Consider the following 57,671-nt stretch of genomic DNA (forward strand, 5'->3'; position numbering starts at 1 on the left):
TCCAAAACGACGTAAATACTCAGCATATTCTGGGTTTGCGATAATTGGTGCATGCCCTGCAGCTTCATGAATAATATCAGGGGCAGGCGTGTATTCAATATGATCTATAGTACGCATGTCAGACGCAATCACTAACACGTTGTATGCTTGGAACTCCATAAAAGCATTTGGTGGTATAAAACCATCAACAGATACTGCTGCCCAACCTATTTCTTTTAAAATACGGTTCATCCCTTGCATATGAGGAATTTTCTCTACTGAAATACCTGTTTTTTTCAATCCATCTAAGTACGAAGCATGCGCTACTTTCCCTAAATAATCTACGTTCATACGCATTACATAACGCCATACTGCTTGGTTCTGAGCAGTATATTCATCGTACGGTTGTTTTACCACAAATTTATGTAAGTGTTTGGGTAACTTCTTAGTAACTTCGTTTAATTCAAAGTGAGGCTCCATAATGTTGTTTGTTTTGCTGTGTAAATTTAAGTTTTTTATAGTTCACAAAAAATTGATATCCGTTAAATTATATATTTTGTACTTTTACTTTCGGGACTAATAAAACAACTTATTGATGAAAATTAAAGGAGGCTTAAAAACTCGTTTACTTATAGGCATAGCTATAGTTGCTTTTGCTTATTTACGTAAATGCAGTCAACAAGAGGTAAACCCTTACACAGGAAAAACACAAGCAGTTAGCTTATCTCCAGAACAAGAAATCGCTATCGGACTACAACAAGCTCCTGTAATGGCTCAACAGCATGGAGGTTTATATCCTAACGAAAATGCTCAAGCACTTGTAGACAAAGTTGGTGCAAAACTTGTAAACAACACGGTAGCTAAAAAATCTGGTTATCAGTTCGATTTTCATTTATTAAGAGACGAAAAAACTATTAATGCTTTTGCTTTACCAGGCGGACAGGTTTTTATTACTCATGCCCTGTTCTCTCAATTAAAAAACGAAGATCAATTAGCAGGAGTTTTAGGACATGAAATTGGTCATGTTTTAGGGAAACATTCTAATGAACGAATTACTGATGCAAATTTTTGGAAACTTTTAACCATGGGAGCTTCTGTTGGTGCTGATTTAGGGCAATTAGCTAATAGTATTGGACAACAAACTTTGTTAAAAAATGGTAGAGGCGACGAATTAGAAAGTGATGAATTAGGTGTTAAGCTAATGATTGATGCTGGCTATGACCCTGAAAACTTAATTGGCGTAATGGAAATTTTAAAAGCTGCAGCAGGACCAAATAGAATTCCTGAATTTCAAAGTACACATCCAGACCCTGAAAACAGAATTGAGAAAATTAAAGAGGCTATTCGTAAATATGGAAAGTAATATTATCCTTTTGCTTTTTGTAACATCTAACTAATTAAATATACAAATAGATGTATCCTAAAATTAATTTGCTATGAGTTTTGGTTTTGGTCCAGCATCAGAAATGAACAAAACTGTTCAACACCTTAAAAGAAACAAACCTAATACATTAAAAAAATTAGGTCAACTTACCAATGAAAATAATTACACTATAACGGATAAAAAAGCCTCTCAAAAACAACTTAATGAAATAAGAAAAAAAGTAAAGAAAGAAAACCAGAAAGCTTTACTTAAAAAAATATTGTTTTTCACTCTTTTTCTTATTCTTTTAATTTACTTTATATACTTTTAAAAAATTTGCTATGAGTTTTGGTGGAGCGGTATCTGCAATGATAACCAGTTTAAAAAACAATAAAAGAAAAAGAGTTAGTGCTTTTGATAAACTAGAACGGTTTCAAAAAGAAAACAGTGATAAATTATATTTTGATAGGTGTGCTAACAAAAAGGAACTTGATAAAATACGCCTACAAACCTTAAAGAAAAATAAAACTCAATACATTAAAAATAGCATTGGCATCCTCATAATCTTCTCTATACTAATATACATTGCTTTTGTTTTTGTGAATTCCTAAAATATTCCCCAAAAATCTTTCTTACTTTTGCAGTGCAACACACAACAAATGAACAAGAAAGTAATTTTAATGATTTTGGATGGATGGGGAATTACCCAAGATCCAAAAGTATCGGCCATATACAACGCTAAAACCCCATTTATAAATTCGTTATACGATAAATTCCCACATGCACAATTAAGAACTGATGGCGAACATGTTGGTTTACCTGTAGGACAAATGGGAAATTCAGAAGTTGGACATATGAATTTAGGTGCTGGTAGAATTGTATATCAAAACTTAGCTAAAATCAACAAGGCTGTAAAAGATGGAACTTTAGCACAAGAAAAGGAACTTCTAAACGCTTTTGAATATGCAAAGGCAAACAATAAAAATGTTCATTTTTTAGGATTGGTTTCCAATGGAGGAATTCACTCTCATATTGACCATCTAAAAGGATTGCTGTCTGCAGCTAACAATGTTGGTTTAGATAACGTATACCTACATGCTTTTACTGACGGACGTGATTGCGATCCAAAATCAGGGAAATACTTCATCAACGACATTCAAGAACATATGCAAAAAACCACAGGTGAATTGGCAACAATTACCGGTCGTTACTATGCTATGGATCGTGATAATCGTTGGGAACGTATACAACTTGCTTACAACGCCTTAGTTAAAGGAGAAGGCTCTTTTTCTTCGGATGCTTCAGCTAGTATTCAACAAAGTTATGATACAGACGTTACCGATGAGTTCATTAAACCAATTGTGATGGTTGATGAAGACGAACAACCAAAAACTACAATTAAAGAAGACGATGTTGTTATTTTCTTCAATTTTAGAACCGATAGAGGGCGTCAGTTAACAGAAGTTTTAAGTCAAAAAGATTTTCCTGAGTTCAACATGAAAAAGTTATCATTGTATTTTGTTACTATGACAAACTATGATGACACGTTTAACAATATTCATGTTATTTACGACGGAAAGAACATTGAAAACACCTTGGGTGAAGTATTAGAATCGGCAGGGAAAAGTCAAATAAGAATTGCTGAAACAGAAAAATATCCACACGTAACTTTCTTTTTCTCAGGCGGAAGAGAAGAAGAGTTTAAAGGTGAAAAACGTTTACTATGTCCGTCACCAAAAGTAGCTACTTATGATTTAAAACCTGAGATGAGCGCTTATGAGATACGAGATGCTATTGTTCCCGAACTACAAAGCGGTGATGTTGATTTTGTGTGTTTAAACTTTGCAAATGGTGATATGGTAGGACATACAGGAGTTTTTGAAGCTGCTGTTAAAGCCTGTGAAGCGGTTGATGATTGTGTAAAAGATGTAATTACCACAGCACTAGATAACGACTACACTACTATTTTAATTGCAGATCACGGAAACTGTGAAACAATGATTAACCCAGACGGAACACCACATACAGCCCATACTACAAACCCAGTGCCTATGATTTTAATTGATAAAGAATTAAAATCAATAAAAAGTGGTATTTTGGGCGATGTTGCTCCAACTATTTTAAAACTAATGGGCGTTGAGCAACCTGAAGAAATGACACAACATTCGCTTATTTAAAAATAAACCTTATGAAAAAAATCGTATACTTTTTTGTAACCCTACTTATTGTTTCTTGTGCGTCAACACCCAAGAACCTGGCAACAAAAAACGAAAATGGAAATTTAGTTGGTATTGCCACCAAAAAAGACTTTCAACAAGAACCATATGGAAGTGATTGGTTCAACGATTTTTATTCATATTACGAAACAGATAAGGGTACCGTAGAAAAACTAAAACCATACTTAAAAGATATAAAAATAAAAGGTTTTATGGGAACTTGGTGTGGAGACAGTAAAAGAGAAATCCCTAATTTTTATAAAATTTTAGACGAAGCAGAGTTCGACTATAAGAACCTTGAATTGGTTACTGTAAACCGTCAGAAAAAAGCCAACGGACTAGAAGAAGGCTTTAATGTAATTAGAGTTCCAACCTTTATATTTTATAAAGATGGAAAAGAAATTGGTCGTTTTGTAGAACATGCTATTGAAGATAGCTCAGTTGAAGAAGATTTCTTAAAAATACTATCTGGTCAAGAATACAAACATCCATATCAAAAATAACTGTAAATTTGCGCCTCAATATTTTTACCATGATTAAACCAAAAACTAGAGAAGAAATTGAATTAATGCGCGAAAGTGCTTTAGTAGTATCAAAAACTTTAGGTATGCTTGCTAAAGAAGTAAAACCTGGAGTTACTACATTGTATCTTGATAAACTTGCCGAAGACTTTATTCGTGAGCAAGGTGCCATTCCTGGTTTTTTAGGCTTGTATGATTTCCCAAACACTCTTTGCATGAGTCCAAACTCACAAGTAGTTCACGGAATCCCAAATAACACACCTTTACAAGAAGGTGATATCATTTCTATTGATTGTGGCGCTATAAAAAATGATTTCTATGGAGATCATGCCTACACATTTGCTGTGGGTGAAATTGCTCCCGAAACTCAAAAACTACTTGACGTTACTAAAGAGAGTTTATATGTAGGTATTCGTGAATTTAAAGTAGGAAATCGTGTTGGAGATGTAGGTTTTGCTATTCAAAACTTCACAGAAAAGCATGGCTATGGTGTTGTTCGTGAATTAGTAGGTCACGGATTAGGACGCAAAATGCATGAAGATCCTGAAATGCCTAATTACGGACGCAGAGGTCGTGGTAAAAAATTCATAGAAGGTATGGTAGTAGCCATTGAACCTATGACCAATATGGGAACTCATAAAATCCGTCAACATAGTGATGGATGGACAATTACTACTTTAGACGGAAAACCATCTGCACACTTCGAACACGATATAGCTATTATTGACGGCAAACCTGAGTTATTATCTACCTTTAAGTATATATACGATGCATTAGGTGTTGAAAGCAACGAGGAAGATGAATTCAGACAACAACCATTAGTCATATAATTTGTGTCTTTATTTAAAGTAATACTAAATACAATTCCAAGACCAATATTAATTAAAGCTAGTTATTGGGCTCGCCCAGTTATTGCTTGGTGGCTAAAAGGTGATAATTTCACAGATCCTATTGATGGAAAATCATTTAAGAAATTTTTACCTTACGGTTACGGAAAACAACGTGAAAACGCACTATCTCCTTCTACCCTATCTCTAGAAAGACATCGTTTAATGTGGCTTTTCTTACAACAAGAGAGTAACTTTTTCTCCTCAGATAAAAAGTTAAAAGTATTACATATTGCTCCTGAGCAATGCTTTTTGGATGTTTTTAGAAAACAAACGAACTTAGAATATACTACTTCTGATTTAGAATCGCCTATAGCAGATGTAAAAGCAGATATTTGTGACCTTCCTTTTAAAGAAAATTCTTTTGATGTAGTATTTTGTAATCATGTATTAGAACACATTTCTGACGATACGAAAGCAATGCAAGAATTGTATCGTGTAATGAAAGTTGGTGGGTTTGGTATTTTTCAAATTCCTCAAGATTTATCTAGAGAAATTACTTTTGAAGACGATTCGATTACTGATCCAAAAGAGCGTGCAAAAATATTCGGCCAGTATGACCATGTTCGCGTATACGGTCGTGATTATTTTGACAAACTACGTTCTATAGGTTTTAAAGTTGATGAAATAGACTACACAAAAAAAATCGCTCCAGAAAAACTAGAACGATTTGCTTTAATGAAAGGCGAAATTTTGCCTGTATGTTATAAAAACTAGTTAATATACTCTGCTAACTCATTTGCTTCATTGTGATATAACAACACCACTTTCAACTCTGGATGTTTCTCTAAAAACGCTTTAGTTTTCTCTAAGCCCATTGCTAAAAAAGCAGTTGCATACGCATCTACATCAGCACAATCTCCTTTTAATCTAACCGACACACTTAGCAAGTTACTTTCCTCTGCCAATCCTGTCTTTGCATTTACCGTATGTACTATCTTTTTCCCTTCAGCATTTACCTTGTACTTTCTATAATTTCCAGAAGTTGCCATTGACTCATTATCCAATTCAATTACTTTTTGAATAGAGCGTGTTCCGTCAACATTTGGTTTCTCAATAGCTACCTTCCATAATTTTCCATCTTTTGTCCCTCTAGCTCTAATCTCACCTCCTATTTCTACTAAATAATCATGAATGTTTTTTGATTCTAAAAATCTTCCTACCACATCTACACCATATCCCTTAGCAAAAGCATTTACATTAAACTCTATATCTGAGCTTTCTCTATGAACTTTTCTATCCTTTAAAGAAACTTTATCAAACCCCACATGTTCCATTAAGACTGAAATTTCCTCGGTAGTTAGATTCTTTTTTTCCTTACCTGACCCAAATCCATAAGCATCAATCAACCTTCCAATTGTCGGATCAAAATAGCCATCAGTTTCTTTATAAATTCTTTTTGCTTTATCAAATACTTCAACAAACATATCGTCAACCACTACCGTAGTATCTCCCTGATTTATTTTTGAAATATCTGAAGTAGGCATGTATGTTGACAATGATTTATTTACCAAAACAAACAAACTATCAATAGATTTTTGATAATTAACAGTATTCAAATAAGTTATATGATAGGTAGTTCCAAAAACCGCTCCCTGTAGCTTAGTTATATTTTCTTTTTTTTCTTCTTTACAAGCTATTACTAACAATAATGAAACTACTAAAAGCGTTATCCTTTTAATCATCTTTAAAAATTTAGTCACAAAAATAATGCTTTCACACTTCATAAAAGATTGTTAATTCTCTTTTTTGTGTCTTCATTTTTATAAATTTGCTTAACTATTAATAAATACATCTAAAAAAATCAGAATAAAATGAGAAAAGTATTTTTATTCCTTACTGCTTCAATTTTACTAGCATCTTGTGCTTCTACAAAAGAGTTAGAAGCTATTAAAGCTAAACACGAACAGACAAAAGAAGAGTTACTAGCTGTAAAAGCCAACCTAACAAAATGCCTAGTTGAAAAAGAGAACTGTGAAGACAAAGCATTTTCTTTAGAGTCTAGAGTAACAGAATTAAAGAAAGATAAAGAAAATACGTTACAACAAGTTGAAAACTTAACTGTGTTAACTAAAGGTGCTAACGACAATATTAAAGAAACATTAGCTCAATTAAGCAAAAAGGACAAATACATCAATAAAATTAGAGAAGCTGCTTCTAAAAAAGACTCTTTAAACTTAGTGGTTGCTTTTCATTTAAAAAGAGAACTACAAGACGGTATTGATGATGAAGACATTGAAGTTAATGTTGAAAAAACAGTTGTATTTATTTCAATATCAGACAAATTATTATTTAAAAGCGGAAGCTACACTATTAACGACAAAGCTTCTAAAGTGTTAGAAAAAGTTGCAACTGTAGTTAACGGACAACCTCAAATGGATGTAATGGTAGAAGGACACACAGACAACACTCCTGTTGCTGCTGGATCAGCATTAAAAGATAACTGGGGGTTAAGTGTATTACGTTCTACTGCTATTGTTCGTGAATTACAAGGAAAGTACAATGTAGCACCAAGTAGATTAATTGCTGCTGGTAGAAGTAGCTATGTTCCTTTAGTAGAAAACAACAGTCCTGCTAACAAAGCTAAAAACAGACGTACGAAAATTATTATTTTACCAAGATTAAATCAATTCTTTGATTTATTAGATCAAAAGGTGGAATAATTTTTTTAACATATAATTTAAAAAGCGTGCTTTTTGCACGCTTTTTTTATACGCTTTACTTAGCTAAAACAAACAACATAAAAATTAAACTAACACGCTATTTGTCAATCAAATAATTAATCGTACATTTGCAGACCTTTTTTAAGGATTAAAATAAATTATTAATAAACAAAAACTAATCGTGTAATTATGAACACATTAAGTTACAAAACAGTATCGGCTAATAAAGCTACCGTAAACAAAGAGTGGGTTTTAGTTGATGCGGACGGGCAAACATTGGGTCGTCTAGCTTCTAAAGTTGCAAAACTTGTTAGAGGTAAGTACAAGCCAAATTACACTCCTCACGTAGACTGTGGAGACAACGTTGTTATTATCAACGCTGAAAAAATTAACCTAACTGGTAAAAAGTGGACAGATAAGTCTTACATCCGTCACACAGGTTACCCAGGAGGACAAAGATCATTAACTGCTACAGAAATGTTCGAAAAAGATCCTACAAGATTAATCGAAAAAGCAGTAAAAGGAATGTTACCTAAAAATAAATTAGGTAGTGCGTTATTCAGAAACTTATATGTTTACGCAGGTACAGAGCATGGTCAAGAAGCTCAAAAACCTAAAACTATTAACCTTAACGATCTTAAATAATTATGGAAACTGTACACAAAATAGGTAGAAGAAAAACAGCTGTTGCTCGTGTTTATGTTTCTCAAGGAAGTGGGAACATCACTATCAACAAAAGAGAGTTTAAAAACTATTTCACTACACCAACTTTACAATACAAAGTTCAACAACCTTTAATGTTAACTGAAAACTTAGAGGCTTACGACATTAAAGTTAACGTATACGGTGGTGGTGTTACTGGTCAAGCTGAAGCTATTCGTTTAGCGATTACTAGAGCATTAGTATCAATTAACGAAGAAAACAAAGCTGTATTAAAACCAGAAGGATTATTAACTCGTGATCCAAGAATGGTTGAACGTAAGAAATTCGGTCAGAAGAAAGCTCGTAAGAAATTCCAGTTCTCTAAACGTTAATATTTTACTGAACTTGTTTCAGTATTTAAATGTTTCGAGACTGTTATTTATAAATCAATTTTTAACAGTTTAGTATCTAAATATTTCAGACTTAATAACTACTGAAATATTGTGAAAACAGAACGTAAACACATTTATTAAAATGGCAAACATTCAAGAATTATTAGAAAGTGGTGTTCACTTTGGACACTTAACTAGAAAATGGAACCCTAACATGGCTCCATACATTTATACAGAGCGTAATGGTGTTCACATCATCGATTTGTACAAAACTTCAGCTAAAATTGACGAAGCTTCTGCTGCGTTACAAAAAATAGCTAACTCAGGACGTAAAATCTTATTCGTTGCTACTAAAAAGCAAGCTAAAGATATCGTTGCTGAAAAAGCTAAAGCTGTAAACATGCCTTACATTACTGAGCGTTGGCCAGGTGGTATGTTAACAAACTTCGTTACTATCCGTAAAGCCGTTAAGAAAATGACTTCTATTGATAGAATGAAGACTGATGGTTCTTTTGATGCATTATCTAAAAGAGAAAAATTACAAATTACTCGTCAACGTGAAAAATTAGAAAAGAACTTAGGTTCAATTTCTGATATGACTCGTTTACCAGGAGCTTTATTTGTAATTGATGTAAAGAAAGAACACATTGCTGTTGCTGAAGCACAAAAATTAAACATTCCAATCTTTGCTATGGTTGATACAAACTCTGATCCTAGACCGATTGATTTTGTAATTCCTGCAAATGATGATGCTTCTAAATCTATCGATAAAGTATTATCGCATGTAACTGATGCAATTGCTGAAGGCTTAACTGAAAGAAAAGCTGACAAGGAAAAAGCTAAAGCTGAAAAAACAGCTGACGCTCCAGCAAAAGAAGAAGCAAAATAATTTTTAATTTAAAGGTTTCATTACATTGGAACCTTTAAATTTTTACAACTTTGTACAACAATATATTTACAACTAAAAAATAACGATAGAAATGTCAGTAAAAATTAGCGCTGCAGACGTAAAAAAATTAAGAGAAACTACCGGAGCTGGTATGATGGATTGTAAAAAAGCATTAGTAGAAGCTGAAGGTGATTTTGATAAAGCTATTGAAATTTTACGTAAAAAAGGACAAAAGATTGCTGCTAAAAGAGCAGATCGTGAGTCTACTGAAGGTGTGGCAATCACTAAAATTAGCGATGACAACACATATGGTGTTGCTATCGTATTAGCATGTGAAACAGATTTCGTAGCTAAAAACGATTCATTCAAAGCTTTAGCGCAAGAATTTGTTGACATCGCTTTTAACCACAAAACAAAAGAAGAGTTCTTAGCTGCTGATTTTGGTGGTGTAACTGTTGCTGAAAAATTAATCGAGCAAACAGGAGTTATCGGTGAAAAAATAGATATCACTGCTTTCGAAAGAATTGAAGCACCATACGTAGGAGCTTATACTCACGTTGGTAAAATTGCTGCAATGGTAGGTTTAACTGCTGTTGTAGATAACGCTGCTGAGTTAACTAAAGACTTAGCTATGCAAGCTGCTTCAATGGGAGCTACTACTTTATCTTATAAAGATTTTGACCCTGCATTTGTAGCTTCTGAAACTGAAGCTAGAATTGCTGCTATCAAAAAAGATAACGAAGAATTAGTACGTTTAGGTAAAACTTTAAAGAACGTTCCTCAATTCGTTTCTCGTTTACAATTAACTGATAAAGCTATAGCTAAAGCTGAAGAAGAAGCTAAAGAACAGTTAAAAGCTGAAGGTAAACCAGAACAAATCTGGGACAAAATCTTACCAGGTAAAATGGAAAGATTTATCTCTGACAATACAACTTTAGATCAAGAACAATGTTTATTAGATCAAAAGTTTATTAAAGACGAAAAGAAAACTGTTGCAGAATATGTTTCTACTTACGGTGACGTTGAAGTTAAAAACTTCGTAAGAGTTACTTTAGGATAATTCTCGACAATCATATTATAAAACCATCCATTTTTGGATGGTTTTTTTTTATGTGTTAAAATTAGAATAAAAAAAATATGTAGCTTTGCACAACTTTCAACAAAACAAATGCAATACAAAAGAATTCTTTTAAAATTAAGTGGAGAGGCACTGATGGGTGAACGTCAATATGGTATTGACCCAAACAGACTTAAGGAATATGCCCAAGAAATAAAACAAGTTGTAGATAAAGGTGTAGAAGTAGCCATTGTTATTGGTGGTGGAAATATTTTTAGAGGAGTTGCAGGTGCAAGTCAAGGTATGGATCGCGTACAAGGTGACCATATGGGGATGTTAGCAACTTGTATTAACGGACTAGCTTTGCAAAGTGCCTTAGAAGATGAAGGAATACATACACGTTTACAGACAGCTATTGAAATTAAAGAAATTGCGGAGCCTTACATTAAACGTCGTGCTAATCGTCACTTAGAAAAAGGACGTGTAGTAATTTTTGGTGGAGGAACAGGAAATCCGTATTTTACAACCGATACAGCAGCTGTTTTAAGAGCTATTGAAATTAATGCAGATGCTATTTTAAAGGGTACACGTGTTGATGGTATTTACACAGCCGATCCAGAAAAAGATAAAGATGCTGTTAAATATGAAAACATTACCTTTAAAGACGTTATTGAAAAAGGCTTAAAAGTAATGGACATGACAGCTTTTACTTTAAGTGAAGAAAATAAACTACCAATTATTGTTTTTGATATGAACAAACAAGGAAACCTATTAAAGTTAGTTTCTGGAGAAAACATTGGAACAATAGTTGATAACGAATAAACCGAAAAGTTACCCTCAACTTATTTGAGGTATTATAAATACGAACAAAATGAACGAAGAGATTGATTTTATTTTAGATTCGACAAAAGAGGCGATGGACAAAGCCATTAGCCACTTAGAAAAAGAATTAGTAGGAATTAGAGCTGGTAGAGCAACTCCTGCTATGTTAAGTACAATTATGGTAGATTATTACGGTTCTCAAACGCCATTATCACAAGTAGCAAACGTAAATACTCCTGATGCTAGAACTATATCTGTTCAGCCATGGGAAAAAAATATGTTACAAGAAATCGAAAAAGCTATTATGCTTGCTAACATCGGTTTCAATCCAATGAATAATGGAGAAAACATTATAATTAATGTTCCACCATTAACCGAAGAACGTCGTAAAGGTTTAGCTAAACAAGCAAAAGCAGAGGCTGAACACGCAAAAGTAGGAATTCGTAATGCTCGTAAAGATGCTAACAACGAAATTAAAAAAGTTGATATTTCTGACGATATGAAGAAAAATGCAGAAGCTGAAGTTCAGAAGTTAACTGATGATTACGTAAAAATAATCGACGAAAAGTTTACTGTTAAAGAGAAAGAAATTATGACTGTATAATTTCTTTTAAGAAATAGTTAAAAAAGAGCGTCATATGACGCTCTTTTTTTCGTTTAATTAATTCATTTAGCATAACTTTGCTGAAATTTTTTTTGGATGACTTTTTGGACTAAAATCGCAGGGTTCTTATTGCGAAATCGTTACTTAGTTTTAATTACTATTGCTATAATTACAGGGCTTTTAGTCACTCAGATGAAATATATGCGCTTCTCCTATACAGAAGCCAACTTACTTCCTACCGATCATGAGGTAAATATTCAATACAACAAATTCTTAGAGATTTTTGGAGAAGAAGGTAATCTCATCATCTTAGGCGTAAAAGATTCTACAATATTTACACCTGCTAAATTTAATGCATGGAATAAACTTGTTAAAGATTTAGACAGCTTACCACAAGTAGATTTTACTGTTTCTGTTGCTGATGTTCAGCAATTAAAGGCCGATAGAAAAAAACGAAAGTTTGTCGTTGAGCCACTGTTTGAAAAAGCTCCATCTACTGACGAAGAAATTAAAAACATAAAAAAGCAACTTTTTGAGAAACTTCCTTTTTATAACAACTTACTATACAATGACAAGGGTACTTTACAAACAGCTATTTATTTAAATAAGGATATTGTAAACACTCCTATTCGTAAAGATTTTGTTTTTGATGTTTTAATACCAACTATAAAATCTTTTGAAAAAGACAATAAAATAGATGTTCGTGTTTCTGGTATGCCTTACATAAGGACCTTAAACTCTCAGAATATCACTGATGAAATGGGAATTTTTGTTATTGGTGCATTATTAATAACAGCTATTATCTTTTTCTTCTTTTTCCGTTCGTTTAGAGCTACATTTATTACGCTACTCGTAGTAAGTATTGGAGTAACTTGGGCTTTTGGTTTCATGGGATTATTCCGTTATGAAATTACCGTGTTATCAGCTTTAATTCCGCCTTTAATTATTGTAATTGGTGTACCAAATGCAGTTTTCTTAATAAACAAATATCAACAAGAAGTAAAAAAACACGGAAATCAAGCAAAATCATTACAGCGTGTAATTTCTAAAGTTGGAAATGCTACATTAATGACCAACATTACTACTGCTTCAGGTTTTGCAACTTTTATATTTGTTAAAAGTAGGCTAATGCGTGAGTTTGGTGTTTTAGCATCTGTAAACATCATTAGTATTTTTATTCTAGCATTATTAATCATTCCGATTATATACAGTTTTATGCCACTACCTGAAAAGAAACATTTAAACCATCTAGAGAAAAAATGGATGGGCAATGTTGTTTCTTGGATGGAACGTATGGTAAAAAAACAACGAATTGCTATTTACATTACTACAGTTTCCATAATCATTTTTAGCATGATTGGTCTATACATGATTCGTGTATCAGGAAGCTTGATTGAAGACATGCCTAAGGGAAAGCAGTTTTATAAAGATATTAAGTTCTTTGAATATGAATTTGGAGGAATTATGCCTTTAGAAATTTTAATTGATACTAAGAGAGAAAAAGGTGTTATGAAGCTTTCTACCTTAAAAAAGATGGAAAAGCTTAATGAAACTATTGAAACTTTTCCTGAATTATCAAAACCTATATCTGTTACAAATCTTGTAAAATACTCTAAGCAAGCCTATTACAACGGAAACCCTAAATATTATCAATTACCAACAAGTCAAGAGAAGAGTTATATTTTCTCATATACTAAAAACTCTGACAGTAATTCTGGTATGCTGAAGAACTTTGTAGATAGTACAGGACGTTACGCTCGCATAACTACGTTTATGAAAGATATTGGTACTGATAAAATGGACATTATCCAAGAGCGATTACAGGCTGTAATTAACAAACAATTTCCAGGTGAAAAATTTGACGTTTCATTAACAGGTAAAGCATTAGTATTTTTAAAAGGAACTAACTATTTAATTAAAAACTTGGTTATTTCACTATCGCTGGCCATCATATTAATTTCAATATTTATGGCGTGGATGTTCCGTTCGCCACAAATGATATTAATCTCACTAATACCTAATATGCTTCCACTACTAATTACAGGTGGGTTAATGGGATTCTTTGACATACCTATAAAACCTTCAACTATTTTGGTATTTAGTATAGCCTTTGGTATTTCTGTAGATGATACTATTCACTTCTTAGCAAAATATCGACAAGAATTGCTAGCAAATAACTGGAAAGTAAAATCCGCTGTTTACTCAGCTTTAAGAGAAACAGGAGTAAGTATGTTCTATACTTCTATTGTACTATTTTTCGGATTTTTAGTCTTTACGGTTTCAAGCTTTGGTGGTACTATCGCATTAGGAGGTTTAGTTTCTATTACATTATTGTTAGCCATGGTTTCAAACTTATTATTATTACCTTCTCTCCTACTTTCATTCGAGAAAAAAATAGCAAACAAAAAAGTTTTAAAAGAAACTAAGTTTAAAATATTACCTCCTAAAGAAGAAAAATAAGGCTAATATTAAGAATATTATGTTTAGTTTATAAATACTTGTTTTTCTATTAAACTTAGTAAGTAAAAGTTAACTCTTTATTCTTCGGTCTCTTTATTGCTAATTAACAGCAAAAAAGTATCTTTGCTTGATTTTATTGAAGATATAAAGACATGAAAAGAAGTAGCGTTAAAGATTTATTACAATCTGACAAATTTTTACAAGAAGTACACGTAAAAGGATGGGTAAGAACTTTTAGAAGCAATCGTTTTATTGCTCTAAATGATGGTTCTACTATTAATAATATTCAGTGTGTTGTAGATTTTGAAAATACCGACGAAACTTTATTAAAAAGAATAAATACTGGTGCTGCAGTTAGTATCCAAGGTACTTTGGTAGAAAGCCAAGGTAAAGGACAAACAGTAGAGATTCAAGTAAACAATTTGGAAATTTTAGGAGATTCAAATCCTGATGAATATCCAATTCAGCCTAAAAAACATAGTTTAGAGTTTTTACGTGAAAATGCACATTTACGTGTAAGAACTAACACTTTTAGTGCTGTAATGCGTTTACGTTCTGCATTATCATTTGCAGTACATCAGTACTTCCAACAAAACGGATTTTACTATGTAAATACTCCAATTATTACTGGTTCTGATGCTGAAGGTGCTGGTGAAATGTTTAAAGTAACTCAATTTGAAGCTAACAAAGCTCCTGTAAACGAAGAAGGTGAAATAGACTACTCTAAAGATTTCTTTGGAAAAGAAACTAACTTAACAGTTTCTGGTCAGTTAGAAGGTGAAACCTATGCCATGGCATTAGGTAAAATATATACTTTCGGTCCTACTTTTAGAGCAGAAAATTCAAATACAACACGTCACTTAGCAGAGTTTTGGATGATTGAGCCAGAAGTAGCTTTTAATGATTTAGATGCTAACATGGATTTATCTGAAGACTTTATCAAATACGTATTGCAATATGTATTAGATAATTGTAAAGATGATTTAGCTTTCTTAGATAATCGATTAGCGCAAGAGGAAAAAACTAAACCTCAAGCACAACGTAGTGAAATGGGCTTAATTGAAAAATTACGATTTGTTGTAGACAACAACTTTAAGCGTGTAAGCTATACAGAGGCTATTGACATTTTAAGAAACTCTAAGCCTAACAAAAAGAAAAAATTTCAATTCCCTGTTAACGAATGGGGGGTTGATTTACAATCTGAACACGAACGTTATTTAGTAGAAAAGCACTTTAAATGTCCAGTTATTTTATTTGATTATCCAGCAAATATAAAAGCGTTTTACATGCGTTTGAATGAAGATGGTAAAACAGTTCGTGCCATGGATGTTTTATTCCCTGGAATTGGTGAAATGGTAGGTGGATCAGAAAGAGAAGAGCGTTTAGATGTTTTAAAAGAAAAAATGGCTGAACTAAATATTCCTGAAGAAGAGTTATGGTGGTATTTAGATACTCGTAAGTTTGGTACCGCAGTACATTCTGGCTTTGGTTTAGGTTTTGAACGTTTGGTTTTATTTGCAACAGGAATGAGCAATATTCGTGATGTAATTCCTTTTCCAAGAACACCACAAAACGCTGAGTTTTAAAAAAATCATATAACTTATAAATATCAATCGTCATTCCTTTACGAATGGCGATTTTTTTTGTCCTATTTCATATCTTTGTATATATGCTAAAACAAAGTTTACATCAAAAATTACTTCAAAAATTATCTCCACAACAAATACAGTTGATGAAGTTAATTCAGTTGCCTACACAAGCTTTTGAAGAACGTTTGAAACAAGAAATTGAAGAAAACCCTGCATTGGATACAGGTAAAGATGAACCTGAAAATTTTGAAGACTCTTTAGCCAATGATGTTGATTATGACGATTCGGGTAATGAAAAAATTGATGCAGAAGATATAAATATTGATGAATATTTAAGTGACGATGAATACCCTAGTTATAAGACACAAACGAATAACTACTCTTCAGATGATGAGGATAAACAAGTTCCTTATGCAGCTGGTACTAGCTTTCATCAATCATTAAAAAATCAATTAAACACTTTTAGAATTGACGAAGAAGAACGTGCTATTGCTGAGTTTTTAGTGGGTAGCATCGATGATAGCGGATATATTCGTAGAGATATTATAGATCTTGTTGATGACCTAGCCTTTACCCAAAATGTTTTTACTACTGAAGAAAAGGTACAAGATGTTTTGGTAAATGTTGTTCAAAAGTTAGATCCTACTGGTGTTGGTGCTCTGAACTTAAAAGAATGTTTAATTATTCAATTAAAAGCTAAATCTGAGAATGAAAGTAGAGCATTAGCTATAAGAGTTTTAGAAGAAGCTTTTGATCATTTTGTTAAAAAACACTACAAGAAACTTTTAGAAAAATTCAGTATTTCTGAAGAACAATTAAAGGATGTTATTAGCGAAATAAGCAAACTAAACCCAAAACCAGGAAGTTCATACGCTGGAAATAATAAAATTGCAGAGCAAATAGTTCCTGATTTTTCAATAAAAATTATTGATGGCAACTTAGATTTAACTTTAAATTCTCGTAATGCTCCAGAATTACATGTTTCTAGAGAATATAACAACATGTTAAAGGGGTATCAGGACTCTAAAGAGAAAACTAAATCTCAAAAAGATGCTGTACTCTTTATAAAGCAAAAGTTAGATGCTGCAAAGTGGTTTATTGATGCTATAAAACAACGTCAGCAAACACTTTTAGTAACAATGAATGCTATTATGCATCGTCAAGAAGAATATTTTTTAACAGGTGATGAGCGTAAGCTTAAGCCAATGATCTTAAAAGATATTGCCGATGAGATTAGCATGGATGTTTCAACTGTTTCTCGTGTTGCAAGTAGCAAATATGTTTCTACACCTTATGGTACGAAGTTGATTAAGGAATTCTTTTCTGAATCTATGAAAAATGACCAAGGTGAAGATGTTTCAACCAAGGAAATTAAGAAAATTCTAGAAACAGTGATTAAAGAGGAAGACAAACGAAAACCTCTTACTGATGAAAAATTGTCAAAAATTTTAAAAGAGAAAGGGTATCCTATTGCAAGAAGGACTGTTGCCAAGTATCGTGAACAATTAGACATTCCTGTCGCTAGATTACGTAAAGAAATTTAATGCGTTGGCATAAATTCATATCAACAATTCTTCACCCTATTGTAATGCCTACTATAGGGATTCTTTTGTATTTCTTTCTTTCTCCAATAGGATTGAATAAGCAGCAACAATACACAATATTGGTTATAGTTTTTGTAGCTACTTATCTTATACCAATGCTTTTATTAGTTTTTTTAAAGTCTATTGGTTATATAAAATCATTTCGTGTACACAGTATCAACGAACGAAAATTTCCTATTTTCTTTATGATGACTTTATTTTTGATTTTAGGAAAAATGTTTGCAAGTATGAGTATTGTAAAGGAAATTAGCTACTTATTTTACGGGACTGTATTTGGTTTAGGATTTATTTACTTACTATTTCCTTTTAAGATTAAAGGAAGCCTTCATTTGTTATCAATGGGAGTAGCTGTTGGATATTTCTTATTATTTCAACAAATACAAGCTGTTTATGTGATTCCTGTAATTATATCGTTTATTTTCTTAGCAGGGCTTCTTGCAAGCTCTAGATTACACCTAAAAGCTCACACTGTTAAAGAAGTATATCTTGGTTTTTTTATTGGCTTAATAGCCCCTTTTATAGCTTATTATGCTTTATAGAAGATAAAAACTTAAACCAAGTTTAACTATTTTACTATTAATTGGCTTTCCGTTCAAGCTAACATCTTTAAACATTGGTGACAAACCGTAATATACATGAAAGTTAAATGTACCATAACCCGCGGATAAAGTTAATCCAGTTTGCCATTTGTTATATTTCTCAGCATTTGAAAAACTAACTTTTCCAGTTGGTAAATCGTATCGAAAACTATTACTTATGTTATAGGAAATCTTAATACCAGCATAAAAACGCCAAAATGAATAAGTATGTGCATCTGAAGACCTCCATCTAAACTGGATAGGCATTTCTAAATTATGAAGTTTTATTTTGTTGGATGTAATATCAGGATCAGTTTCAAACTCTTTAACACTACCATCTAACACTTTTAATCCATGATTAAATGAATCATAACTATAGCCTAAACCGAAAGCTATAGCTGTTTTTCCTTTACTATTGAAAGGTATATCTTTCATATATCCAGCTGCTAAACCATATGAAAAACCTGTTCTACCTATTTCTTCAGGCTGATCTTGTAATAAATTATAAGTAACATCAATATATAATTGATCTTCCCAATACTTATCACCTAACTGTAAAGAATCTTTCTGACTAAAAATATTTAAAGGCAGAAAAAACACAAAAAAACTTAAAATATACTTCATAGATAATTATCTAACGATAAATATACCTTTTTTGTATAAAAAAAGAGCAATCTAATGATTGCTCTTTTTGTTTTATTTAAAAGTAATTACTTCTTAATAACATCTCCTTTATGAGTAGATAAACTTAATTTAAGAGCGTTAACATCTCTTAACTTCTCACGAATATCGGCTAATGTACCTACACTCGATTCTCTATCTGCTTTTATAGAAGTTGTCATAAAAGGTACTTCTGCTTCAGAAACGTTATCTCTTTCAAGATAAATAAACGAAGGTACTTCATCTGGAGTAGCTATTTTGTCGTTTAACTGTATTCTGTTATATCCTGTACCATACTTTGGGTCTTTAGCTTTACCAACATAAATTGTACTCACTAAACTTTTACGCTCAAGTTTTTTTACTTCACTTGCACTTGGTAAACGAGGTGAATCAATTTGTAAATCTGTTTCTCTCATGGTAGTAGTTACCATGAAGAAGAATAATAACATGAAAACAATATCTGGTAAAGATGCCGTAGATACAGCAGGCAATCCTTTTTTCTTCTTTTTAAATTTAGACATACTCTATTGTTTTACTATTATTGAACATTTGTTGGGTCTGTATCAGAAATAATTTGAGGGTAACTCGCCTTAATATCTTCAACTTTCTTTCTTAATGACTCATCTTTTCTTGCGCTATCTTTAAAAGCTTGTTCTAATTCTGTAAAGCTCATACCATATTTTTCTTGGCATAATCTATTACGTAACTCTGTATAAGCTCTTAATAACTCATTTTGTACAGCAACATAAGTACCATACTCAGTACCTCTATCACTTTCAACAGAGATTACAGCTTTAGTTGGATGATCTGATGATTCAGGATCCTTATCACCTTTACAGTAATTACAAGTAGTTCCTGCTTCCATTCCTGGCATTGGGTTACCAATACCTCCACCATTATCAATAAATTTAATAGCAGCATCTTTTAAGTCTTTCAACTCCATTGCCTGATCTTCAACTAAAAGTTGATTATTTCGGTTAATGCTTACTTGAAAAATATTTTTCTCTTTAATAATTGGTGGCTTAACATCAGTTTTTTCAGCTAACTTTTTAGGGATACCTGAATCAACATCCATAGTTGTTGTTACAAGGAAAAAGATAAGTAGCAAGAAGGCAATATCTGCCATCGAACCTGCATTAATTTCTGGGTTTTCTCTTCTTGCCATATTAACTTACGATTTAACGATTCCTTTTAATAAATCCCAAACAAAGAATGCACCAGCAATTCCTCCTAGGATAATGCTGTATGTAATTCCTGTTCCTACCCATTTAGATGTACTTCCTTGAGCTGCTAATTCTCCTCCATCTGCTCCAATTACTTGTGCATCTGAAGACAAGAAATAAGATACAGCAAAAAGAACTGCTAATGCTAAAACACCTAATAATACCTTTTTTAATGCTGCAGGATTTTTAAACATACCCCACATTGAGGCTGCAACTGCTGTTACTACCACTCCAATCAATAACCAGTAAGAATAAGTTACTAAAGGAGAAACAGCACTTGATACTGCTTCTACATCTTCTTTATCTATTCTTGCTACATTTAAGAACAATGCAGCACCGATTAGTGAAATTGCAGCTACTAGTAATGTTAATATTTTACTATTCATATTGATTGATTATTTTTTATACTTAGCTAATAAATCGATTAAAGAGATAGATGCGTCTTCCATGTTGTTAACGATACTATCAATCTTCGAAATAATGTAGTTATAGAAAATTTGTAAAATAATCGCTACGATAAGACCAAATACTGTTGTTAATAATGCAATTTTAATACCACCTGCTACTACTGCTGGAGAGATATCGTTTGCTACAGCAATTCTATCGAATGCATCAATCATACCAATTACAGTACCCATGAATCCTAACATTGGTGCTAATGCGATAAATAAAGATAACCAAGAAACGTTTTTCTCTAATAATCCCATTTGTACTCCACCGTATCCTACTACAGCTTTTTCAGCAGCATCTAATCCTTCATCAGCTCTTTCTAAACCTTGGTAAAAGATAGAGGCAACAGGACCTTTTGTATTTCTACAAACTTCTTTAGCAGCTTCTACACCACCTGAACTTAATGCTTCGTCAACGCTAGCTACTAATTTTTTAGTATTAGTTGTAGCCATGTTTAAATAAATAATTCTTTCAATTGCAATAGCTAAACCTAATATTAAGGCTACCAATACAATTCCCATAAACTTAGGGTCTCCTTCAATAAAACGTTGCTTTAACTCTTGGTGAAAAGTTTTCTCAGCTTCTTGAGCATAAGTTGATTGAATAGCTCCTAAAAACATAAATCCTGTAATAGTTAGGATATTTACTACTTTTTTCATTTTGTTATAATTAATTTTAAATAGTTAACGGGTTAAAAATACAAATTTTACCATGAAAAACTTAATTTTTTATAAATAAGTGATTCTTTACTTGTACTTATTACGCTTTTAATTTTACAGAGTGGCAAGTAACAAAAAAATGTTGGTACATTAAAAAAAATCTATAGGATTTCTATTAACCACACCTTTTTTAACTCTTTTCTATAGTATTTCAAGCAGTTACAAACACAAAATTAACGATTTATTTACAAACTATGCCATTTCTCCTCTTAGGGGTGTTTGAAAATAATGCGTAAAATCTTCTTTTGAAAGCTTTTCTCCTAACAAATACATCATTTTTGCAATGGCTGTTTCTGTTGTAATATCCTTACCATCAACAATACCAATGCGTTTTAATTCTGAACTTGTTTCATAATGTCCTAAAATTACACTTCCTCCTTTACATTGAGTTACATTAACAATGTAAATTCCTTTGCTTACCGATTCCTCTAATAAATCAACAAACCATTTTTCAGTTGGTGCATTTCCTGATCCGTAAGTTTCTAAAATAATACCTTTTAAATCTGGGATATTCATAAAACTTCTCACTACAGACTCTGTAATTCCTGGAAACAACTTTAAAATAGCTACGTGATTATCAAGGTTCTTTCTTACTACTAAATCATTTTGATTCTCTTTAGACTTAAGTAATAATGGATAATTAAAGTTTAAATGCACTCCACTTTCTGCTAAGGGTGGATAATTCATAGAAGCAAACGCTTCAAATTGTTCGGCATTTATTTTTGTAGTTCTATTAGCTCTGTATAGTTTATACTCAAAATACAACCCTACTTCCTGAATAACAGGTTTACCATTTTCATAGGCTGATGCAACTTGTATAGATGTTATTAAATTTTCTTTAGCATCTGTACGTAAATCTCCAATAGGTAATTGTGATCCCGTAAAAATCACAGGCTTTTGTAAATTCTCAAACATAAAGCTTATTGCTGACGATGTATACGACATGGTGTCTGAGCCTGTTAACACTACAAATCCGTCAAACTTGTCATAATTATCAGAGATTATTTCTGCTATTTGTATATAATAGAACACATTCATGTTAGAAGAATCAATAGGTTCGTCAAACGATATCGTATTGATTTCACAATTAAGCTGCTGTAATTCTGGGATTTTACTTGATATTTGACTAAAATCAAACGCTTTTAATGCGCCCGTATTATAATCTTTAACCATACCAATAGTTCCGCCTGTGTAAACTATTAAAATTTTAGGTTGATTTGCCATTTTGACATTTTTTTATACCGTTAATAATTTGGAATAATTTATGTTGTAAATTTAACCAACAAAAATGATACAAAATTTTAAAACTATATAGATTATGATAGGATTTTATATTCTAATTGGTATTATATCTCTTTTCAGTTGGTTAGTTAGTAATACGTTAAAAAGCAAGTTTAAAAAATACTCTCAAGTTCATTTACGAAATGGAATGAGTGGTGCTGAAATTGCTCAAAAAATGCTAGTTGACCATGGAATCTCTGATGTACAAGTAATTTCTACACCAGGTAGATTAACAGACCATTATAATCCACAAAACAAAACTGTAAACTTAAGTGAGGCTGTATACAACCAACGAAATGCCGCCGCCGCCGCAGTTGCTGCACACGAGGTTGGACATGCGGTACAACATGCTAGAGCCTATCAATACTTACAAATGCGTTCTAAACTGGTACCAATGGTAAGCATTACCTCACGCTTTTCTCAATGGATGGTAATTGGTGGTATCGCTTTTGGTGCTGCTTCTGGTAGTACGGGTATTGGTTTTTATATAGCACTAGCTGGTTTAGCTTTTATGGCTTTAGGTACTATTTTCAGCTTTATAACCTTACCTGTTGAATATGATGCAAGTAATAGAGCCTTAGATTGGTTAGAGAATAAAAGCATGGTTACTCGTGAAGAATTAGCTGGATCTAAAGATGCTTTAAAATGGGCTGCAAGAACTTATTTAGTTGCTGCTTTAGGTTCTTTGGCCATGCTTTTATATTGGGCTTTACAAGTTTTAGGTAATAGAGATTAATTTTCAGTGTATTATATACACAACAGTTTAAAAATGTAACAACGAATAAAAACCCATTTTGATTTTATCAAAATGGGTTTTTATTATTCTCTTTTCTACGGTCTTTACTCTAAAGACTAGTCATTAAGTTTCAGTACTGCCATAAACGCCTGCTGTGGAATTTCTACATTACCAACTTGACGCATACGTTTTTTCCCTTTCTTTTGTTTTTCTAATAATTTACGCTTACGAGAAATGTCTCCTCCATAACATTTTGCAGTTACATCTTTACGTAAAGCTTTAACCGTTTCACGGGCGATGATTTTTGCACCAATAGCAGCTTGAATAGGAATATCAAATTGTTGACGAGGAATCAATTCTTTTAGCTTCTCACAGATACGTTTTCCAATTGAATACGCATTACTATCATGTAATAAAGCTGAAAGTGCATCAACTATTTGTCCGTTAAGTAACATATCTACACGAACTAATTTCGATTTTTGCATTCCTATTGGATGGTAGTCAAACGACGCATAACCTTTAGACACGGTTTTTAATCTATCATAGAAGTCAAAAACGATTTCTGCTAATGGCATATCAAATATTAATTCAACTCGCTCTGGAGTTAAATAGGTTTGATTTACAATCTGTCCTCTTTTTTCAATACAAAGTGACATTACTTGTCCTACAAAATCAGCCTTGGTAATAATTGAAGCTTTAATAAATGGCTCTTCTACTCTATCTAATTTTGATGGATCTGGTAAATCTGATGGGTTATTTACTATAATAACTTCATCAGGGTTTTTCTTCGTGAATGCATGGTAACTTACGTTAGGAACCGTAGTAATTACCGTCATATTAAATTCACGCTCTAAACGCTCTTGAATAATTTCCATGTGTAACATCCCTAAGAATCCACATCGGAAACCAAAACCAAGTGCTGCTGAACTTTCTGGTTGAAATACCAACGAAGCATCGTTTAACTGGAGTTTTTCCATCGAAGCACGAAGCTCTTCATAATCTTCAGTATCTACTGGGTAAATTCCTGCGAATACCATTGGTTTCACATCCTCAAACCCTTCAATTCTATCTGTAGTTGGATTTGCAAAATCTGTAATAGTATCACCTACCTTTACTTCTTTTGCTGCTTTAATCCCTGTAATTAAATACCCTACATCACCTGTTTTTATTTCGTTTTTTACAACTTGACTTAATTTCAAAGTTCCTACCTCATCTGCTCCATATTGTCTACCAGTAGCCATAAACTTTATTTGTTGATTCTTTTTGATAGAACCATCAATTACTCTAAAGTAAGTTTCAATCCCTCTATATGAATTGTATACTGAATCAAAAATCAATGCTTTTAAAGGTGCATCAGGATTTCCACTAGGCGCAGGAATTTTTTCAATAATGGCTTTTAAAATATTATCTACTCCAAAACCTGTTTTTCCACTTGCATGAATTACATCTTCAGGTTCACATCCTAATAAATCTACAATATCATCCGTTACTTCTTCAGGATTAGCTGAAGGTAAATCTACTTTATTTAATACTGGAATAATTTCCAAGTCATTTTCTAAGGCTAAATATAAGTTAGAAATCGTTTGTGCTTGGATACTTTGTGCAGCATCCACAATTAACAACGCTCCTTCACAGGCTGCAATAGAACGAGAAACTTCATAAGAAAAATCTACGTGACCTGGAGTATCAATTAGGTTTAGTATATAATCTTCACCTTCATAAACATAGTCCATTTGAATGGCGTGTGACTTAATGGTAATTCCACGCTCACGTTCTAAATCCATGTTATCAAGTAACTGATTTTGTTTTTCACGCTCAGTAACTGACCCCGTATAGTCTAACAATCTATCTGCAAGGGTACTTTTACCATGGTCAATATGTGCAATAATGCAAAAATTTCTAATGTTCTTCATCAATATAAAGTTTCTCAAGCCATTTCTAGATATGCAACATAAACTTTTGTTTACTCAATACCTATCATGGATTCATTCGTCGTAATTCTAACTACTTGTAATTTGCAAAGATACTTTATTTGCAGGCTACTACAAACAAAATAAATAGCGAAAATTAAACATCATTTTTAACTTATTTAACTAAGTATACCACCACATATACCTAATCCGATTATCAGATATAAAACCGCTAGTATGTAAAATATTTTTGAGGCTGTTTTACTTTTTTTTCTAATAGCTGCTCCAATAACAGCTAGTAACACGGGTGGACCAAACATAATTAAACCTATAATTACGAATAAACCTGAAAGATCGCCTACTTCTAAAAACACCATATCCTTTTTCTTATATTTCTTGTCTTAACTTTTCTAAATATTCTTTTTTGTAATCCCTGTAAAAGAGATTCATTGTCTCAAAAGGAATAATTTTATTGTCTTTATCGACTATATGTACACATGATTTTTTTACCGCTCGTACATCAAAATTATAAGCATCAATAAATTGCATGATTATAACTCTAAATAAATTATCATATCCTAACTCTGGCGCATCAATATTTGGCAAACAACACATAATAGATTTTAAATTTTCTTCAGCCACTTCAACAGAATTCCCTGTACTAAATAAGTCTATCATTTTTCCATGCAAGGCTTCATCTTGCTCGTAAATAATCGTGTTTTTACTATTATCTAATAAGTCATTTGGATTAATATAGCGTGTTAACGGAAACACTTCTCCTCCCAACTTAAGAGCATACCCCATTACCAAAGCATCAGGGTTACAAGGTACTGGAATTAAATCGTTAGTATTAAAAACATCAGTTTGTTCCATGATTTTTCTTCTGACTTCTGTAAGCGTCATTCTATCTGTTTCTGGATTAAAACTTTCTAATCTTCCCGCTATTTGTGTTGGTTGAAAAGTAACACCACGAACACATTTTTGTTGTAAAGCATAATCAATTACTTTACCTATTTCATGGTCATTTAGTCCTTTTTGAAGAGTAACTACCAAGGTTGTTGATAGATTTAACTTATTCAAGTTTTCGAGCGCTTGTTTACGAATTTCATTCAAATCTGCTCCTCTCAACTCTCTCAATACACTATCTTCAAAAGAATCGAACTGTAAATATACTTCAAAATCTGGCGTATACGTTTTCAAACGTTCTGCAAAAGCAAGATCTTTAGCTATTTTTATTCCGTTTGTATTTAACATTAAATGCCTAATTGGAAGCGATTTTGCGTAATCTAAAATTTCCCAAAACTGTGGATGTATAGTTGGTTCTCCTCCGCTAATTTGTACCACATCTGGTTCTTTCTCATTTTTCACCACAGCATCTAACATCGCTTTTACTTCTTCTAAAGTTCGGTGGCGTCCATAAGTAGGTGATGAGCCAGCGTAACAGGTAGGGCAAGTTAAGTTACACCTGTCCGTAACCTCAACAACAGTCAAGCACGAATGTTGTTCATGATCTGGACACAAACCACAATCGTAAGGACACCCATAATCTGTTTTTGTATTAAACGTATAGGGCATCTCACTAGGTTTATTGTAATTTCTGATATTTTTATAATATTCAATATCATCTGCTATTAACACTTTTGAATTCCCATGTTCTCTACAGCGTTTAAGCATATACACCTTGTCATCTTCAAAAACAATTTTGGCATCTACTCTTTTTAAACATTCAGGACACAAGCTCAATGTAAAATCATAGTAGTTATATTTTCTTTCTGGCATTTTTTATTTTTTGAATTATAAATTTCTTGTAATATACATAACAAACTATACATAGTATTTGAATAGTACTTAACCCTAACACAAAAAAGGTATTCGGTTTTAAAAACTCTATACAAAAGCGAAAACCAAAGTATGCCAACATAAAAAACTTAAAAAATTCTCCTGATTGTAAAGTATGGCGTTCTTGTATAATTTTTAAACAAAAAAACACCCCTATTAAAAACACCAACTCATATAATGCAACTGGATGTCTTAACACTCCATCACCTAAATCCATACCTAAAAAAGAAGTAGTTTCAATTCCATAGGTAAACTCATTTGTTCCTGAAAGAAAACACCCTATTCTCCCTATAAAAATTCCAGCAATTATAGGAAACACAAACAAATCACCAGATGATTTTGTTTCTCCTATTATTTTTTTTGCTAATTCTACCCCTATTAAACCGCCAAATAAGCCTCCCATAATAGTTTTTACATTTAATAATTGAATGACGTTTTTTGCTGAAAAAGTTACTAAAGGATTTTCTAACACTCCAACTAATCGAGAACCAATAAAAGCTCCTACAGCAGCTCCTAAAATAATTGACAATCTGTTATTGGAAGAAATATAATCTTTCCTTTTCTTACGTAAGAAAACATAATAACGAAAAGCTAAAAAGAATGCTAAATATTCTAAAATAAGATGAATATTAACCGTGTAACCGAACAAAATGGGCTCAAAAGGCAGTTTCAATAAAAAAGTTTGTGAGTTAAAAGGCGAAATATACGTAATTACTCAAAAAAAAGTAACTTTGCAGCATGGTAAAAATAGGTAACATAGAACTTCCTGATTTTCCGCTATTGTTAGCGCCAATGGAAGATGTGAGTGATCCACCGTTTAGAGCTTTATGTAAAGAAAACGGTGCTGATGTAGTGTATACTGAATTTATTTCTTCGGAAGGATTAATTCGCGATGCAGCTAAAAGCGTAATGAAATTAGATATCTACGAAAAAGAACGCCCTGTTGGGATTCAAATTTTTGGTGCTAATCTAGACTCGATGTTGCGTTCTGTAGAAATTGTTGAAAAAACGAATCCGGATATTATTGATATTAATTTTGGCTGTCCTGTTAAGAAAGTAGTTTCTAAAGGTGCTGGGGCTGGAATTTTAAAAGATATTGATTTGATGGTTTCTCTTACTGAGGCCATGGTTAAACACACAAACTTACCTATTACCGTAAAAACTCGTTTAGGTTGGGATCATGATTCTATTAGAATAATTGAAGTTGCTGAACGTTTGCAAGATGTGGGATGTAAAGCTATCTCTATCCATGGACGTACACGTGCTCAAATGTATAAAGGTAATGCTGACTGGGCTCCCATTGCTGAAGTGAAAAATAATCCTAGAATGCATATTCCTGTATTTGGAAATGGTGATGTTGATTCTCCTGAAAAAGCTATGGAAATGCGTGACAAATATGGACTAGATGGCTGTATGATTGGCCGTGCTTCTATTGGATACCCTTGGTTTTTTAATGAAGTGAAACATTATTTTAAAACTGGTAAACATTTATCTAAACCAACCATTTCTGAACGTGTTGATATGGCACGACGTCATTTAGAAATGGCTATAGATTGGAAAGGTGAACATTTAGGTGTTGTAGAAACAAGAAGACACTACACAAACTATTTTAAGGGAATTCCACATTTTAAAGAACACAGAATGAAAATGGTTACTTCTGATGATCCTAAAGATGTTTTTGCTGCGTTTGACGAGGTACAAACTAAGTTTGGAAATGCAACAATTCCTGAAATAGGGTAGGTTAACGTTTTATCTCTCAATAAAGCTTTTTGAAATTCTAGAACTTGCAATTTTTGCTGCTAAATATCCTAAAGCTGAAATTGTAATAACTACTACTAGTAAGTTTAACCACTTAAATTCTACTGGGTAGGCTAAGTTTTGTGTAATCATTAACAACTCAAAGCGTTGTTGCATTAATACAAGAATTACACCTAGAACTATTCCTATCCCCATTCCCACGAGTGTTAATAAGAAGCCTTGTAATACAAATATCTTTTTTATGTCTTCTATACTACTTCCTAAGTTAAAGAGAGTTTTTAGATTTTGACGTTTATCAATAATCATCATGATAATTGACCCTATCACATTAAACAAAGCAATAGCTACAATTAACGTAAAAATTAAATATGAGATAAAGTTTTCAGTATTTATTACCTTATAATACAACGTATTTAACTGTGTACGTGTTTGTACCTTTAACTTATCCCCTAAAATGCTTTGTAAATTCTCTTGGAATGTATCGAGATTTACACCTTCTTTTAAGCGTAACTCAACTCCTGTTATTTGGCTATTATCGTAACCTAATAATTCTTGTGCAAGTGATACCTCAGTAAATACATATTTATTCTGAAATTCTTCTGATCCTGTATACACACCCACTATTTGTGTTGAAACCGATCGAAAAGCGTTATTTGCATTGATAAATCCTTTTCCTGGTTTTGGCACTAAAATTTGAAGTGCTTCACCAAAATTAAAAATCCCCAACGATAGTTTATAAGATATTCCGTATCCTACTACTGCTGTATTTTTATATTCTTCATCAATCCAAGTACCTACTGTTAGCAAAGAATCTGTCGTAATAATTTTTGAGTAATTTGAATCAACTCCTTTAATTTGGGCAATATGCTCTTTATCTTTATACTTTAAAAAAACACGTTCTTCTACTACTTTTGAAGCAGCCTCTATCTCTTCATTTTGTTGTAAAACATTATCTAATTTTTGTGAATATTGAAAAGATTTTCCTTTTGAAGCCGTAATTTTTATATCTGGATCTGATGCATTAAGTAATGAATCACTAAAAGTCTTTAACCCAGAAAAACCAGACAATACAACAAACAAAGCCAAGGTACCTACCACAACACCAAAAACAGCTATTGCTGTAATAATATTAATTGCATTGGTACTCGTTTTAGAAAACAAGTATCGTTTAGCTATGTATAAAGAAAAGTTCAAGCATTAATAAATTTAGCTAGCCAATGTAACAAAAATTATTAACGTTTTTGACGACGAGGCAAAACATCTGGATTTTTTATTGGGTCGACATCTTTTCCTTTTAAAGACTTATCAATCTCTTCAATATAATCCAAACTATCATCTCCAAAGAACAACAATTCTGGCATTCTTCGTAATTGATTTTTTGTTCGCTGTGCTAATTCATGACGAATTAAAGGTGTATTAGATTTTACTCCTTCAATAATTTCGTCTCTTTTTTCTGAAGGGAAAACACTTAAGTATACTTTTGCCACTCCCAAGTCGGCAGTAACCGAAACTTTAGAAACCGATATAATCACTCCCTTCATTCCATCTTGAGCAGCACGTTGTAAAACGTCTACTAAATCCTGCTGCAACACTCCTGCTATTTTTCGCTGTCTATTTGTTTCTTCCATGTTGCAAATTTAAGCATAAAATTACGGAGTGTAAATTTTATTTTTTATCGCATACATAACTAAGCCTACTCTATTTCTTACATTTAACTTTGTAAATAGACTGTCTCGATAACCATCTATCGTTTTTGGGCTTAAAAACATTTTTTCGGCTATTTCTTTATACGTTAATTCCGAGCATGCAAGTTTCATAAAAGTTATTTCATTGTCTTTAAATGCCAAGTTGTTTCTTGAATTTTTTCCTGAAACGGAATCTAACAATAATGTAGTAACATTTTTTGTGTGATAAAATCCGTTGTCCATCATTTCTAACAACGCTTTCTCTAGGATTTCTTTTTTGGTATCTTTTAGCAAGTACCCTACAGCACCAGCTTTTAACATTTTTAAAATAGTACCATCAGCATCTTCTACTGACAACGCCATAACATGAACTTGTGGGTAGTTATTCACTATCCACTCTGTAGTCTCAATACCGTTCATCACTGGCATATTTACATCTACTAAAACTAAATCTGGTATGTTTTTAGGCGATGCTAAAAACTTTTCTTCGACTTCTTTACCATTTTTGCAAGTGTAAAGCACTTTAAATTTATCAAAAGTGTTTACCATACCTTCGATAGCTTGTGATAATAACGTATGATCATCTACAACAACAACTGAGTATTTCATAATTTTGTGGGTTATATTGGTTATTAGTTGTTGGGGAAATACACTAAGGTTCTTTAAATATAGTAATTTATTATTAAACTTGTGCCTTTTTGAGACTCTGACATAAACTTAGTCTCTGCATTAATTAGTTTAGCTCTTGCTTTTATATTTTGTAGTCCTAAACCTTTTAATCTGGCTCTTTCCATGTCAAAACCTACCCCATTATCTTGAGCTTTTACCTCTATTGAATCTTCTTTATAACTTAAAAATACTTCCAGTTTAGATGCTTTAGAATGCTTAATAGTGTTGGAAAAAAACTCTTGTAGAATTCTAAAAATAATTATTCCATGTTTTTGATTTATCTCTTGTTCTTCTCCTGCAATTGTTAATTTAGCATCAATATAGTTTAGTCTATTAAATCGCTCAATTTCTAAGTTTAATGCTTCTTTTAATTTTATATTATTAATAAAATCTGGATTAATAATTTTTGATAACGCTCTTACTTCCGTTAAGCTTTTTGCTATAATTTCAGAAATTTCTTCCATACTTTCAGGAGAAGCATGTTGTAACTGTATTTTAGCTAAAGTTAGGAGTTGTCCTATATTATCGTGCAACTCCCAACTGATATTTCTTAAAGTCTCTTCTCTTATTTCTATTTGAGTCTCAGCAATTTCACGTTCGTAACGTTTTTTATTTGTAGCCCTCTCTTGTAACAACTTATTCTTACGACGTTGAAATACCGTAAACAATGTCACTAAAAAAACAATAATAATAACAATTACTATAGTGGTGACTATTAATATTCTTCCTTCTTGTTGCTCCATAGTAGCCCAAAAGATATAATGATATTCATTAAAATAATTAACGAATGTAAAATAGGAAACAAATCTTTATTTTTCATATAATTCCAAAAACTAAAAAAAGGAATGGCTGGTAAATGAAAAACAAGCAGCCCTACTGACACCCAAAAAGGTAATAACTTTTTATAATTTAAAATTTCATTTGACAATAACAACTCTCTTAAATATAGAAAAACCAAAACCCCTACATTAAAAGACCCTATTATTCCTGTATAGTGCAAATATTTTCTATCGAAAAAAGTCAAAACACTAAGAACAGTAAAAATAAAAAGGAGTATGTATGAAATCTTTAAATATTTTCTTTCTTTCAGTAAAACCCTATACAAAACAAAAATCCCAAAGTACTCAAAAATAGTATAAAAATGATAAACTCTAAAGTTCGGCTTTTCTATGCTACTCAAATACCATCCTAAAAACTCAATAAAAAAAGTCACCACTAAAAAAAGTGTTAGTATTTTAAAAAAAAGAGTTTTCTTCTTTCTCAACAGAAAACAACTTAACAAAGCTGTTAAAAACTGTGAGTATAAAAACAAAGGTACTTCGAACAATAGAGTCATCTTTAAAATTAATTTGCATAAGGAGGCTCTAAGCTTCCCCAATTACCAGCTCCACTCAATAATTCATCATCTTGAGGTGAAACAAACATAAAACCTGCTTTATTTTCTCTCACTGTTTTTATTCTATAGTTATAATCATCTCTCTTCCCTTTTTCAAACTCTTCTCTAGTATTATATATCCATTTATATCCATGCTTTGCCAGCATTTCTTTAAACGTTACTAATTTTCCTTGTTTTGCAGATTGCACAGGGTCAAAAGCTATTTGCTTTCCATCAATTGTAGTCGTAGGAATATAAATTAGACTGCTATAGCTTTTACCAGTATCCTTATGATTTTCTTTAGCTGTAGATATAAAACTGATTCCTGTTATTTTAATTTTTGCTTTTTTACTTAGGTTTTCTACGTGTCCCAAATACTTTTTAAATTGCACAAAGTCAAATGTGTTAGCGCGTGTATCTTCATACCCTAAAGCTTCTTCTAGTGGTGCAATTCTTGTTCTATCATAACTTGATAGCATTTGAATAACTTCCTTATAGTTTAGCATTTCTTTTGTTCTTCCTTCATCAGAGTAACAAAAAGTACCTTCTGGTACTTGAGACTGCCAATCGTCACAATCACATTTATTGCCATTGATCTTATCACATGAAATAGCAAAACTCATTACAAGAGTTAACAATAATAATTTAAGTTGGTTAGTGTTTTTCATAATAAAATTGATTTTTTGATTTTCTAAATATAACGGCTTATTTCTTAATAAAAAAAACGGAATTACTCAGAAACCCTTTAAAACCTGAGTTATCAAATGGTTACTTAATCTTCCACAACCCACAAACAGGAAAAACCCCTAAGCCATATAAATGTTTTAACTATTCGTTTTCCATGGCATATACTCTTGTTTTTTTCTTCTAAAAAAAGTTAAACATCTTCCATATATTATTAATACACAGAAGATGTTTACATAAAAACTCTCTATCTAAGAGAAACTATTAATATGGTGGTCTAAGCGTTCCATAATTTCCTGTTCCACTTTCTTCATCTCCTTTTTGCTCTCTTTTTAAGATATTCTGTTGGATTTCTTTGTTAACTTTATCTCTGTTGTCATAGTCTTCTTTACTATCGTACACCCAATTGTACCCATAGCTCCCAAGCATTTCCTTCATGGTTACTATTTTATTTTCAGTAGAGGCTTCAGGTGCAAAGGCTATATTTCTACCATTAATTTCAGTTGTAGGCATAAACATTGTTGTTTGATAGTTTGGAGTTCCATGACTCGTCGATTCTGGGTACGACGCCGAGACAATATTGATACCTGTTAATTTGATACCTTTCTCTTCAGATACTTTTTTCATATACGCTATATATGTTTCCAAAGTTTCAATAGTATAAAAGTTAATGCGAGTATCTTCATACCCCAATGCTTTTTCTAAAACAGGTTTTCTTGTTTTATCATAATGTTCTAACATAGCCACCATTTCTTTATACATAAGTAAATTTTGTGGTTTTGCAGTTTTTACTGTTTTTTCTGCTAATACGTCTTCTGTTTTATCTTGACTACAAGATACTAGGCATAAAATTGCACTCGCCATTAATGGCAATACATAATTTTTCATTTTTATAAATTTTTAAATTAAACTTTTGTGCTATTGATACTTTGACAAAAACCGGTGTACCTTCGGAAATACATAAAACAACCTGTAATACAAGATTGTAGAGAAGTGATTTTTATTAAATTTTTCATAGCATTTCAAATCTAATAATAATAACTATACAAAACAAAAACTTTTATTTCCTAAAATATATAGGAGAAAAATCTCTTTTAAAACCTAGGGCTATCACAACACTTTTACAGTTCTACTCCTCGAAACTCTACTCTAAATTTCATTCAACTTTGCCTTCAGTTATTTCGAAATACTAGGCGAACACCGAAAAGCCTAATTATAAACAGAGTAGGTACACAAAATAAAAAATATGCCAAATTTAGTTCCAGAATTAAACAGTTTAGACTTCAACGTATATGTTGGAGGTCCTTTACAGGCTGCAATACAAGCACAAACAGCAGCCTCTATGGCCACTGTAAATTTTATTAAAGAAGTAGGTTTTGAAAAAGACAATAACCCTGCTAATCCAGATTCATTACGTTATGTTGATTTTCAATATGAAAAATCAGTACCTAACCCTGATTATGATTCAAGTGAAGCCATTGGTCCTGAAAATCAAAAATTCTTAAAAAGTGAAATTGAAATCAAAGTACCATTTTTAACAATGCTTACCATTCCATCAATTCGTATTGATGAAGTAAACATTGATTTTAATGCGCGCTTGAGTTCTACTGAAACAAGAAACGTATCGTCTGAGTTTGCAGCTAGTGCAGAACTAGGAATCAATTACAAAATTGTAAACTTTAAAGCTTCTGCATCTTACAAAAGAAACACATCTCAAGGCGTTAAGGTTGATAAAACATATAATCTTGGGGTAAAAGTTCGTGCCGTAAACGACGAATTACCTGAAGGGTTAAGTAGAATTTTAAATATGCTAGAGGACAGTATTGCTGCTGTAGCTTAACATTGATAACGAGGTTGTACCGTACCAAACCGTACAACCTCTTTTTAAAAATTTTTATTATGGTAAATTTAAATGAATATTTAGGGGGAATCGCTACCAGCATTGCAGAAGCACGTTTAATGTCTGATTTAAAATCTTTAGAGATTGCTGAGAAGTTTTCACGTCATGAACTCTTGAAACATTTTTCTATCCCTCGTTTTAAAGCACAAAATATTGAACTCACCATTCCTGTAGCAATTGGAGAATTAGAAGAAGCTTATGAAGCCGATTACGAACCTATTGATAATGTTACTTTCAATTCACAAACCTATACAGTTTTAAAAGATGCTTCAAAAATTACTTCTTTTGACAGAAAAACGTCTACTATACTTCGTTCAGTAATAGCACAAAGAACAGATGAACTTGAAAAAAATATAAAAGCTACAGGAGAAATCGACCCTGTATTATCAAGGTTTTCACAACAATTATCTGAAGAGTTTATCTCTATTTATAATGAAAAAGTAAGTTATGATGTATTAGTTAAAAAACTTAATTCAGAATTAAGACCATCTATTAAAAGTAGGCAGATAACTCAAAAAAACACGAAAGTTATTGTAGAAGCTCATAAGCTAAACGAAATCAAACCTGAAAATATAGTTCAGATTAAAATGACTTTAAATGAAGAAGGTATGGAGTGGTATACTTCAGAGAATGAAGATGGTGTAAGAGAAACCAAACTATTACCAGAATAGTTATGAGAAAATCAATTACAAAAATAACCAATCAACTCAAAACTCAATTGAATGAAATACATGAATTAGCAAATCAAATTGAGAAAAAAAATACGCAAAGCACTAAAAATATTCGCGATTGGTTGTTAGCTACAGAAGAAGTATTAAAAGCACTTAACTTACCAGAATCATCAAAATTTGCAGTTAAAAGAGCCATGTTAAGTTCATTCATTCCAAATAGTAGAAATAAAAAAAAAGAGATTCTACAATTAGGAGCATCAACATTAACAGAAGCTCAACAAGACTTATGGGAAGTATACACTCCCTATGCTACCATTTTAGATAATTCAACAACCTTGATAGAGCAACTTTTAGCAGTAATTTACCAAACCAAGCAGTTTAAATACGATACAAATGAAGATTTTACGCAATTTCTAGAACAAGTTTGGAGGTTTTGCTGCAATCATGAACAACTTAAAGGAATTAGCTCACAAATACTTTCAATGATAAATCAATCAGACGTACTTATTATTATGGCTGAAAAAATAGCAATAGAAAGTTTATAGATAGTTCGCTATATTTTTTACTTTTACGTTATGAACAAAATTGAACATATTGGTATAGCCGTTAAAGATTTAGAAAAATCTAACTCATTATTTGCTTCTCTTTTTGGAGAAGCACATTATAAAATTGAAGAAGTTGTTAGCGAAGGTGTAAAAACTTCATTTTTTAAATCTGGCCCTAATAAAATTGAATTATTAGAAGCTACAAAGCCCGAGAGCCCTATAGCAAAGTTTATAGAAAAAAAAGGAGAAGGAATTCATCACATTGCTTTTGCAGTTGATAACATAAAAGAAGAAATTAAACGTTTACAAGGTGAAGGTTTTACTGTTTTGAATGAAACTCCTAAAAAAGGAGCCGATAATAAACTAGTAGCTTTTTTGCATCCTAAAACTACCAATGGTGTACTTATTGAGTTATGCCAAGAGATAGAAGAATAGGAACAGTTTAAAAATTAAATATTTGTATCTTGCAACGCCTTAAAATCAGTATTTACTAATGACAACCTCTTTTGATTCTTTTCAAAAACGCCGATTACAATCTTCATACATATCAGTAGTAGTAAGTATTGCTTTAGTACTTTTTATGATTGGTGTTTTAGGTTTAGTTCTTTTAAAATCAACAAAAGTTGCGAATCACTTTAAGGAAAAAGTAGTTATGACGCTTTTCTTAAAAGATGAAGTAGCTGATAAAAACATTAAAAGTCTTAAAGAATCAATTAAAAAAGAGACGTTTGTTAACAAGGTTGTTTATATTTCTAAAGAAGACGCTGCCAAAGAATATAAAAAAGATTTAGGTGAAGATTTTTTACAGTTTTTGGGAGATAATCCCTTAAAAAATGGAATTGACATTTATCTAAAAGCAGATTTTGTGACTCCTGAAAAAATGAGTGAACTTGAAAAGTCTTTTGATAAAAATAAATTTGTTGCCGAAGTAAGCTATGATAAACCATTAGTGCAATTACTTACCAAAAACATCCAACGTATTAGTTTTTGGTTATTGGTGTTAAGTGGTTTTTTCGGATTAGTTGCTATTATTTTAATAAATAGTTCCATCCGATTGTCAATTTATTCAAAACGATTCAACATAAAAACCATGCAAATGGTTGGTGCCACTAAGAGCTTTATTCGTAGACCTTTTATTTGGCAAAGCATTAAACTAGGGTTACTAGGCGCTTTTATAGCAATAAGTGGATTAGGTATTTTAATTTATTATGTAGATAAATACATCCCTACATTAGAACTACTTACAGACTATGTTGCTTTAGGTTATGTAGCTGGAGGAGTTATACTTGTTGCTTTTTTCATTACATGGATTAGCACTTTCTTTGCTACACAACGATTCTTAAATTTACAAACCAACGATTTGTACTACTAAAATATTTATGAAAAAAGACAATTCACCAAAACAAGAATTTCTATTCGGTAAACGAAACTATATTATTATGCTTATTGGTATTGCTGTAATTGCCTTAGGGTTTATTTTAATGGCAGGTGGCGGTAGTGATGATCCTAATGTATTCAATCCAGAAATATATAGTTGGCGTAGAATTCGTTTAGCTCCTACCTTAGTAATTATCGGATTAGGTATAGAAATTTATGCTATTTTTGCCAATCCTAAAAAATAAGCATGGATTTATTAGAAGCAATTATCCTTGGAATTATCCAAGGTCTTACTGAATTTTTACCCGTATCCTCTAGTGGTCATCTAGAACTAGCTAAAGCTTTATTTGGAGATACTTCTGTACCTCAAGAAAGCCTAACATTTACTGTGGTTTTACATGCTGCAACAGCATTAAGTACTATTGTAGTATTTAGAAAAGAAATTGCTGAGATTTTTAGAGGTTTATTTCAGTTTAAATGGAATGAGGAAATGCAATTTTCTGTAAAAATCATTCTTTCTATGATTCCTGCTGTAGTAATTGGGTTGACCTTTGAAAAAGAATTGGAAAGCTTTTTTGGAGGAAAAGTTTTATTAGTAGGTTTTATGCTTTTAGTAACTGCTGTGTTACTTTTATTGGCTGATAAAGCTAAGAACACTAACAAAAGTGTTTCTTTTAAAAGTTCAGTAATTATAGGAATCTCTCAAGCAATTGCCATGTTACCTGGAATTTCACGTTCAGGAGCTACTATTTCAACATCTGTATTATTAGGTGTAGACCGAACTAAAGCGGCTCGTTTTTCTTTTTTAATGGTTGTACCTTTAATTTTAGGAAAAGTTGCTAAAGATATTTTAAGTGGAGAAATTAATTTTCAGAGCTCGGAAATTGTTCCTTTATCTGCTGGATTTATTGCAGCTTTTATCTCGGGATTATTAGCGTGTACTTGGATGATAGCCCTAGTTAAAAAGAGTAAATTATCATATTTCTCGTTATACTGTGCTATTGTAGGTTTAATTGCCATTGGCTATTCTTTATTTTTCTAGATGACTGCAGAAGATTACAAAAACGGACAGGTTTTATTGATTGATAAACCTTTAGAATGGACTTCTTTTCAAGTAGTGAATAAGCTACGTTGGCATATCCGTAAACGTTTTGATATTAAAAAAATTAAAGTAGGACATGCTGGAACGCTTGACCCTTTGGCAACTGGTTTGTTAATTATTTGTACTGGTAAACAAACTAAAAACATCAACGAATATCAGGGACAAGTAAAAGAATATACAGGTACGTTTGTTGTGGGTGCTACAACACCAAGTTACGATTTAGAAACAGAAATCAACGAAACGTTTCCTATAAAACATATAACAGAAGAGTTACTGCATAAAACTACTGAACAGTTTATTGGAAAAATTCAGCAAAAACCACCTATTTTCTCTGCAATTAAAAAAGATGGAAAACGTTTATATGAATTAGCTCGCAAAGGTGAAACCACCGAAATTAAAGCTCGTGAAGTAGAAATTAACGAGTTTGAAATCACAAAAATTGATTTACCTAATGTTGAATTCAGAATCGTATGTAGTAAAGGAACTTATATTCGTTCTATAGCCAACGATTATGGAGAAGCATTAAACTCTGGAGCACATTTATCAGTTTTAAGAAGAACTAAAATTGGAGATTTTTCAGTTGATAATGCTCTCAGTGTTGATGAGTTTATCAACTCTTTAGAAATGGAATAATTTTTGCTCATCAAAGCAAAAATTATCTATTACTATGAAAAAAAAACTACTCCTATTAGTTATCCTATTAACAGCTCAATTCACTTTTACTCAAGAAAACTACAAAAAACCTTATTTTACAGGAAGTCTTAGCACAACATTCGCTATAAATGAAGATTATACATTAGATCCTGATGATGATGAATCTTTTTTAGAACCTGCTTCTCTTTTAATTCGCCTAGGTGCAGGATATCAACTTCACAGACGTTGGCAAATTGGTATAAATGCTGGTTTTGACCATCACTTTAGATTTGGTATCAACGCTATTCCTTTTTACGGTAACTTACGTTATAATATTGTTGAAAAAGACAACGACAATTTTTTTATTGAGTATAGCCAAGGAAAAATGTGGAGACCTTCTTCTAAATATGAAAATGGTAATTACTACGGATTAGGAGTTGGGGTACAAGTAACGGGAGCCAGTAGGTGGAATACTATTGTACGTTTAGACTATCACAGAAAAGCTATTCAAAACTTTGAGAACGGTCATTTAGATAGTGTGTCTATCGGTATTGGGTTTTCTTTCTTTTAGAAGAGAAAACTCACAATTTTAGTAGTTAAAAATTTATTTTAAAAATCGACTATACCAACTTTCCGTAATTGGTACTTCCCAATAGTTTTCTAATTCCACTTTGGTTTGTACTAAATTATCAAAAACTATTGTTTTTGCTGACACAGACTTCTTTTTAAGCAACTTTTTAAATTCTTTGACGTCTTTGTACTGAATAAATTCTCCTTGCTTAAAACACACGTTCATCTTATCTAACAACTCTACTTCATATTCTTGTTGTAGTTGTAAAATAAATGCTACTTGCTTATCAATATCTGCATTCGTTAATGTTGAACCTTCTTCCGCAGAAAAGATAATAAAACGATTGTATTTCAGTTCAAAAGAAGCTTTGAAATCAGCATCTTCAGACTTCCACCCATCTATAAAGCCTTGTAACTTTTCTTTTAGCCCGTCAATTTCTTGCGGGTAAAATTTTCGACTTGATGGATATACCCAAACTTTCGCCTCTTCTGATAAACTACTGAATTCTACAAACATATTTATTCCTTATGGACGCAAAGATACAGAAAACAATTCCCCTTTTTGATAAAAACAAAAAGGGGAATTTCTAGCTTTTTTATGCACTATATTACTGAAGCATTGACACTAAATCTTCTTGTGTATTTTCTCCTTTATTTTTGTTATACCAAACTTGTAAATCTGTTTTAAAGTCAGCATCCAAGCTACCATGTTTTTCTTTATAATCAACAACCATTTTAGTTGCTGTGGTAGGTCTTGGTCCCCATGTGTTGATTACTTCGTTCTCCTGATTTAAAGCAATTAACTTAGGTATTGATCTTCCTCCATTCGTTAAAAATTCATCCATCAACTCTAAATTTTCATCTCGTAAAACTAGTTTTAAATTGATGTTTGGATTCTCTTCTGCTATTTTATTAATTACAGGTAAGTTTTGTGCTGCATCACCACACCATCCTTCAGTTAATACTAACCAAGTTTGTGGTTCTTTTACATCTTTAATTTTAGCAAGTGTCTCTTTAGTAAGTTTTACTGTTTTATCTAAACGCTTCATACGTTTATCATTTAACTTACTATAGTTTAATAAATCATCTGATTGATTAGGTCCAGTAGATTTTCCTTGCGACAATAAATCACTTACTAAATCTCTATATTCATTATAAGACAGCGCCTTTTCTAAGCTATTTTGAATAATTTTTTTCATCGTAAATATATTGTTATTACAAAAGTATTTTATCTATAGTGAACCTTAGGTAACCTAAGTTACAATTCACTACAAAACTTGAATAACATAGACGAAAACACAGATACAACCTTACACTTCAGCTGACTCTTGAGCTTTTGCTTGTAAATTGGTAATAATATCTTTAGTCATAGAAGCTAAATCAAACTGATGTCTCCATCCCCAATCTTTTCTTGCTGCTGAATCATCAATTACTTGAGGCCAACTGTCTGCAATCGCTTGTCTAAAGTCTGGATTATATGTAATGGTAAACTCTGGAATGTATTTTTTAATTTCAGTAGCTATTTCAGCTGGTGTAAAACTAATTGCCGCTAAGTTGTATGAAGTTCTTGTTTTAATATTCTCTTCATCTGCTTGCATTAATTGAATAGTAGCATTGATAGCATCATCCATATACATCATTGGTAAACGTGTATTTTCTGATAAAAAGCACTCAAAAGTTCCTTTTTTCAATGCATCAAAGTAAATATCAACAGCATAATCAGTCGTTCCTCCACCTGGCAAAGTTTTCCAGCTTATAATTCCTGGATAACGAATGCTTCGTACATCTACCCCATATTTATCGTGGTAATAATTACACCAATGCTCTCCTGCTACTTTACTTATTCCATAAACTGTAGAAGGCTCCATAATTGTTTGCTGTGGTGTATTCATTTTTGGTGATGTTGGTCCAAAAGCAGCCATTGAACTAGGCCAATATATTTTTTGAATATGCTTTTCTCTAGCTAATTCCAATACTGCTAACAACGAAGTCATGTTTAAATCCCAACCTTTTAATGGATATTTTTCTGCAGTTGCAGATAACATTGCCGCCATTAAATACACTTGGGTTACTTTATATTTTTGAACAACACTTAAAATTTGCTCTTGGTTGGTAGCATCGATGATTTCAAAAGGTCCAGAACTCATCATCTCTGCATTTCCTTCTCTAATATCGGAAGCTATTACATTATCTGCTCCATAAATAGAACGCAATTTTTGGGTTAATTCTGTTCCTATTTGCCCGCAAGCTCCTAAAATTAATATCGTTTCACTCATTTTAAATTATTCAAAAATAGATGTTTGCAAAGTTATTAAATTTAAGATTTCGCAAAAAGTATTTATTCTTTTTTAACTATCTACAAAAGAGACTGCTAATCTACTGATTTCAAACTTCTAATTTAATTCTACAAAGAATGCCAAGTAAAATATGTACTTTTATCGCTTAATTATTTTATTAAAATGAGTCGTTTTTTATTTGTTATTGCTTCATTCTTTATTTTGGCTACTTCTTGTAAAAAAAAGGGAGAACAAAAAGAAGAATTACCTACTAAAACTGAAATGAATATTTCGGTTAAGCATACTGATTACTCTAAAATAAATGAAAAATATATTGATAAAATTAAACCTTGGAAAGAATATTTTATAGTTGAAGATTTTTTACAAGAGTTACAAAATACAACACCTACTGAGGCTTTAAACAATGCTTTGGAATTAAAAACACTTACCAAACAATTTAAGGATAGTTTAAATATAGAACCTCTTAAAACACCTGCTTTTAAAGCTCGTATTAATGTTTTTGAAAATGAAACTTTGCGTTTAGCGGATATGACTTTTATCCCATCGATTTCCGCGAATCAAGTTAACAGTCAGGTTGAAAAAATTATGATGCTTTTTAGTAGTGTTAACGATAAGATTAATACTGTTTACACTAAGAAAAAGTTTGATAGCGAAATAAACTTAGATAGTTTATTTAAGAATCAATAGTTTTTAAGGCTTCATATATTAAGCTACTTTCAAACCCTCTGTATAAAAGATAATCAGCAATCTTCTTTTTTCTTTTAAAGTGATTTGTTTCAGAGACTGACGCATTCTTTTTTTCTACCAAATTATATAAGGTTTTGATATACTCCTCTTCGTCGATTTCTTTCAAGGCTGATTTTATATTATAAGCAGAAATATCTCTAAATTTCAATTCTCTAACAATTCGGTCTTTTCCCCATTTTTTAATTCTGAATTTCCCTCTAGCAAAACTTTTTGCAAATCGTTCTTCATTTAAAAAATTATGTTCTAATAAGTGAAGTAAAATATGCTCTCTTGCTTCTGGAATTAAGTTATAATCTTTAAGTTTTTTCTCTACTTCTTTATGACATCGATCTTGGTAAACACAATACTGCTCAATCTTCCTTTTTATTTCTTCAACTGTAAAAACCGGTTTGTTCATAGCACGAAAATATAAATTCTATTTCCATTGATTCAAAAAAGAGATTACCTTTTCTTTATAACTAGCACCTATTGGAATTTCTATTGAGTTTATTTCAATATCGTTAATTGTAAAAGCAGATATTTTATTCGTATTGATAATATAAGATCTGTGAACTCTTAAAAAATTACTATTTAATTTTTCTTCAATATCGCTTATCTTATACTTAGTTACAACACGTTTATCATTAACTGTATGAACTTTTACATAATCTTTTAAGCTCTCTATAAATAATATATCTCCAATGAAGACTTTGTGGTACTTACTTCCTGATTTCAACAACAAAAACTCTTCTGTGTTTTCACTTTCTTTGGTTATAGACATATCACTCTCCTTTATTGACCTCAAAAAACGATCTACAGCCTTAAAAAAACGTTCGAAAGTTATTGGTTTTAACAAGTAGTCTAGCACTTCTAAATCATAACTTTCAAGAGCATAATCTCTATAGGCAGTTGTAAAAATTGTTTTTGGAGGGTTTTTAATTGTTTTTAAAAAGTCTATTCCTGTAATATTTGGCATTTTTATATCTAAAAACAATAAATCTACCTCTTGAGAACTTATAACTTCAAATGCTTTAAGTGCATTGTCACAACTCCCCACTATTTCAAGTGCTGGTATTTTTGAGATGTGATTCTCTATTAGTTCTCTTGCTAAAGGTTCGTCATCAACCACTAAACATTTTACTTTCATCAACTATTTAATTTGAATAAATTTTTAAACCTACCATAAATTTATTTTCCTCATTTTTTATTATCAAACTATATTGATTTTGATAGATTAAATCTAATTGTTTTCTAACATTTGACAACCCTATACTCTCTTTTTTGAGGACATAATCTTTGGAAACTGTATTAGATATTTTAAAGTTAAAACTATCACCTGAGCTTAAAAGTTCAATTTTAATTTCTGGCGACCCACTATCTTCTCCTGCGCCATGTTTAAAAGCATTTTCAACTAACGATAACAATATCAATGGAGGTATTTTGATATCTTTTTCTACATTATTTATCAAAGAAACTTTTAAACGTGAGTCGTACCTTAGTTTTTCTAACTCTATATAGTTTTCTATCAATTGAATTTCATTAGAAAGTAACACAAACTTAGTATTACATCTATACAAGACATAATCTAACATTTCCGATAGTTTCCCTATTGAAGTTGGTGTTTTAGGCGAATTACTCAAAGATAGACTATAAATATTATTCAGTGTATTGAATAAAAAATGTGGGTTTAATTGCGCTTTTAATGTTTTTAATTCTGCTTCTGTTTTTTCTTTTTCAAATACTAGTTCTTTTTCTTTAACTCTTTTATAATCCAGAAAATATTTTACAGAAAGGAAAACCAAAGTTGTTAAATACATATTTGGAATATAACCAAACAACAACTTTTTCCAATCAGTTAAAATCTCCAAAAGGGGCTCTTGTGTAAAAACTCCTTTTCTTATTAATGTTTCTCCTACATGCACAACCAAAACCCTGTTGAACGCTGCTAATAAATATGTTCCTATTAAAAACAAAACAACTGTAATTATATATTTTTTCTTCAATAAAAACTTCGGAATAACATAATAAGCTATGAAATAGGATATAATTATCTTGGGAATCATATGACACATAGACATTACAAAAGTTCCTAAAAAAGAAAACTCTTCTTGGTATATAAGTGAGTCTTTAGGAAAGTCTAAAACAAGAAACACACACCAAAATAGTACGTGTTGTAACACCCTACTCTCTGAAAAAAACTTAATAACTGCTTCTCTTGTAATCATAGTTTGTAAATATATAAATACCTTGAGTACTTATAACTCCAAATCGACAAACTTGGTCTTTTACCTCCTGAATAAAGCTTTTTTAAGCCTTAAATTGTTCATCTATTAAACAATCCTCTATACGTCGATTATTTGTAGTCTTTTATCTATTACAACAAACCCGCATGTCTTTTAAATTCATCTTTGCTGCATAATTCAAATATTAAGTAATAATGAAAAAGTCTTTATTTATTCTACTACTATTTATTTCTATTCAGTTATCTGCTCAAATAACGCTTACTGGTAAAGTTGTAGAAAGAAACACCAAACAACCTTTAGAGTTTGCTACTATTATTTTAACCAACCCTAATACAAATGAAATTGTAGCAGGAGAATCTACGAATAGCCAAGGAGAATTTTTAATGAATATTAAAAAAGGTCAGTATAATATTAAAGTGGAGTTTATTGGTTTTAAAAATCATTCAATGAACAATATTTCACTAACCAAAAACCAATCACTTCAAACTATCCTTCTTCAAGAAGACTTACAAGCCCTAGATGAAATAGAAATTACAGCCGAAAAATCTACCACGGAGTACAAACTAGATAAACGTGTTTTTAATGTTGGTAAAGATTTAGTTTCTAAAGGCGGTTCTGTGAATGATGTTTTAAACAATGTTCCTTCAGTAAGTGTAGATATTGAAGGAGGTATAAGCTTACGAGGCAATCCGAATGTTCGTATTTTAATTAACGGAAAACCTTCTGTTTTAACAGCAAACAACGGCTTAGAGTCAATTCCTTCCGAAAACATAGAAAAGGTTGAAGTAGTTACCAACCCTTCCGCTAAGTACGATGCTAGTGGAACTGCTGGAATCATCAATATTATCTTAAAGAAAAATAAAAGTGGTGGTTTTGGTAGCTCTTTACAGCTAACTACTGGAATTCCTGATAATCATAATATCAACTACAATATGAACTACAAAAAAGAGAAATTCAATTTATTTTCTAATATTGGATATCGTTATATATCTTTCGATGGAAATGGTTATTTGAACAGAACTAATCTCGATAATGGGGTAATAACCTCTTATTCTAACAGGGTAACTAATACTACTAGAAGCCGTAGTACTTTTAATCTTTATTTTGGAAGTGATTATTACATTAATGATAAAAACACCCTTACTCTAAGTTACTACCATAGAAACAATACAAGTAAAAACAATGTTGATTATACCTTTAACTTTTTAGACAACACACAACAAACAGATAGTATTCTCACTACACAAGAATCATATAAAGAACCTCAAAAAGCAAATCAAATTGAATTAAATTACGTAAAAACATTCGCTAAAAAAGGACAAAAATTTACAGCTAATTTTCAATATGATTTTTGGAATGATGACGAAAATGAATTAGTTAAAGAGCAACAACAATTCCCTACGACCTCTGCTATAAACACTTTACAAAGTAGAGATATAGAAAGCAGTAAAGACTTTTTATTTCAATCTGACTTTAAGCTACCTATCTCTGAAAAATCACATTTGGAAATGGGAATAAAAGGAGAAATTAGAAATATTGACAGTGATTATAAGGTTTGGGACAATACTGTTTTAATTGATAGCTTAAACAACTTGTTAAGGTATAACGAACGTATTTACGGAGCTTATATTCAATATGGAAACCAAAAAAACAAACTTCAATATTTATTAGGCTTACGTGCTGAACATGCAAATACTGGAAGCACGGACAGAAACAATCAATTTAAAACCGATAAAAAGTATACTGATTTATTTCCTACAGCCCATTTTACATACAGTTTTAATCAAGCTACCAATTTACAACTAAGCTATAGTAGAAGAATTAGACGTCCTAGTTTTTGGCATCTAAATCCTTTTGGTGGAATTTCTGACCGCAGAAACATACGTGTAGGTAATCCTGATTTAAACCCTATGTACACAAATTCTTTCGAATTAGGACTCTTAAAAAGATGGAGTAAATTCACCTTAAACCCATCTATATATTACCAACATACTACTAATGTTTTTGAAACTTTAGTTACAATAAATTCATTTGGTGCTTTGGTATCTAAACCTATTAACTCAGGAACTGAAAAAAGATTTGGTGCTGAATTAGCCATTCGATATTCTCCTTATAAATGGTGGAGATTATCAAGTGAATTCAACTATTATTCTTTCGATCAAAGAGGAATATATACTGTTGATAACAACACATGGTCTACTCGTTTAAACTCTAGAATGAAGTTTTCAAGATTAACTATTCAATCTAGCTTAAATTATCTTGGAGAAAGACAAAGCGGACAAATATTTACTGAAGCTCAGTATAGAGCTAATATAGGTGTAAGTAAAGACTTTTGGAATGACAAAGCTACACTTACTTTAAACATGAACAATATTTTTGATTCTAGAGTAAGTAAACAGTTAATTACTGGTGAAAACTACATCGCAACAAGGTATAACAAACCTGTTGGTAGATACTCTTCTGTAACTTTTACTTATCGATTTAACAGAACAAAAAAGGACAGAGATCGATTGCCTGATTAGCTTTTTGTTTTACACAATTAAAAAAGGGTTAAAAGTAAATTACTTTTAACCCTTTTTACAGTTAACAAAAAATCAATTATAAAACGCTACGTAACCACATTTTAAACTTAGTGATTAAGTAGAATAATATCGGTACTACAATTAATGTCAAGAAAGTTGCTATGAATAATCCGTAAATAACAGTCCATGCTAATGGACCCCAGAAAATTACATTATCCCCTCCAACATATATATGTGGATTCAACTCACTAGCTAAGGTAAAGAAATTAATATTTAAACCTGTTGCTAATGGAATTAACCCTAAAATGGTTGTGATTGCCGTTAATAATACTGGACGTAAACGTGCTTTTCCTCCTCTAATAATAGCTTCTCCTAAAGTATGTACATCTACAAACTCATCAGAAGACAATCCTTGTTCTACTTTTTTACGATCTATAAGTAACTGGGTATAATCGAGTAGTACTACTCCATTATTTACCACAATACCCGCTAAGGAAATAATTCCCATCATGGTCATCATAATTACGAATGGTTTTGCCGTAATAATTAATCCTCCAAATACACCTATTAAACTTAAAAAGATTGCTAGCATTATTATTGCTGGCTTAGAGACAGAATTAAACTGGAAAATTAAAATCAAGAAAATTAATCCTAAACCTCCAAAAAATGCTTTCATTAAGAACGCCATCTGTTTGTTTTGCTCTTCAATTTGTCCTGTATAGTCAACTTTTACCGAATCTGGTTTTTCAGTAAACGTCTTCATTTCATTTTGAATTTTTGAAACAATCGCTGCAGCATCTGTATACCCTGGTGCTAAAGCAGAATATACTGTCACCACTCTCTTTACATCTTTATGCTTAATTGCACTAAATCCTGAGGTATTTGTTTGTTTTGCTACTGCCGATACAGGAATTTCTTTGATCGTTCCTGAAGACATATCTCTAAAAGTAATTTTCTGGTTAAAAATTGCACTTTTATTATACCTGTTTTCTTTATTAAAACGAACATAAATATCGTAATCATCACCATCTTCTTTATAAATACCTGCTTTAGAACCAAAAATAGCATTACGCAATTGGTTTCCTACTTGCGATGAACTTACTCCTAATTCTCCTGCTTTTTTACGATCAACATTTACTAACATTGATGGTTTAGATTTATTTACATCAATCTTTAATTCATCAATACCCGCAATACTTTTTGAGTTAATGAAATCTCTCATCTTTTCTGCAGTGTTGATTAATTCTGCATAATCATTTCCTTCAAGTTCAATATTAATAGGGTATCCTGCTGGTGGACCTACTGCTTCTTTTTCTACTGAAATTTCTAATCCAGGGTAAATCCCTCTTAATGCTTCAGTAACTTTTCTTTGTAACTCTTTACTATCAGCCCCTCTACGGTATTTGTATTCACGCATTGAAGCAGTTATTTTTCCTTTATGAGGCATTTCTGCAGTTGAACCTCCATCTGTTTGCGGATTTCCAGAACCAGCTCCTACTTGTGAAACAGCACTTTCTACTAAGAAATTATAACCGTTATCAACATATTCTGGCGAGTTTAATACTTTATACACACGTTCTTCCAAATCTTTCATTATCAGATTTGTCTTTTCAATATCAGTTCCTTGTGGATATTCGATATAAACAATAATCTGATTTGGTGTATTGTCTGGGAAAAACTCAACTTTTGTACGTTGACTTCCTATTGAGGCTCCAAAACCTCCAAAAGCAATAAATAATAAAACAAACGTACCTAAAGAGATAACATACGGCCTCCAGCCTCTTAGAGCCGCTCTTAACATTCTTTCATAAAAACGTTCCCATCGTGGTAATACTGTATTTTGAAAACGATTTGCCCACGGACGTAATGCCAATCGATATACCCACAACATGATAGCTGTAAAAATCATCACAGTACCTAAAGCTCCATATGTTCCGCCTAAAAGAGCTATTAACAATCCTATCACTGCCATTACTGACGATAAGATAATAATACGTCTTAATGGCATATTTTTATCTTCAACACTCATAAACTGTGACACTAACACTGAGTTAAAAAATATTGCCACAAATAATGATGAACCTAATACTACAGATAATGTTACAGGGAAATAAATCATAAACTGCCCCATAGTTCCAGGCCACATTCCTAACGGAATAAATGCTGCTACTGTAGTTGCTGTTGAGATAATAATTGGAAATGCAATTTCTCCAATTCCCTTTTTAGCAGCTTCAATTCTAGGCATACCTTCATCCATTAAACGGTATACGTTTTCAACAACCACAATACCATTATCTACCAACATTCCCAGTCCCATAATTAATCCAAAAAGAATCATGGTATTCATGGTATATCCTAGCCAACTCAATATCATTAGTGACATGAACATTGACATTGGTATCGCAAATCCAACAAATAAGGCATTTTTAAAACCTAAGAAGAACATTAGTACTAATACTACTAAAATTACCCCAAAGATGATGTTATTTACCAAATCATCTACCTGACCAATAGTTTTTGAAGATTGATCGTTAGCTATGGTTACTTTTAAATTACTTGGAAATATATTGGCTTTGGTATCTTCTACAATTTTCTGAATTTTTTCAGCAGCCTCTACCATGTTTTTCCCTGAACGTTTTTTTACATCCAGCATTACTACAGCTTCTCCAAACTCACGAGCATACGTAGTTTTATCTTTATCTTTAAAAGAAACTTTTGCAATATCTTTAAGGTAAATTGAATTCCCTTTTTCTGATTTTACTACAAAATCTTGTAATTCTTGTGGATCTTCAATTTCTCCTAAAATTCTAACAGTACGTCGTTGTCCACTAGCAATTAAATTACCTGCAGACATTGTTAAGTTTCCTCCGTTAATTGCATTAATTACATCTTGGAAACTTACTTGCGCTGCCATCATTTTGTAAATATCAACTGCTACCTCAACTTCTTTTTCTTCAGCACCACGGATATCTACTTTTTTTATTTCTTGTAAATCTTCAATTTCGTCCTCCAAATACTCACCAAATTCTTTTAATTTATCTACTGGGTAATCTCCCGAGATATTGATATTTAGAATTGGCATTTCTTCAGAAATACTTAGCTCAAAAACATTTGGTTCTACTTTAGCTCCGTTAAACGTAGGCCAATCTTCTCCAGACGTTTCTTGATCTATTTCATCTTTTACTTTTTGTTTAGCTTGATCTACTGATATGTTTTCATCAAACTCAACAACCACCATTGAGTAGTCTTCTTGAGATGTAGAGGTTATTTCTACTACATTACTTACCGTTTTAAGTCTATCTTCTAACGGATCGGTAATTAACTTCTCTATGTCTTCAGCTGTATTTCCTGGATACAGAGAACTTATATAAATTTTGGTTTCTCTAATTTCTGGGAAATTTTCTCTTGGCATACTTAAAAAGGCAGAAATACCTGTTATAAGTATCATAACCATCATTACGTAGATAGTTGTTTTATTATTTATTGCCCAAGAGGATAAACCAAACTCTTTATCTACTTGTTTTTTTTGTTTTTCAGTCATTAGACGGATAGTTTTTGGTGTGTTATTTTGCTTCTTCTGAAAGAGTTAATACCTTAACCTCTTGTCCGTTTTTTACACTACGAGCTCCTTCTTCAATAATTTTTGTTCCGTTTTCAATTCCGCTTAAAACTTCAATAATATCTCCTTGCGTTTTCCCTGTAGTTATAATTATTTGTTTAGCGGTTCCTACCTGATCTTTTATGTTTTCTACCACATACACATATTGTTCTCCATTAGCATTCTCTGAAATAATACTTTGAGGAATTAAAATTGCTTTTTCATTAGAGTAATCATTGATTTTTAACTTAGCTGTTAAATTCGGCTTAATCTTTCCTTCATGGTTAGGAACTCCAACCTCAACTTTAAATGTTCTGTTTGCTGGGTTTATAAAGTTGCCTGCTTGACGAATTTTAGAAGTTAACTTTTCTCCTAATACAGGGAACTCTACCTCAACATTTTTCCCTTTTTTAATTGACGTGATATAACTTTCAGGTACATCTGTTTCGATATACATGTTTTTTAAGTTTACAATTCTGAAAACTTCAGAACCCATTCCTGGTGCTACTACTGTTCCTTGCTCTTTTATTACGTCATCAATTACTCCTGAAAAAGGTGCTGTAATTACCGATTTTGCTAACTGTCTTCTTAATTGACTAACCGCGTTGGTTTGTGCTTCATAGTTAGTTTTAGCTTGTAAAAACTGAATTTCTGATCCTATTTTTTGTTCCCACAAACGTTTCTGACGTTTATATGTTGTTTCTGCTAGTGCTGCTTGCGCTTCTATTTGAGCTAACTGATTAGCCAAACCTCCATCATCAATTTTCGCCAAGGTTTGTCCCTTTTTAACATACTGCCCTTCTTTTACGTAAATACGTGTTAAAAGCCCTGGCATTTCAGGATAGATAAGTACATTCTGCTTTGTTTGTACTGCTCCTTGTAATTCTAAATAGTGATCAAAAACCTCTTCCTTAGCAGAAAGCACTGTAATTAATGGAACTTTTTTATTGGTATCTAACTCAGAAATTTTATCGTTTAAAACCTTAATTTCATCAGATAGTGTTTGCATTTGTGTGTCTAACGATGCTTTTTTCTCTCTAATTTTCGCTAAATCGTTAGATGCTATTACGTCTTGTACAGACTGCTCTTTTTTACCTCCACATGAGGCTAAAAGCAATGTAATTGCGAATAGTGAATATATTTTTCTCATTATAGTTGATTTTATTTTAGTGGTATGTTTAATGCGTTTTCTAATTGTGCTTTTTTAGCAATTACGTTTAACATTGATTGTACGTAATTGTTTTGCTGCGTGTATAACTGATTTTGTGCTTGTAGCAAATCAAAACTTGAAGAAATCCCTTCAAAAAACTTTACTTGTTGCTTTTTTTCTATTCGCTCAGCTAACGCTAAATTTTTCTTAGCTGTTTCGTAGTTTTCAATTCCTAATTGATACTCACTTTTAGCTCTCTCTACCTGTAAGTTTAGTTTTTGCTTTGCTTCTTCTAATCGGATATCTGCATTTTCTAATGCTATTTTTGCTTGTGCTGTTCTAGAACTTCTTCCAAAAGAACTGAAAATAGGCACATTTAAACTTACCCCAAACAAAGAGTAATCAAACCATTTTTGATTACTATCTAAAAAGTTAAAATCGTCTGAGTTAGCATTTGCTCCATAGTTTATAAATGCTGATAAACTAGGTAAAGCTTTACTTTGTTCTAACTTCATTAATAAACGCTTACTTTCTCTGTCGTTTTGAGCTATTTTAAAATCAATATGGTTATCAATATTAAATTGTGTAGCTAACAAACTTAAGTCGGTGTTATCAACAACTAAATTATCTAATGTAGAGGTTAATGTTAGTTTAGTTTCAATTGAGTTTCCTAAAGAAACATTCAACATTTGATATGCTATTTCTTTTAATCGTTCAGCATTTCTTAAGTTACTTTCAACATTACCTAGAGTGATTTGTAATTGTTCTACATTTTCTAACTCTGTTAACCCGTTATCATAAGTTTTTTGAGTTTCATTCAAGTTTTTCTCTAGTACTTTTTTATTGTTCTCTAAAATCTCAATTGATTTTTCTGTAACTAATACATTTCCATAAGCATTAATAACAGCTTCACGTGTTGCTAATTCTGTTTTTTCTTTTGCTTGCTCAGAGATTTTCAAATATGTTTTTGCTGATTGTAACCCTACCAAATACGAACCATCAAAAATTAACTGAGATAACGTTACTGATGCATTCATTGTTTGTTTTGTTCCAAATCTTAAAGGAATAAAACCCGTTGGTGTTGTTACTTCATTACCATTTCTTATAACCCCATCAAAATATTCTTCAACAATATCTATTGTACTTTGAGTATTATCAAAAGCTGCAACAGGTAGTAAAGACACTTGCTGTTTTATCCAGTTTTGATACTCTACTTTACCATTAATTTGTGGCAAACCAATAGTGGTAGTTTCCCACTTTTTCTTTTTAGCTGCTTCTATATCGTTTAAGGACACTTTATTGTCGTAACTGTTTTTTATAGCATAATCAATTGCTTCTTGCATTGACAAACTCATTTCTTTTTCTTGAGCAATGATATACCCTGTAAAAAAGAACACAAATACACCATATATGTATTTCCTCATTGTTTTTAGTTTTTATTTATTTTTCTTAATTGTTTCTCTAATTCTTCTACTCCTTTCTGAGTTGCTATCGCTCTGATATGATATTCTAAAATTTCATATTCAATTTCCATAACCTCTTGCATGTCGTTGCTGTATAATTCACTTTCAAATACACCAAAAACGAGTGTGAAATAAAAATTGACTAAAAGGTCTCCTTTTATATTTGCTCTGTACAAACCTTGTTCAACTCCTTTTTTTAAGTTGTCTATGTTGCAGTCTCTAAACATACACACCTCTCGTTCTATTAGTTTTGTGTACGTTTCCGGGTAGTACTTTTTTAATTGATACATTGGTGAAGTTTTTGCATTTTTAAACATTTCTTTAAAAATTGCTTTCACTGCAAACTCTTCTTCAACTGCATTATAGTTTTGGCTTTTCACTGTGTCAATCGTTTCGCTAATTGTATTATGAACCGATTCTGTACTGGCATCTACCAAAGCTGTTTTATTTGAAAAGTACTTGTATAATGTTTTTTTAGACATTCCAAGTTCTTTTGCAATATCATCCATCGTAGTGCTTTTAAACCCAAGGGTTAAAAACATTTCACCTGCTTTATTAATTATTTTATCTCTCATAATTGTTTGCAAATGTACAACAGGAAACTCTAGAAACAAAAAAAGTTTCCAGAGTTTTAATCTTTTTTTAACATTACCTTATAGTTAAAATTTATCTTTACCTTATTTTTACAAAAATTTTCAAATTTGGACATATTATCATATCAATCAGACTTTATAACTTTTTTAGAATCTCAAAAATTTTCAAGAGAGCCTAAAAACCTTTACGAACCAGTAGACTACATACTAAGATTAGGCGGTAAAAGAATTAGACCGATACTAACCTTAATTGCTGCTGATGTTTTTTCAAACGATTATGAGAAAGCATTACCAGCTGCATTTGCTGTAGAAGTTTTTCATAACTTTACTTTAGTGCACGATGACATAATGGATGATGCTCCTTTAAGAAGAGGAAAGGAAACTGTTCATGAAAAATGGAATATAAATACAGGAATTTTATCAGGTGATGCTATGCTTATTCTAGCATATCAATACTTTGAAAACTATGAACCTGAAATTTTCCAAAAACTAGCACAATTATTTAGCAAAACTGCTTTAGAGGTTTGTGACGGTCAGCAATTAGATGTTGATTTTGAAACTAGAAATGATGTAACTATTGATGAATACATTAAGATGATTACATTAAAAACCTCTGTTTTAGTTGCTGCTGCTTTAAAAATGGGTGCTATCGTTGCGAAAGCTGATGAAGAACAAGCTCAACACTTATACAACTATGGATTAAACCTAGGAATTGCTTTCCAGTTACAAGATGATTACTTAGACACTTTTGGCGATCCTGAATCTTTTGGTAAACAAGTTGGTGGAGATATTATCGAAAATAAGAAAACATACCTTTATTTAAAGGCTTTAGAAGTAGCAAATGGTGCTGACAAAGAAGATTTATTAAATCTTTATAACGGAAAACAAAAAAATAACACTGAAAAAATAGCCACTGTTTCGACTATTTTTAAGGAGAATAACATACCTGAAGAGACACACAAACTCATTGAGTACTATACAGATAAGTCGTTTGAAAGCTTAAATCATCTTAACATTTCTGATAAACACAAAGAAGGTTTACGTGCTTTTGGTAAAAATTTAATGAGCAGAAAAGTGTAAAAAAATAGGTTTTTATTTAAAAAAGTTTTTATTTTTGCAATCCAAATTTAACGGGTCCTATAGCTCAGTTGGTTAGAGCACCTGACTCATAATCAGGGGGTCCATGGTTCGAGCCCATGTGGGACCACTTTTAAACCCTTGAAAATGTTGATTTTCAAGGGTTTGTTTTTTAACAAGGAAAGCAGAGGGGAAAGAAAAAATATAAATAAACACCTTACCCTTTTTAGTTTCGCTTCTTTATTTTTTAAATTAACCACCCCTATCCATTATTCTTTTTCCAAAAAGCATCACAAATTAAGGTTTTACATCTGTTATCATTCTTAGCATTCCTCTTTTATTAATTACTCCTTCTATTTTATGGTCTAAAGGAGTAACCTCTTTAATCCCGGATGAGTTTTTTGTCTTTTTATGTTGAACAGTTATAAATTCATCATCCGTGTTAATTTCAAGTAAGTTAAGAAAGTCAGAGACTCTTAAACCTACCCAAAAACCAATAATAACTATATCTCTACAATCTTCTAATTTTTTATCGTTATAAAATCATGATTAAAAGTCTGTCAATATCTTTTTCGCAGAGCTACAAACACACTTTTTTCTTTGATAACGGAAACTCTCTGGATCACAAAAGCAATTTTAATCAACTAATTAATAGTGTTTTGTTTTTTTAAGGGTAAGTTTTGTGGTGATTTGTTGTAAGTAAGTGTTAGTTAAAAATAGATGTTTTTTAAATTGAATTATTTGCTTTTACTTCTCCTTAATTTTCTAATACTAACATTAAATTAATTATCAAACCCAAAAAACTCCTTAACTTCAATAGCAAAAGCAATTTCACCTCCAATTAAAATAATAATTATCCCAAACTCTTTTAAAACCAGTAATCAATTCTTCATTTCTTTTTATAATCAATGATAAAATATTACTATTATTAAGTTTTAACCAAGAAAAAAGCGAACGTTTTTAACGCTCGCTCTCTCAGTAATTGTTAGTTCTCTTTTACTCCCAATCTGGCATTGTAGCATTTTCAAACAATGCTGTTCTTGTTGTAGACCCTTCACTAAAAGGTACTTTATAAATTGTTCTTGTGGAAATTCCATCATTGGATGTATTCACAAAGATAATTTCAGCCTCATTAGGTGATAAGCGTGGGTCTAAATCATTTGTTCCATTAGCTTTTCCTTCTGATAAATCAGTAACTTCTGCCGTAGCAAACTCATATAAAAAGATATGACTATTTAGTAGTCTATAATTACTCGATTCATATTCAGAAACATCTCTAGTGTATAACAGCGAGCTTCCATCTATTGTAAAATTAATTCCTCCTGCACCACCTTGTACTCCTGTTAAAACAGTGTCAATTATATTTCCTGTCATATCAATCGTATAGATTTGTACATTATACCCACTTGTATTATTGGTTTTCAGTGCTATTTTAGATTCATCATTACTCCAATCGCATTCAGTAATGTAATTACCATCTATTGTTTGATATATTTGCTGTAAACCGCTTCCATCTTTATTTATCAAATATAATTTATCGTAATGCGGATATATGATTCGATCTCCGTTTGAAGACCAAGAGAAATCGACTTCGTTTAAATCAAACGCAACTACAGGAACATTAGAAGTAACTTTTTGAACATCTGAACCATCTGTATTCATTGTATAAATGTGAGTTTCGTTATTGTCTGTCCGTAAGAAGGCAACCAAATTCGCTGCTGAATTTTTTCTAGGTCTCCAAGAGTTTGTGGTTGGGGAAGTTAACAAAAGTTCATTTATTGGTGCTTCGTTGATATAATCTCCTGAGTAAATAACATTATTTCCTGCTTCTTGTTTTGTGTAAAAGTATCTATTATCAGGTGTTGATGTCACTTTAAACGTACTTACAGTACTTAATACTTCTGCATTAATATTATCTGAAGCAGCAACTTGCCAAAAATATTTTACTC

At 31.7% G+C, this 57,671-nt stretch carries 62 protein-coding genes and 1 tRNA gene (2 of these 63 cut by a window edge); 33 read left to right on the forward strand and 30 right to left on the reverse strand.

Annotation, left to right across the window (positions count from 1 at the left end; genetic code table 11):
* Window positions 1-459 carry the start of an aromatic amino acid hydroxylase gene (locus VBY68_RS07260; protein ID WP_415269344.1) on the reverse strand. It extends 1,299 nt beyond the left edge of the window, so 459 of the gene's 1,758 nt are visible here — the first part of the coding sequence; the start codon lies at window positions 457-459; the stop codon falls past the left edge of the window.
* Window positions 460-574: 115 nt separating this feature from the next.
* On the opposite strand from VBY68_RS07260, the gene VBY68_RS07265 reads away from it, so the two are divergent.
* The 7 genes from VBY68_RS07265 to VBY68_RS07295 all read left to right on the forward strand — a co-directional run bounded on the left by VBY68_RS07265 (window position 575) and on the right by VBY68_RS07295 (window position 5,683).
* A complete protein-coding gene (locus VBY68_RS07265; RefSeq protein ID WP_415269345.1) occupies window positions 575-1,342 on the forward strand; it encodes a M48 family metalloprotease in 768 nt (255 codons plus the stop codon).
* Window positions 1,343-1,415: 73 nt separating this feature from the next.
* Complete coding sequence (locus VBY68_RS07270) at window positions 1,416-1,673, forward strand: hypothetical protein (protein ID WP_099215752.1); 258 nt, start codon at window positions 1,416-1,418, stop codon at window positions 1,671-1,673.
* A gap of 10 nt (window positions 1,674-1,683) precedes the next feature.
* Window positions 1,684-1,953 (forward strand): hypothetical protein, encoded by a 270-nt coding sequence (locus VBY68_RS07275; RefSeq protein ID WP_274640789.1) that lies wholly within the window; start codon window positions 1,684-1,686, stop codon window positions 1,951-1,953.
* 48 nt (window positions 1,954-2,001) lie between these two features.
* The gene (gpmI, locus tag VBY68_RS07280; RefSeq protein ID WP_124589535.1) at window positions 2,002-3,519 is read left to right on the forward strand and encodes a 2,3-bisphosphoglycerate-independent phosphoglycerate mutase; all 1,518 of its coding nucleotides are present in this window, start codon (window positions 2,002-2,004) and stop codon (window positions 3,517-3,519) included.
* Window positions 3,520-3,530: 11 nt separating this feature from the next.
* Window positions 3,531-4,061: a thioredoxin family protein gene (locus VBY68_RS07285; RefSeq protein ID WP_099215749.1), complete on the forward strand. Its 531-nt coding sequence runs from the start codon at window positions 3,531-3,533 to the stop codon at window positions 4,059-4,061.
* A 29-nt stretch (window positions 4,062-4,090) separates the two neighbouring features.
* Window positions 4,091-4,909 carry a type I methionyl aminopeptidase gene (gene map / locus VBY68_RS07290; RefSeq protein WP_415269346.1) on the forward strand — a complete coding sequence of 273 codons (819 nt, stop codon included), beginning with the start codon at window positions 4,091-4,093 and terminating at the stop codon, window positions 4,907-4,909.
* Window positions 4,910-4,912: 3 nt separating this feature from the next.
* Entirely contained in the window at window positions 4,913-5,683 is a 771-nt protein-coding gene (locus VBY68_RS07295) for a class I SAM-dependent methyltransferase (protein WP_121146249.1), read from the forward strand.
* Here VBY68_RS07295 and VBY68_RS07300 read toward each other — a convergent pair.
* Window positions 5,680-6,651: an FAD:protein FMN transferase gene (locus VBY68_RS07300; RefSeq protein WP_241210174.1), complete on the reverse strand. Its 972-nt coding sequence runs from the start codon at window positions 6,649-6,651 to the stop codon at window positions 5,680-5,682. The two genes, VBY68_RS07295 and VBY68_RS07300, sit on opposite strands and share 4 nt — an antisense overlap.
* A gap of 129 nt (window positions 6,652-6,780) precedes the next feature.
* Between VBY68_RS07300 and VBY68_RS07305 the strand changes: the two genes are divergently transcribed.
* The 11 genes from VBY68_RS07305 (at window position 6,781) to VBY68_RS07355 (ending at window position 18,227) form a co-directional block, all read left to right on the forward strand.
* Window positions 6,781-7,629: an OmpA/MotB family protein gene (locus tag VBY68_RS07305; protein ID WP_099215745.1), complete on the forward strand. Its 849-nt coding sequence runs from the start codon at window positions 6,781-6,783 to the stop codon at window positions 7,627-7,629.
* A gap of 189 nt (window positions 7,630-7,818) precedes the next feature.
* The gene (gene rplM / locus VBY68_RS07310; RefSeq protein ID WP_099215744.1) at window positions 7,819-8,274 is read left to right on the forward strand and encodes a 50S ribosomal protein L13; all 456 of its coding nucleotides are present in this window, start codon (window positions 7,819-7,821) and stop codon (window positions 8,272-8,274) included.
* A 2-nt stretch (window positions 8,275-8,276) separates the two neighbouring features.
* Window positions 8,277-8,663 carry a 30S ribosomal protein S9 gene (rpsI, locus tag VBY68_RS07315; RefSeq protein ID WP_028892298.1) on the forward strand — a complete coding sequence of 129 codons (387 nt, stop codon included), beginning with the start codon at window positions 8,277-8,279 and terminating at the stop codon, window positions 8,661-8,663.
* Window positions 8,664-8,805: 142 nt separating this feature from the next.
* A complete protein-coding gene (rpsB, locus tag VBY68_RS07320) occupies window positions 8,806-9,552 on the forward strand; it encodes a 30S ribosomal protein S2 (protein ID WP_099215743.1) in 747 nt (248 codons plus the stop codon).
* A gap of 91 nt (window positions 9,553-9,643) precedes the next feature.
* On the forward strand, window positions 9,644-10,612 hold the full coding sequence (gene tsf, locus VBY68_RS07325; protein ID WP_415269347.1) for a translation elongation factor Ts: 969 nt from the start codon (window positions 9,644-9,646) through the stop codon (window positions 10,610-10,612).
* Window positions 10,613-10,720: 108 nt separating this feature from the next.
* Window positions 10,721-11,431, forward strand: coding sequence for a UMP kinase (gene pyrH, locus VBY68_RS07330; protein WP_099215740.1), 711 nt, complete (start codon window positions 10,721-10,723; stop codon window positions 11,429-11,431).
* A 49-nt stretch (window positions 11,432-11,480) separates the two neighbouring features.
* Window positions 11,481-12,035: a ribosome recycling factor gene (gene frr / locus VBY68_RS07335; RefSeq protein WP_099215739.1), complete on the forward strand. Its 555-nt coding sequence runs from the start codon at window positions 11,481-11,483 to the stop codon at window positions 12,033-12,035.
* Between the two features lie 96 nt (window positions 12,036-12,131).
* Entirely contained in the window at window positions 12,132-14,495 is a 2,364-nt protein-coding gene (locus tag VBY68_RS07340) for an efflux RND transporter permease subunit (protein WP_415269348.1), read from the forward strand.
* A 152-nt stretch (window positions 14,496-14,647) separates the two neighbouring features.
* Window positions 14,648-16,081: an asparagine--tRNA ligase gene (gene asnS / locus VBY68_RS07345; protein ID WP_099215737.1), complete on the forward strand. Its 1,434-nt coding sequence runs from the start codon at window positions 14,648-14,650 to the stop codon at window positions 16,079-16,081.
* A gap of 83 nt (window positions 16,082-16,164) precedes the next feature.
* Window positions 16,165-17,628: an RNA polymerase factor sigma-54 gene (rpoN, locus tag VBY68_RS07350; protein ID WP_121146253.1), complete on the forward strand. Its 1,464-nt coding sequence runs from the start codon at window positions 16,165-16,167 to the stop codon at window positions 17,626-17,628.
* Entirely contained in the window at window positions 17,628-18,227 is a 600-nt protein-coding gene (locus VBY68_RS07355) for a hypothetical protein (RefSeq protein ID WP_415269349.1), read from the forward strand. The genes rpoN and VBY68_RS07355 overlap by 1 nt, the downstream gene beginning before the upstream one ends.
* On the opposite strand, the gene VBY68_RS07360 is transcribed toward VBY68_RS07355, so the two are convergent.
* The 6 genes from VBY68_RS07360 to VBY68_RS07385 form a co-directional block, all read right to left on the reverse strand.
* On the reverse strand, window positions 18,222-18,890 hold the full coding sequence (locus VBY68_RS07360) for a porin family protein (protein WP_415269350.1): 669 nt from the start codon (window positions 18,888-18,890) through the stop codon (window positions 18,222-18,224). The genes VBY68_RS07355 and VBY68_RS07360 overlap by 6 nt on opposite strands.
* Window positions 18,891-18,976: 86 nt before the next feature.
* The gene (locus tag VBY68_RS07365) at window positions 18,977-19,447 is read right to left on the reverse strand and encodes an ExbD/TolR family protein (protein ID WP_099215733.1); all 471 of its coding nucleotides are present in this window, start codon (window positions 19,445-19,447) and stop codon (window positions 18,977-18,979) included.
* A 17-nt stretch (window positions 19,448-19,464) separates the two neighbouring features.
* Window positions 19,465-20,091, reverse strand: coding sequence for an ExbD/TolR family protein (locus VBY68_RS07370; protein WP_047789989.1), 627 nt, complete (start codon window positions 20,089-20,091; stop codon window positions 19,465-19,467).
* 6 nt (window positions 20,092-20,097) lie between these two features.
* A complete protein-coding gene (locus tag VBY68_RS07375) occupies window positions 20,098-20,535 on the reverse strand; it encodes a hypothetical protein (RefSeq protein ID WP_099215732.1) in 438 nt (145 codons plus the stop codon).
* A gap of 9 nt (window positions 20,536-20,544) precedes the next feature.
* Window positions 20,545-21,258: a MotA/TolQ/ExbB proton channel family protein gene (locus tag VBY68_RS07380; RefSeq protein WP_121146257.1), complete on the reverse strand. Its 714-nt coding sequence runs from the start codon at window positions 21,256-21,258 to the stop codon at window positions 20,545-20,547.
* 252 nt (window positions 21,259-21,510) lie between these two features.
* Entirely contained in the window at window positions 21,511-22,542 is a 1,032-nt protein-coding gene (locus VBY68_RS07385) for an asparaginase (RefSeq protein ID WP_415269351.1), read from the reverse strand.
* 94 nt (window positions 22,543-22,636) lie between these two features.
* Between VBY68_RS07385 and VBY68_RS07390 the strand changes: the two genes are divergently transcribed.
* Window positions 22,637-23,335: a zinc metallopeptidase gene (locus VBY68_RS07390; protein WP_415269352.1), complete on the forward strand. Its 699-nt coding sequence runs from the start codon at window positions 22,637-22,639 to the stop codon at window positions 23,333-23,335.
* Between the two features lie 116 nt (window positions 23,336-23,451).
* Here the strand turns inward: VBY68_RS07390 and lepA are convergent, their stop codons facing one another.
* The 4 genes from lepA to VBY68_RS07410 form a co-directional block, all read right to left on the reverse strand.
* Window positions 23,452-25,248, reverse strand: coding sequence for a translation elongation factor 4 (lepA, locus tag VBY68_RS07395; RefSeq protein ID WP_047789984.1), 1,797 nt, complete (start codon window positions 25,246-25,248; stop codon window positions 23,452-23,454).
* Window positions 25,249-25,424: 176 nt separating this feature from the next.
* Window positions 25,425-25,622 (reverse strand): hypothetical protein, encoded by a 198-nt coding sequence (locus VBY68_RS07400; protein ID WP_099215724.1) that lies wholly within the window; start codon window positions 25,620-25,622, stop codon window positions 25,425-25,427.
* A 10-nt stretch (window positions 25,623-25,632) separates the two neighbouring features.
* Window positions 25,633-27,024 carry a radical SAM protein gene (locus VBY68_RS07405; RefSeq protein WP_415269353.1) on the reverse strand — a complete coding sequence of 464 codons (1,392 nt, stop codon included), beginning with the start codon at window positions 27,022-27,024 and terminating at the stop codon, window positions 25,633-25,635.
* Complete coding sequence (locus VBY68_RS07410) at window positions 27,005-27,757, reverse strand: prolipoprotein diacylglyceryl transferase (protein ID WP_415269354.1); 753 nt, start codon at window positions 27,755-27,757, stop codon at window positions 27,005-27,007. Before VBY68_RS07410 ends, VBY68_RS07405 begins: the two co-directional genes overlap by 20 nt.
* 65 nt (window positions 27,758-27,822) lie before the next feature.
* On the opposite strand from VBY68_RS07410, the gene dusB reads away from it, so the two are divergent.
* Window positions 27,823-28,824, forward strand: a complete 1,002-nt coding sequence (dusB, locus tag VBY68_RS07415; RefSeq protein WP_099215721.1) for a tRNA dihydrouridine synthase DusB — start codon at window positions 27,823-27,825, stop codon at window positions 28,822-28,824.
* 9 nt (window positions 28,825-28,833) lie between these two features.
* Here dusB and VBY68_RS07420 read toward each other — a convergent pair whose 3' ends face one another.
* From VBY68_RS07420 to VBY68_RS07450, 7 genes are all read right to left on the reverse strand, one after another.
* Entirely contained in the window at window positions 28,834-30,036 is a 1,203-nt protein-coding gene (locus VBY68_RS07420) for an ABC transporter permease (RefSeq protein WP_415269355.1), read from the reverse strand.
* Between the two features lie 38 nt (window positions 30,037-30,074).
* A complete protein-coding gene (gene rbfA, locus VBY68_RS07425) occupies window positions 30,075-30,470 on the reverse strand; it encodes a 30S ribosome-binding factor RbfA (protein WP_121146264.1) in 396 nt (131 codons plus the stop codon).
* A 21-nt stretch (window positions 30,471-30,491) separates the two neighbouring features.
* Window positions 30,492-31,139, reverse strand: coding sequence for a response regulator transcription factor (locus VBY68_RS07430; protein WP_099215718.1), 648 nt, complete (start codon window positions 31,137-31,139; stop codon window positions 30,492-30,494).
* Between the two features lie 50 nt (window positions 31,140-31,189).
* On the reverse strand, window positions 31,190-31,939 hold the full coding sequence (locus VBY68_RS07435; protein ID WP_415269356.1) for a sensor histidine kinase: 750 nt from the start codon (window positions 31,937-31,939) through the stop codon (window positions 31,190-31,192).
* Complete coding sequence (locus tag VBY68_RS07440) at window positions 31,912-32,124, reverse strand: hypothetical protein (RefSeq protein ID WP_415269357.1); 213 nt, start codon at window positions 32,122-32,124, stop codon at window positions 31,912-31,914. The genes VBY68_RS07435 and VBY68_RS07440 overlap by 28 nt, the downstream gene beginning before the upstream one ends.
* A gap of 416 nt (window positions 32,125-32,540) precedes the next feature.
* Window positions 32,541-33,239, reverse strand: a complete 699-nt coding sequence (locus VBY68_RS07445) for a hypothetical protein (protein ID WP_415269358.1) — start codon at window positions 33,237-33,239, stop codon at window positions 32,541-32,543.
* Window positions 33,240-33,519: 280 nt separating this feature from the next.
* Window positions 33,520-34,143, reverse strand: a complete 624-nt coding sequence (locus VBY68_RS07450) for a hypothetical protein (protein WP_415269359.1) — start codon at window positions 34,141-34,143, stop codon at window positions 33,520-33,522.
* Window positions 34,144-34,501: 358 nt separating this feature from the next.
* Here VBY68_RS07450 and VBY68_RS07455 point away from each other — a divergent pair, with 358 nt between their 5' ends.
* Genes VBY68_RS07455 through VBY68_RS07495 form a run of 9 tightly spaced genes read left to right on the forward strand, consistent with a single transcriptional unit; the run spans window position 34,502 to window position 40,054 of the window.
* Entirely contained in the window at window positions 34,502-35,095 is a 594-nt protein-coding gene (locus tag VBY68_RS07455) for a DUF2589 domain-containing protein (protein ID WP_415269360.1), read from the forward strand.
* 59 nt (window positions 35,096-35,154) lie between these two features.
* Window positions 35,155-35,826, forward strand: coding sequence for a hypothetical protein (locus VBY68_RS07460; RefSeq protein ID WP_415269361.1), 672 nt, complete (start codon window positions 35,155-35,157; stop codon window positions 35,824-35,826).
* A 2-nt stretch (window positions 35,827-35,828) separates the two neighbouring features.
* Window positions 35,829-36,371, forward strand: coding sequence for a hypothetical protein (locus VBY68_RS07465; RefSeq protein ID WP_121146269.1), 543 nt, complete (start codon window positions 35,829-35,831; stop codon window positions 36,369-36,371).
* 30 nt (window positions 36,372-36,401) lie between these two features.
* Entirely contained in the window at window positions 36,402-36,806 is a 405-nt protein-coding gene (gene mce, locus VBY68_RS07470) for a methylmalonyl-CoA epimerase (RefSeq protein ID WP_415269362.1), read from the forward strand.
* A 58-nt stretch (window positions 36,807-36,864) separates the two neighbouring features.
* Window positions 36,865-37,743, forward strand: a complete 879-nt coding sequence (locus tag VBY68_RS07475) for a cell division protein FtsX (RefSeq protein WP_099215710.1) — start codon at window positions 36,865-36,867, stop codon at window positions 37,741-37,743.
* 7 nt (window positions 37,744-37,750) lie between these two features.
* Window positions 37,751-37,993 carry a DUF3098 domain-containing protein gene (locus tag VBY68_RS07480; RefSeq protein WP_047789969.1) on the forward strand — a complete coding sequence of 81 codons (243 nt, stop codon included), beginning with the start codon at window positions 37,751-37,753 and terminating at the stop codon, window positions 37,991-37,993.
* A gap of 2 nt (window positions 37,994-37,995) precedes the next feature.
* Window positions 37,996-38,790 carry an undecaprenyl-diphosphate phosphatase gene (locus VBY68_RS07485; protein ID WP_415269363.1) on the forward strand — a complete coding sequence of 265 codons (795 nt, stop codon included), beginning with the start codon at window positions 37,996-37,998 and terminating at the stop codon, window positions 38,788-38,790.
* Window positions 38,791-39,483, forward strand: a complete 693-nt coding sequence (gene truB / locus VBY68_RS07490) for a tRNA pseudouridine(55) synthase TruB (protein ID WP_415269364.1) — start codon at window positions 38,791-38,793, stop codon at window positions 39,481-39,483. It abuts the gene before it with no gap.
* A 34-nt stretch (window positions 39,484-39,517) separates the two neighbouring features.
* Window positions 39,518-40,054: an outer membrane beta-barrel protein gene (locus VBY68_RS07495; protein ID WP_099215707.1), complete on the forward strand. Its 537-nt coding sequence runs from the start codon at window positions 39,518-39,520 to the stop codon at window positions 40,052-40,054.
* A gap of 33 nt (window positions 40,055-40,087) precedes the next feature.
* Here VBY68_RS07495 and VBY68_RS07500 read toward each other — a convergent pair whose 3' ends face one another.
* From VBY68_RS07500 to VBY68_RS07510, 3 genes are all read right to left on the reverse strand, one after another.
* Entirely contained in the window at window positions 40,088-40,570 is a 483-nt protein-coding gene (locus tag VBY68_RS07500) for an ABC transporter ATPase (RefSeq protein ID WP_273694391.1), read from the reverse strand.
* Window positions 40,571-40,661: 91 nt separating this feature from the next.
* Window positions 40,662-41,252, reverse strand: coding sequence for a thioredoxin family protein (locus VBY68_RS07505; protein ID WP_124589571.1), 591 nt, complete (start codon window positions 41,250-41,252; stop codon window positions 40,662-40,664).
* A gap of 111 nt (window positions 41,253-41,363) precedes the next feature.
* On the reverse strand, window positions 41,364-42,329 hold the full coding sequence (locus VBY68_RS07510) for an NAD-dependent epimerase/dehydratase family protein (protein ID WP_099215704.1): 966 nt from the start codon (window positions 42,327-42,329) through the stop codon (window positions 41,364-41,366).
* A 183-nt stretch (window positions 42,330-42,512) separates the two neighbouring features.
* On the opposite strand from VBY68_RS07510, the gene VBY68_RS07515 reads away from it, so the two are divergent.
* Complete coding sequence (locus tag VBY68_RS07515; protein WP_415269365.1) at window positions 42,513-43,037, forward strand: hypothetical protein; 525 nt, start codon at window positions 42,513-42,515, stop codon at window positions 43,035-43,037.
* Here VBY68_RS07515 and VBY68_RS07520 read toward each other — a convergent pair.
* Genes VBY68_RS07520 through VBY68_RS07530 form a run of 3 tightly spaced genes read right to left on the reverse strand, consistent with a single transcriptional unit; the run spans window position 43,024 to window position 45,301 of the window.
* Complete coding sequence (locus VBY68_RS07520) at window positions 43,024-43,494, reverse strand: regulatory protein RecX (RefSeq protein WP_099215702.1); 471 nt, start codon at window positions 43,492-43,494, stop codon at window positions 43,024-43,026. The two genes, VBY68_RS07515 and VBY68_RS07520, sit on opposite strands and share 14 nt — an antisense overlap.
* 18 nt (window positions 43,495-43,512) lie before the next feature.
* On the reverse strand, window positions 43,513-44,223 hold the full coding sequence (locus VBY68_RS07525; RefSeq protein WP_415269372.1) for a LytR/AlgR family response regulator transcription factor: 711 nt from the start codon (window positions 44,221-44,223) through the stop codon (window positions 43,513-43,515).
* A 7-nt stretch (window positions 44,224-44,230) separates the two neighbouring features.
* Complete coding sequence (locus VBY68_RS07530) at window positions 44,231-45,301, reverse strand: sensor histidine kinase (protein ID WP_415269366.1); 1,071 nt, start codon at window positions 45,299-45,301, stop codon at window positions 44,231-44,233.
* A gap of 212 nt (window positions 45,302-45,513) precedes the next feature.
* Here VBY68_RS07530 and VBY68_RS07535 point away from each other — a divergent pair, with 212 nt between their 5' ends.
* Window positions 45,514-47,841 carry a TonB-dependent receptor gene (locus tag VBY68_RS07535; protein ID WP_415269367.1) on the forward strand — a complete coding sequence of 776 codons (2,328 nt, stop codon included), beginning with the start codon at window positions 45,514-45,516 and terminating at the stop codon, window positions 47,839-47,841.
* Between the two features lie 76 nt (window positions 47,842-47,917).
* Here the strand turns inward: VBY68_RS07535 and VBY68_RS07540 are convergent, their stop codons facing one another.
* Genes VBY68_RS07540 through VBY68_RS07555 form a run of 4 tightly spaced genes read right to left on the reverse strand, consistent with a single transcriptional unit; the run spans window position 47,918 to window position 54,627 of the window.
* Window positions 47,918-51,382 (reverse strand): efflux RND transporter permease subunit, encoded by a 3,465-nt coding sequence (locus VBY68_RS07540; protein WP_415269368.1) that lies wholly within the window; start codon window positions 51,380-51,382, stop codon window positions 47,918-47,920.
* A gap of 22 nt (window positions 51,383-51,404) precedes the next feature.
* On the reverse strand, window positions 51,405-52,589 hold the full coding sequence (locus VBY68_RS07545) for an efflux RND transporter periplasmic adaptor subunit (RefSeq protein ID WP_273694397.1): 1,185 nt from the start codon (window positions 52,587-52,589) through the stop codon (window positions 51,405-51,407).
* Window positions 52,590-52,600: 11 nt separating this feature from the next.
* Window positions 52,601-54,013, reverse strand: a complete 1,413-nt coding sequence (locus tag VBY68_RS07550) for a TolC family protein (protein WP_164723429.1) — start codon at window positions 54,011-54,013, stop codon at window positions 52,601-52,603.
* A gap of 5 nt (window positions 54,014-54,018) precedes the next feature.
* The gene (locus VBY68_RS07555; protein ID WP_099215697.1) at window positions 54,019-54,627 is read right to left on the reverse strand and encodes a TetR/AcrR family transcriptional regulator; all 609 of its coding nucleotides are present in this window, start codon (window positions 54,625-54,627) and stop codon (window positions 54,019-54,021) included.
* 126 nt (window positions 54,628-54,753) lie between these two features.
* On the opposite strand from VBY68_RS07555, the gene VBY68_RS07560 reads away from it, so the two are divergent.
* Complete coding sequence (locus tag VBY68_RS07560; RefSeq protein WP_415269369.1) at window positions 54,754-55,725, forward strand: polyprenyl synthetase family protein; 972 nt, start codon at window positions 54,754-54,756, stop codon at window positions 55,723-55,725.
* Window positions 55,726-55,778: 53 nt separating this feature from the next.
* Window positions 55,779-55,852: transfer RNA gene (locus tag VBY68_RS07565), tRNA-Ile, on the forward strand.
* Window positions 55,853-56,718: 866 nt separating this feature from the next.
* On the opposite strand, the gene VBY68_RS07570 is transcribed toward VBY68_RS07565, so the two are convergent.
* A protein-coding gene (locus tag VBY68_RS07570) for a carboxypeptidase regulatory-like domain-containing protein (RefSeq protein WP_099276387.1) crosses the window boundary here: on the reverse strand, window positions 56,719-57,671 show its 3' portion. It continues 547 nt past the right edge of the window; the window shows 953 of its 1,500 coding nt (coding positions 548-1,500); its start codon lies off the right edge, out of view — the gene reads right to left on this strand; the stop codon is at window positions 56,719-56,721.

Source organism: Tenacibaculum ascidiaceicola, from assembly GCF_047470925.1.
In the GTDB taxonomy this organism is placed as follows: Bacteria; Bacteroidota; Bacteroidia; order Flavobacteriales; family Flavobacteriaceae; genus Polaribacter; species Polaribacter discolor.

Bases quoted from the DNA above. Each gene is read 5' to 3' on its own strand.
- VBY68_RS07265 (WP_415269345.1), top strand. From the start codon at position 575: ATGAAAATTAAAGGAGGCTTAAAAACTCGTTTACTTATAGGCATAGCT.
- VBY68_RS07270 (WP_099215752.1), top strand. From the start codon at position 1,416: ATGAGTTTTGGTTTTGGTCCAGCATCAGAAATGAACAAAACTGTTCAA.
- VBY68_RS07275 (WP_274640789.1), top strand. From the start codon at position 1,684: ATGAGTTTTGGTGGAGCGGTATCTGCAATGATAACCAGTTTAAAAAAC.
- gpmI (WP_124589535.1), top strand. From the start codon at position 2,002: ATGAACAAGAAAGTAATTTTAATGATTTTGGATGGATGGGGAATTACC.
- VBY68_RS07285 (WP_099215749.1), top strand. From the start codon at position 3,531: ATGAAAAAAATCGTATACTTTTTTGTAACCCTACTTATTGTTTCTTGT.
- map (WP_415269346.1), top strand. From the start codon at position 4,091: ATGATTAAACCAAAAACTAGAGAAGAAATTGAATTAATGCGCGAAAGT.
- VBY68_RS07300 (WP_241210174.1), bottom strand. From the start codon at position 6,651: ATGATTAAAAGGATAACGCTTTTAGTAGTTTCATTATTGTTAGTAATA.
- VBY68_RS07305 (WP_099215745.1), top strand. From the start codon at position 6,781: ATGAGAAAAGTATTTTTATTCCTTACTGCTTCAATTTTACTAGCATCT.
- rplM (WP_099215744.1), top strand. From the start codon at position 7,819: ATGAACACATTAAGTTACAAAACAGTATCGGCTAATAAAGCTACCGTA.
- rpsI (WP_028892298.1), top strand. From the start codon at position 8,277: ATGGAAACTGTACACAAAATAGGTAGAAGAAAAACAGCTGTTGCTCGT.
- rpsB (WP_099215743.1), top strand. From the start codon at position 8,806: ATGGCAAACATTCAAGAATTATTAGAAAGTGGTGTTCACTTTGGACAC.
- tsf (WP_415269347.1), top strand. From the start codon at position 9,644: ATGTCAGTAAAAATTAGCGCTGCAGACGTAAAAAAATTAAGAGAAACT.
- pyrH (WP_099215740.1), top strand. From the start codon at position 10,721: ATGCAATACAAAAGAATTCTTTTAAAATTAAGTGGAGAGGCACTGATG.
- frr (WP_099215739.1), top strand. From the start codon at position 11,481: ATGAACGAAGAGATTGATTTTATTTTAGATTCGACAAAAGAGGCGATG.
- VBY68_RS07340 (WP_415269348.1), top strand. From the start codon at position 12,132: ATGACTTTTTGGACTAAAATCGCAGGGTTCTTATTGCGAAATCGTTAC.
- asnS (WP_099215737.1), top strand. From the start codon at position 14,648: ATGAAAAGAAGTAGCGTTAAAGATTTATTACAATCTGACAAATTTTTA.
- rpoN (WP_121146253.1), top strand. From the start codon at position 16,165: ATGCTAAAACAAAGTTTACATCAAAAATTACTTCAAAAATTATCTCCA.
- VBY68_RS07355 (WP_415269349.1), top strand. From the start codon at position 17,628: ATGCGTTGGCATAAATTCATATCAACAATTCTTCACCCTATTGTAATG.
- VBY68_RS07360 (WP_415269350.1), bottom strand. From the start codon at position 18,890: ATGAAGTATATTTTAAGTTTTTTTGTGTTTTTTCTGCCTTTAAATATT.
- VBY68_RS07365 (WP_099215733.1), bottom strand. From the start codon at position 19,447: ATGTCTAAATTTAAAAAGAAGAAAAAAGGATTGCCTGCTGTATCTACG.
- VBY68_RS07370 (WP_047789989.1), bottom strand. From the start codon at position 20,091: ATGGCAAGAAGAGAAAACCCAGAAATTAATGCAGGTTCGATGGCAGAT.
- VBY68_RS07375 (WP_099215732.1), bottom strand. From the start codon at position 20,535: ATGAATAGTAAAATATTAACATTACTAGTAGCTGCAATTTCACTAATC.
- VBY68_RS07380 (WP_121146257.1), bottom strand. From the start codon at position 21,258: ATGAAAAAAGTAGTAAATATCCTAACTATTACAGGATTTATGTTTTTA.
- VBY68_RS07385 (WP_415269351.1), bottom strand. From the start codon at position 22,542: ATGGCAAATCAACCTAAAATTTTAATAGTTTACACAGGCGGAACTATT.
- VBY68_RS07390 (WP_415269352.1), top strand. From the start codon at position 22,637: ATGATAGGATTTTATATTCTAATTGGTATTATATCTCTTTTCAGTTGG.
- lepA (WP_047789984.1), bottom strand. From the start codon at position 25,248: ATGAAGAACATTAGAAATTTTTGCATTATTGCACATATTGACCATGGT.
- VBY68_RS07400 (WP_099215724.1), bottom strand. From the start codon at position 25,622: ATGGTGTTTTTAGAAGTAGGCGATCTTTCAGGTTTATTCGTAATTATA.
- VBY68_RS07405 (WP_415269353.1), bottom strand. From the start codon at position 27,024: ATGCCAGAAAGAAAATATAACTACTATGATTTTACATTGAGCTTGTGT.
- dusB (WP_099215721.1), top strand. From the start codon at position 27,823: ATGGTAAAAATAGGTAACATAGAACTTCCTGATTTTCCGCTATTGTTA.
- rbfA (WP_121146264.1), bottom strand. From the start codon at position 30,470: ATGGAAGAAACAAATAGACAGCGAAAAATAGCAGGAGTGTTGCAGCAG.
- VBY68_RS07435 (WP_415269356.1), bottom strand. From the start codon at position 31,939: ATGGAGCAACAAGAAGGAAGAATATTAATAGTCACCACTATAGTAATT.
- VBY68_RS07445 (WP_415269358.1), bottom strand. From the start codon at position 33,239: ATGAAAAACACTAACCAACTTAAATTATTATTGTTAACTCTTGTAATG.
- VBY68_RS07450 (WP_415269359.1), bottom strand. From the start codon at position 34,143: ATGAAAAATTATGTATTGCCATTAATGGCGAGTGCAATTTTATGCCTA.
- VBY68_RS07455 (WP_415269360.1), top strand. From the start codon at position 34,502: ATGCCAAATTTAGTTCCAGAATTAAACAGTTTAGACTTCAACGTATAT.
- VBY68_RS07460 (WP_415269361.1), top strand. From the start codon at position 35,155: ATGGTAAATTTAAATGAATATTTAGGGGGAATCGCTACCAGCATTGCA.
- VBY68_RS07465 (WP_121146269.1), top strand. From the start codon at position 35,829: ATGAGAAAATCAATTACAAAAATAACCAATCAACTCAAAACTCAATTG.
- mce (WP_415269362.1), top strand. From the start codon at position 36,402: ATGAACAAAATTGAACATATTGGTATAGCCGTTAAAGATTTAGAAAAA.
- VBY68_RS07475 (WP_099215710.1), top strand. From the start codon at position 36,865: ATGACAACCTCTTTTGATTCTTTTCAAAAACGCCGATTACAATCTTCA.
- VBY68_RS07480 (WP_047789969.1), top strand. From the start codon at position 37,751: ATGAAAAAAGACAATTCACCAAAACAAGAATTTCTATTCGGTAAACGA.
- VBY68_RS07485 (WP_415269363.1), top strand. From the start codon at position 37,996: ATGGATTTATTAGAAGCAATTATCCTTGGAATTATCCAAGGTCTTACT.
- truB (WP_415269364.1), top strand. From the start codon at position 38,791: ATGACTGCAGAAGATTACAAAAACGGACAGGTTTTATTGATTGATAAA.
- VBY68_RS07495 (WP_099215707.1), top strand. From the start codon at position 39,518: ATGAAAAAAAAACTACTCCTATTAGTTATCCTATTAACAGCTCAATTC.
- VBY68_RS07500 (WP_273694391.1), bottom strand. From the start codon at position 40,570: ATGTTTGTAGAATTCAGTAGTTTATCAGAAGAGGCGAAAGTTTGGGTA.
- VBY68_RS07505 (WP_124589571.1), bottom strand. From the start codon at position 41,252: ATGAAAAAAATTATTCAAAATAGCTTAGAAAAGGCGCTGTCTTATAAT.
- VBY68_RS07510 (WP_099215704.1), bottom strand. From the start codon at position 42,329: ATGAGTGAAACGATATTAATTTTAGGAGCTTGCGGGCAAATAGGAACA.
- VBY68_RS07515 (WP_415269365.1), top strand. From the start codon at position 42,513: ATGAGTCGTTTTTTATTTGTTATTGCTTCATTCTTTATTTTGGCTACT.
- VBY68_RS07520 (WP_099215702.1), bottom strand. From the start codon at position 43,494: ATGAACAAACCGGTTTTTACAGTTGAAGAAATAAAAAGGAAGATTGAG.
- VBY68_RS07525 (WP_415269372.1), bottom strand. From the start codon at position 44,223: ATGAAAGTAAAATGTTTAGTGGTTGATGACGAACCTTTAGCAAGAGAA.
- VBY68_RS07530 (WP_415269366.1), bottom strand. From the start codon at position 45,301: ATGATTACAAGAGAAGCAGTTATTAAGTTTTTTTCAGAGAGTAGGGTG.
- VBY68_RS07535 (WP_415269367.1), top strand. From the start codon at position 45,514: ATGAAAAAGTCTTTATTTATTCTACTACTATTTATTTCTATTCAGTTA.
- VBY68_RS07540 (WP_415269368.1), bottom strand. From the start codon at position 51,382: ATGACTGAAAAACAAAAAAAACAAGTAGATAAAGAGTTTGGTTTATCC.
- VBY68_RS07545 (WP_273694397.1), bottom strand. From the start codon at position 52,589: ATGAGAAAAATATATTCACTATTCGCAATTACATTGCTTTTAGCCTCA.
- VBY68_RS07550 (WP_164723429.1), bottom strand. From the start codon at position 54,013: ATGAGGAAATACATATATGGTGTATTTGTGTTCTTTTTTACAGGGTAT.
- VBY68_RS07555 (WP_099215697.1), bottom strand. From the start codon at position 54,627: ATGAGAGATAAAATAATTAATAAAGCAGGTGAAATGTTTTTAACCCTT.